The 56,731-nt window shown below is 52.2% G+C and carries 56 protein-coding genes and 1 tRNA gene (1 of these 57 cut by a window edge); 46 read left to right on the top strand and 11 right to left on the bottom strand.

The window, feature by feature from the left end:
* The 6 genes from J2Z70_RS25025 to J2Z70_RS25000 all read left to right on the top strand — a co-directional run.
* Positions 1 to 633, top strand: the 3' end of a protein-coding gene (locus J2Z70_RS25025) for a response regulator transcription factor (RefSeq protein WP_245368505.1). 1,008 nt of this gene lie to the left of the window's left edge; the window shows 633 of its 1,641 coding nt (coding positions 1,009-1,641); its start codon lies off the left edge, out of view; its stop codon occupies positions 631 to 633.
* Positions 634 to 697: 64 nt separating this feature from the next.
* A complete protein-coding gene (locus J2Z70_RS25020; RefSeq protein WP_051478340.1) occupies positions 698 to 1,612 on the top strand; it encodes a carbohydrate ABC transporter permease in 915 nt (304 codons plus the stop codon).
* Between the two features lie 3 nt (positions 1,613 to 1,615).
* Positions 1,616 to 2,455: a carbohydrate ABC transporter permease gene (locus tag J2Z70_RS25015; RefSeq protein ID WP_209877698.1), complete on the top strand. Its 840-nt coding sequence runs from the start codon at positions 1,616 to 1,618 to the stop codon at positions 2,453 to 2,455.
* 36 nt (positions 2,456 to 2,491) lie between these two features.
* Positions 2,492 to 3,808, top strand: coding sequence for an ABC transporter substrate-binding protein (locus J2Z70_RS25010; protein ID WP_425355128.1), 1,317 nt, complete (start codon positions 2,492 to 2,494; stop codon positions 3,806 to 3,808).
* Between the two features lie 78 nt (positions 3,809 to 3,886).
* Positions 3,887 to 5,536, top strand: a complete 1,650-nt coding sequence (locus J2Z70_RS25005; protein WP_209877693.1) for an MGH1-like glycoside hydrolase domain-containing protein — start codon at positions 3,887 to 3,889, stop codon at positions 5,534 to 5,536.
* Positions 5,537 to 5,576: 40 nt separating this feature from the next.
* Positions 5,577 to 6,497 carry a glycoside hydrolase family 43 protein gene (locus J2Z70_RS25000; RefSeq protein ID WP_245368504.1) on the top strand — a complete coding sequence of 307 codons (921 nt, stop codon included), beginning with the start codon at positions 5,577 to 5,579 and terminating at the stop codon, positions 6,495 to 6,497.
* A 448-nt stretch (positions 6,498 to 6,945) separates the two neighbouring features.
* On the opposite strand, the gene J2Z70_RS24995 is transcribed toward J2Z70_RS25000, so the two are convergent.
* A complete protein-coding gene (locus J2Z70_RS24995) occupies positions 6,946 to 8,220 on the bottom strand; it encodes a hypothetical protein (RefSeq protein ID WP_209877691.1) in 1,275 nt (424 codons plus the stop codon).
* A gap of 170 nt (positions 8,221 to 8,390) precedes the next feature.
* Here J2Z70_RS24995 and J2Z70_RS24990 point away from each other — a divergent pair, with 170 nt between their 5' ends.
* The 7 genes from J2Z70_RS24990 to J2Z70_RS24960 all read left to right on the top strand — a co-directional run bounded on the left by J2Z70_RS24990 (position 8,391) and on the right by J2Z70_RS24960 (position 11,961).
* Complete coding sequence (locus J2Z70_RS24990) at positions 8,391 to 8,600, top strand: hypothetical protein (RefSeq protein ID WP_245368509.1); 210 nt, start codon at positions 8,391 to 8,393, stop codon at positions 8,598 to 8,600.
* A gap of 83 nt (positions 8,601 to 8,683) precedes the next feature.
* The gene (locus J2Z70_RS24985; protein ID WP_036729545.1) at positions 8,684 to 9,355 is read left to right on the top strand and encodes a stalk domain-containing protein; all 672 of its coding nucleotides are present in this window, start codon (positions 8,684 to 8,686) and stop codon (positions 9,353 to 9,355) included.
* Between the two features lie 184 nt (positions 9,356 to 9,539).
* A complete protein-coding gene (locus J2Z70_RS24980) occupies positions 9,540 to 10,085 on the top strand; it encodes a hypothetical protein (RefSeq protein ID WP_209877689.1) in 546 nt (181 codons plus the stop codon).
* Between the two features lie 182 nt (positions 10,086 to 10,267).
* The gene (locus tag J2Z70_RS24975) at positions 10,268 to 10,891 is read left to right on the top strand and encodes a hypothetical protein (protein WP_155991628.1); all 624 of its coding nucleotides are present in this window, start codon (positions 10,268 to 10,270) and stop codon (positions 10,889 to 10,891) included.
* Positions 10,884 to 11,411: an accessory gene regulator ArgB-like protein gene (locus J2Z70_RS24970; RefSeq protein ID WP_209877686.1), complete on the top strand. Its 528-nt coding sequence runs from the start codon at positions 10,884 to 10,886 to the stop codon at positions 11,409 to 11,411. Before J2Z70_RS24975 ends, J2Z70_RS24970 begins: the two co-directional genes overlap by 8 nt.
* Positions 11,412 to 11,413: 2 nt before the next feature.
* Complete coding sequence (locus tag J2Z70_RS34035; protein WP_081751311.1) at positions 11,414 to 11,548, top strand: cyclic lactone autoinducer peptide; 135 nt, start codon at positions 11,414 to 11,416, stop codon at positions 11,546 to 11,548.
* 17 nt (positions 11,549 to 11,565) lie between these two features.
* Positions 11,566 to 11,961 carry a LytTR family transcriptional regulator DNA-binding domain-containing protein gene (locus J2Z70_RS24960; protein ID WP_209877684.1) on the top strand — a complete coding sequence of 132 codons (396 nt, stop codon included), beginning with the start codon at positions 11,566 to 11,568 and terminating at the stop codon, positions 11,959 to 11,961.
* A gap of 84 nt (positions 11,962 to 12,045) precedes the next feature.
* On the opposite strand, the gene J2Z70_RS24955 is transcribed toward J2Z70_RS24960, so the two are convergent.
* The gene (locus tag J2Z70_RS24955) at positions 12,046 to 12,576 is read right to left on the bottom strand and encodes a GNAT family N-acetyltransferase (RefSeq protein WP_209877682.1); all 531 of its coding nucleotides are present in this window, start codon (positions 12,574 to 12,576) and stop codon (positions 12,046 to 12,048) included.
* A gap of 277 nt (positions 12,577 to 12,853) precedes the next feature.
* Here J2Z70_RS24955 and J2Z70_RS24950 point away from each other — a divergent pair, with 277 nt between their 5' ends.
* The 3 genes from J2Z70_RS24950 (at position 12,854) to J2Z70_RS24940 (ending at position 15,181) form a co-directional block, all read left to right on the top strand.
* Entirely contained in the window at positions 12,854 to 13,426 is a 573-nt protein-coding gene (locus J2Z70_RS24950) for a hypothetical protein (RefSeq protein WP_209877679.1), read from the top strand.
* A 185-nt stretch (positions 13,427 to 13,611) separates the two neighbouring features.
* Positions 13,612 to 14,154: a hypothetical protein gene (locus J2Z70_RS24945; RefSeq protein WP_209877677.1), complete on the top strand. Its 543-nt coding sequence runs from the start codon at positions 13,612 to 13,614 to the stop codon at positions 14,152 to 14,154.
* A gap of 130 nt (positions 14,155 to 14,284) precedes the next feature.
* Complete coding sequence (locus J2Z70_RS24940; protein ID WP_209877675.1) at positions 14,285 to 15,181, top strand: Rpn family recombination-promoting nuclease/putative transposase; 897 nt, start codon at positions 14,285 to 14,287, stop codon at positions 15,179 to 15,181.
* 151 nt (positions 15,182 to 15,332) lie between these two features.
* Here J2Z70_RS24940 and J2Z70_RS24935 read toward each other — a convergent pair.
* Positions 15,333 to 15,404, bottom strand: a tRNA-Val gene (locus tag J2Z70_RS24935).
* A gap of 195 nt (positions 15,405 to 15,599) precedes the next feature.
* Here J2Z70_RS24935 and J2Z70_RS24930 point away from each other — a divergent pair.
* From J2Z70_RS24930 to J2Z70_RS24920, 3 genes are all read left to right on the top strand, one after another.
* Positions 15,600 to 16,022: an NUDIX hydrolase gene (locus J2Z70_RS24930; protein ID WP_209877673.1), complete on the top strand. Its 423-nt coding sequence runs from the start codon at positions 15,600 to 15,602 to the stop codon at positions 16,020 to 16,022.
* A 32-nt stretch (positions 16,023 to 16,054) separates the two neighbouring features.
* On the top strand, positions 16,055 to 16,864 hold the full coding sequence (locus tag J2Z70_RS24925) for a helix-turn-helix transcriptional regulator (protein ID WP_209877671.1): 810 nt from the start codon (positions 16,055 to 16,057) through the stop codon (positions 16,862 to 16,864).
* A gap of 153 nt (positions 16,865 to 17,017) precedes the next feature.
* Entirely contained in the window at positions 17,018 to 17,971 is a 954-nt protein-coding gene (locus tag J2Z70_RS24920) for an aldo/keto reductase (RefSeq protein ID WP_209877669.1), read from the top strand.
* Positions 17,972 to 18,012: 41 nt separating this feature from the next.
* On the opposite strand, the gene metG is transcribed toward J2Z70_RS24920, so the two are convergent.
* On the bottom strand, positions 18,013 to 19,731 hold the full coding sequence (gene metG / locus J2Z70_RS24915) for a methionine--tRNA ligase (RefSeq protein WP_209877667.1): 1,719 nt from the start codon (positions 19,729 to 19,731) through the stop codon (positions 18,013 to 18,015).
* Positions 19,732 to 20,232: 501 nt separating this feature from the next.
* On the opposite strand from metG, the gene J2Z70_RS24910 reads away from it, so the two are divergent.
* The 6 genes from J2Z70_RS24910 (at position 20,233) to J2Z70_RS24885 (ending at position 23,710) form a co-directional block, all read left to right on the top strand.
* A complete protein-coding gene (locus tag J2Z70_RS24910) occupies positions 20,233 to 21,309 on the top strand; it encodes a site-2 protease family protein (RefSeq protein ID WP_209877665.1) in 1,077 nt (358 codons plus the stop codon).
* 70 nt (positions 21,310 to 21,379) lie between these two features.
* On the top strand, positions 21,380 to 21,595 hold the full coding sequence (locus J2Z70_RS24905) for a hypothetical protein (RefSeq protein ID WP_076074250.1): 216 nt from the start codon (positions 21,380 to 21,382) through the stop codon (positions 21,593 to 21,595).
* Between the two features lie 123 nt (positions 21,596 to 21,718).
* Entirely contained in the window at positions 21,719 to 22,162 is a 444-nt protein-coding gene (locus J2Z70_RS24900) for a GNAT family N-acetyltransferase (RefSeq protein WP_209877663.1), read from the top strand.
* Positions 22,163 to 22,253: 91 nt separating this feature from the next.
* A complete protein-coding gene (locus J2Z70_RS24895) occupies positions 22,254 to 22,490 on the top strand; it encodes a DUF3892 domain-containing protein (protein ID WP_036695032.1) in 237 nt (78 codons plus the stop codon).
* Positions 22,491 to 22,748: 258 nt separating this feature from the next.
* Positions 22,749 to 23,303, top strand: a complete 555-nt coding sequence (locus tag J2Z70_RS24890) for a copper amine oxidase (protein ID WP_036729511.1) — start codon at positions 22,749 to 22,751, stop codon at positions 23,301 to 23,303.
* 83 nt (positions 23,304 to 23,386) lie between these two features.
* Positions 23,387 to 23,710, top strand: a complete 324-nt coding sequence (locus tag J2Z70_RS24885; RefSeq protein WP_036729508.1) for a DUF1292 domain-containing protein — start codon at positions 23,387 to 23,389, stop codon at positions 23,708 to 23,710.
* A 77-nt stretch (positions 23,711 to 23,787) separates the two neighbouring features.
* On the opposite strand, the gene J2Z70_RS24880 is transcribed toward J2Z70_RS24885, so the two are convergent.
* On the bottom strand, positions 23,788 to 25,263 hold the full coding sequence (locus J2Z70_RS24880; protein ID WP_036729506.1) for an aminotransferase class I/II-fold pyridoxal phosphate-dependent enzyme: 1,476 nt from the start codon (positions 25,261 to 25,263) through the stop codon (positions 23,788 to 23,790).
* A gap of 144 nt (positions 25,264 to 25,407) precedes the next feature.
* Here J2Z70_RS24880 and J2Z70_RS24875 point away from each other — a divergent pair, with 144 nt between their 5' ends.
* From J2Z70_RS24875 to J2Z70_RS24860, 4 genes are all read left to right on the top strand, one after another.
* Entirely contained in the window at positions 25,408 to 26,697 is a 1,290-nt protein-coding gene (locus tag J2Z70_RS24875; protein ID WP_209877661.1) for an MFS transporter, read from the top strand.
* Between the two features lie 328 nt (positions 26,698 to 27,025).
* On the top strand, positions 27,026 to 27,622 hold the full coding sequence (locus J2Z70_RS24870; RefSeq protein ID WP_209877659.1) for a hypothetical protein: 597 nt from the start codon (positions 27,026 to 27,028) through the stop codon (positions 27,620 to 27,622).
* A 264-nt stretch (positions 27,623 to 27,886) separates the two neighbouring features.
* Positions 27,887 to 29,299: an NADP-dependent phosphogluconate dehydrogenase gene (gndA, locus tag J2Z70_RS24865; RefSeq protein WP_036729501.1), complete on the top strand. Its 1,413-nt coding sequence runs from the start codon at positions 27,887 to 27,889 to the stop codon at positions 29,297 to 29,299.
* 191 nt (positions 29,300 to 29,490) lie between these two features.
* Positions 29,491 to 29,997, top strand: a complete 507-nt coding sequence (locus tag J2Z70_RS24860) for a shikimate kinase (RefSeq protein WP_036729499.1) — start codon at positions 29,491 to 29,493, stop codon at positions 29,995 to 29,997.
* A 37-nt stretch (positions 29,998 to 30,034) separates the two neighbouring features.
* Here the strand turns inward: J2Z70_RS24860 and J2Z70_RS24855 are convergent, their stop codons facing one another.
* Positions 30,035 to 30,343, bottom strand: a complete 309-nt coding sequence (locus J2Z70_RS24855) for a rhodanese-like domain-containing protein (protein WP_209877658.1) — start codon at positions 30,341 to 30,343, stop codon at positions 30,035 to 30,037.
* A 126-nt stretch (positions 30,344 to 30,469) separates the two neighbouring features.
* Between J2Z70_RS24855 and aroA the strand changes: the two genes are divergently transcribed.
* The 7 genes from aroA to J2Z70_RS24820 all read left to right on the top strand — a co-directional run bounded on the left by aroA (position 30,470) and on the right by J2Z70_RS24820 (position 39,425).
* Complete coding sequence (gene aroA, locus J2Z70_RS24850; protein WP_209877656.1) at positions 30,470 to 31,762, top strand: 3-phosphoshikimate 1-carboxyvinyltransferase; 1,293 nt, start codon at positions 30,470 to 30,472, stop codon at positions 31,760 to 31,762.
* Between the two features lie 148 nt (positions 31,763 to 31,910).
* On the top strand, positions 31,911 to 32,345 hold the full coding sequence (locus J2Z70_RS24845) for a CoA-binding protein (protein ID WP_209877653.1): 435 nt from the start codon (positions 31,911 to 31,913) through the stop codon (positions 32,343 to 32,345).
* Between the two features lie 223 nt (positions 32,346 to 32,568).
* Positions 32,569 to 33,240, top strand: a complete 672-nt coding sequence (locus tag J2Z70_RS24840; RefSeq protein WP_209877651.1) for a PDDEXK family nuclease — start codon at positions 32,569 to 32,571, stop codon at positions 33,238 to 33,240.
* A 390-nt stretch (positions 33,241 to 33,630) separates the two neighbouring features.
* Complete coding sequence (locus J2Z70_RS24835) at positions 33,631 to 35,517, top strand: glucose PTS transporter subunit IIA (protein WP_036729487.1); 1,887 nt, start codon at positions 33,631 to 33,633, stop codon at positions 35,515 to 35,517.
* A complete protein-coding gene (gene ptsP / locus J2Z70_RS24830; protein ID WP_209877649.1) occupies positions 35,514 to 37,280 on the top strand; it encodes a phosphoenolpyruvate--protein phosphotransferase in 1,767 nt (588 codons plus the stop codon). The genes J2Z70_RS24835 and ptsP overlap by 4 nt, the downstream gene beginning before the upstream one ends.
* A 212-nt stretch (positions 37,281 to 37,492) precedes the next feature.
* The gene (locus tag J2Z70_RS24825) at positions 37,493 to 38,017 is read left to right on the top strand and encodes an RNA polymerase sigma factor (RefSeq protein ID WP_209877647.1); all 525 of its coding nucleotides are present in this window, start codon (positions 37,493 to 37,495) and stop codon (positions 38,015 to 38,017) included.
* 1 nt (position 38,018) lies between these two features.
* Complete coding sequence (locus J2Z70_RS24820; RefSeq protein ID WP_209877645.1) at positions 38,019 to 39,425, top strand: DUF4179 domain-containing protein; 1,407 nt, start codon at positions 38,019 to 38,021, stop codon at positions 39,423 to 39,425.
* Positions 39,426 to 39,510: 85 nt separating this feature from the next.
* Here J2Z70_RS24820 and J2Z70_RS24815 read toward each other — a convergent pair whose 3' ends face one another.
* On the bottom strand, positions 39,511 to 40,035 hold the full coding sequence (locus J2Z70_RS24815; protein WP_036729480.1) for a type 1 glutamine amidotransferase domain-containing protein: 525 nt from the start codon (positions 40,033 to 40,035) through the stop codon (positions 39,511 to 39,513).
* 232 nt (positions 40,036 to 40,267) lie between these two features.
* Between J2Z70_RS24815 and J2Z70_RS24810 the strand changes: the two genes are divergently transcribed.
* The 3 genes from J2Z70_RS24810 to J2Z70_RS24800 all read left to right on the top strand — a co-directional run bounded on the left by J2Z70_RS24810 (position 40,268) and on the right by J2Z70_RS24800 (position 42,824).
* Entirely contained in the window at positions 40,268 to 40,705 is a 438-nt protein-coding gene (locus J2Z70_RS24810; RefSeq protein ID WP_076074887.1) for a hypothetical protein, read from the top strand.
* A gap of 318 nt (positions 40,706 to 41,023) precedes the next feature.
* Positions 41,024 to 42,034 (top strand): catabolite control protein A, encoded by a 1,011-nt coding sequence (gene ccpA, locus J2Z70_RS24805; protein WP_036695017.1) that lies wholly within the window; start codon positions 41,024 to 41,026, stop codon positions 42,032 to 42,034.
* Between the two features lie 94 nt (positions 42,035 to 42,128).
* Positions 42,129 to 42,824, top strand: coding sequence for a 5'-methylthioadenosine/adenosylhomocysteine nucleosidase (locus tag J2Z70_RS24800; RefSeq protein ID WP_209877643.1), 696 nt, complete (start codon positions 42,129 to 42,131; stop codon positions 42,822 to 42,824).
* 21 nt (positions 42,825 to 42,845) lie between these two features.
* On the opposite strand, the gene J2Z70_RS24795 is transcribed toward J2Z70_RS24800, so the two are convergent.
* Positions 42,846 to 43,478: a GNAT family N-acetyltransferase gene (locus tag J2Z70_RS24795; protein WP_209877641.1), complete on the bottom strand. Its 633-nt coding sequence runs from the start codon at positions 43,476 to 43,478 to the stop codon at positions 42,846 to 42,848.
* Positions 43,479 to 43,638: 160 nt separating this feature from the next.
* Here J2Z70_RS24795 and acsA point away from each other — a divergent pair, with 160 nt between their 5' ends.
* The gene (gene acsA / locus J2Z70_RS24790; RefSeq protein ID WP_209877639.1) at positions 43,639 to 45,363 is read left to right on the top strand and encodes an acetate--CoA ligase; all 1,725 of its coding nucleotides are present in this window, start codon (positions 43,639 to 43,641) and stop codon (positions 45,361 to 45,363) included.
* A gap of 78 nt (positions 45,364 to 45,441) precedes the next feature.
* Here the strand turns inward: acsA and J2Z70_RS24785 are convergent, their stop codons facing one another.
* Positions 45,442 to 48,426: a transglycosylase domain-containing protein gene (locus J2Z70_RS24785; protein WP_209877637.1), complete on the bottom strand. Its 2,985-nt coding sequence runs from the start codon at positions 48,424 to 48,426 to the stop codon at positions 45,442 to 45,444.
* 226 nt (positions 48,427 to 48,652) lie between these two features.
* Positions 48,653 to 49,252 carry a 30S ribosomal protein S4 gene (gene rpsD / locus J2Z70_RS24780; protein ID WP_036729464.1) on the bottom strand — a complete coding sequence of 200 codons (600 nt, stop codon included), beginning with the start codon at positions 49,250 to 49,252 and terminating at the stop codon, positions 48,653 to 48,655.
* A 473-nt stretch (positions 49,253 to 49,725) separates the two neighbouring features.
* On the opposite strand from rpsD, the gene J2Z70_RS24775 reads away from it, so the two are divergent.
* From J2Z70_RS24775 to J2Z70_RS24755, 5 genes are all read left to right on the top strand, one after another.
* Positions 49,726 to 51,732: a sensor domain-containing diguanylate cyclase gene (locus tag J2Z70_RS24775; protein WP_209877635.1), complete on the top strand. Its 2,007-nt coding sequence runs from the start codon at positions 49,726 to 49,728 to the stop codon at positions 51,730 to 51,732.
* 133 nt (positions 51,733 to 51,865) lie between these two features.
* Entirely contained in the window at positions 51,866 to 52,735 is an 870-nt protein-coding gene (locus J2Z70_RS24770; protein WP_209877633.1) for a hypothetical protein, read from the top strand.
* A 97-nt stretch (positions 52,736 to 52,832) separates the two neighbouring features.
* Complete coding sequence (locus J2Z70_RS24765; protein WP_209877631.1) at positions 52,833 to 53,948, top strand: aminopeptidase; 1,116 nt, start codon at positions 52,833 to 52,835, stop codon at positions 53,946 to 53,948.
* 139 nt (positions 53,949 to 54,087) lie between these two features.
* Positions 54,088 to 54,330 (top strand): HPr family phosphocarrier protein, encoded by a 243-nt coding sequence (locus J2Z70_RS24760; protein ID WP_036695008.1) that lies wholly within the window; start codon positions 54,088 to 54,090, stop codon positions 54,328 to 54,330.
* 181 nt (positions 54,331 to 54,511) lie between these two features.
* Positions 54,512 to 54,814 (top strand): Fpa/YlaN family protein, encoded by a 303-nt coding sequence (locus J2Z70_RS24755; protein ID WP_036695007.1) that lies wholly within the window; start codon positions 54,512 to 54,514, stop codon positions 54,812 to 54,814.
* 144 nt (positions 54,815 to 54,958) lie between these two features.
* Here J2Z70_RS24755 and cax read toward each other — a convergent pair whose 3' ends face one another.
* Entirely contained in the window at positions 54,959 to 56,029 is a 1,071-nt protein-coding gene (cax, locus tag J2Z70_RS24750) for a calcium/proton exchanger (RefSeq protein WP_076074340.1), read from the bottom strand.
* Positions 56,030 to 56,183: 154 nt separating this feature from the next.
* Between cax and J2Z70_RS24745 the strand changes: the two genes are divergently transcribed.
* Entirely contained in the window at positions 56,184 to 56,549 is a 366-nt protein-coding gene (locus J2Z70_RS24745; protein ID WP_036695005.1) for an Asp23/Gls24 family envelope stress response protein, read from the top strand.
* Positions 56,550 to 56,731 lie beyond the last annotated feature (182 nt).

Raw genomic sequence — 56,731 nt, 5'->3', positions numbered from 1 at the left:
CTTCTGATCCAGGGGGAATGGGACGCCTTCGGGCAGAGCATCCGCCAGGAGCTGCAGCAGGCGTTCTCCCAGTCCCGCTCCTGCCTGGTGAAGCTGATCTTCCAGCTCTGCCTGCTCGTGGACGGGGCGGGTGCAGAGGCTGCAGACGTCAACATCCAGTCCCAGGAGCTATGGCTCTATCCTGAGACGGTCCACAAGCTGGATTCGGTGGACAAGGCCGGACAATTCCTGCTGGAGCGGGCGGCCTCCGTGTACCGCATGATGCAGGGGGCCGGCGATGCCGAGGATTCGATCATCCGCACAGCGACGCAATATATCGACAGCAACTACATGTATGATCTTAACCTGACCCAGCTTGCCAGACGGTTCAATTACAATTCCTCCTATTTCTCGGAGCTGTTCAAGGCCAAGGTGGGCCGGAGCTTCATGGTCTACCTGACTGACATCCGCATGGCCCAGGCGACGCATCTGCTGTTGACGACAACGCTTAACCTGTGGGATATCGCCGAGCTGACCGGCTTCTCGAATGCAAGCTACTTCAGCTCCAGGTTCAAAAAAATGTATGGAACCTCCCCGTCGGACTTCCGCCAGCATCCACCTGAAAAATTCAGTAGTCAACAGCCGAAGAAATAGCATTCAAGCAAGCAGCGTTGCTATCTATAATGAGCCTATATCCATGAAGAAGGAGAAGGCGCATATGAAGACAGCACACAGATCGGCGATGTGGAGAAGGAGCGGTACCGCTTACCTGTTCCTGCTTCCCTGGCTGATCGGCTTTTTCGGACTGACACTCGGGCCTATGCTGGGCTCCTTGTATCTGTCCCTGACCAAGTACGACCTGCTCAATGCCCCGCGGTGGCTGGGCCTGAACAATTACAGGCACATCTTCACGGCAGACGAATACTTCTACAAGTCTCTTACCGTGACGTTCAAGTACGTGCTATTCTCTGTTCCGCTCAAAATGGCCTTTGCCCTCCTGGTCGCCATCGTCCTGAACAAAGGCATCCGGGCGCTGGGCATCTACAGAACGGTGTATTACATTCCGTCCCTGCTGGGAGGAAGTGTGGCAATCGCCATCGTCTGGCGGCAGATTTTCGACGGGGAAGGGCTGATTAATCACTTCCTGGCCTGGTTTGGGATCGAAGGCCCGTCCTGGATTGCCCATCCCAGCTATATTCTCTCGACCATCGTCACGTTGTCCGTCTGGCAGTTCGGCTCCGCCATGGTCATCTTCCTGGCCGGCATTAAGCAGATTCCTGCGGACCTGTACGAAGCGGCGCAGGTGGACGGAGCCGGGAAGCTGCGCCAGTTCGGCCGGATTACGCTGCCGATGCTCTCACCGGTGATCTTTTTTAACCTGGTCATGGGGATTATCAATTCCTTTCAGGTGTTCACTCCGGGATATGTCATTGGAGACGGGCGCGGCGGTCCGGTGAATTCCACCCTGTTCTACACGCTGTATCTGTATCTCAAAGGCTTCTCCTTCTTCGATATGGGGTATGCCGCCGCTCTGGCCTGGATCATGCTGATCATCATCGGCCTGTTCACCTCCATAGTGTTCGTGACCTCCAAATTCTGGGTGTTCTACGGCGACGGAAAGGACGGGCGATAATTCATGACAGACGACAAAATGATCTTTAGGCTCGGCAAGCATGGCGTCATTATTCTGTTCGGGCTGCTGATGCTGTATCCGGTGCTGTGGCTGTTGTCCAGCTCCTTCAAGCCGAATGCGCTGATCTTTTCGGAACCGGGGCTGTGGCCGGGGAAATTTACGCTGGAGAACTACGTGAACGGATGGAAGGGGCTGCAGGGCATCTCGTTTAGCCGCTTTTTCCTCAATTCTGCCACGATCTCTGTACTGTCGGTCATCGGCAACATACTGACCTGCTCGCTGGCGGCTTATGCGTTCGCCCGGCTGGAGTTCCGCTTCAAAAGTGTGCTGTTTGCCTGCATGCTGGTGACCATTATGCTGCCTTACCATGTCGTGCTGATTCCGCAATATATTATTTTCAGCAAGCTGGAGTGGGTCAACACCTATTTGCCGCTGATCGTGCCGAAATGGCTGGCGCATGACTCGTTCTTCATTCTGCTGATGATCCAGTTCATCCGCGGCATCCCGAAGGAGCTGGACGAGAGTGCCACGATTGACGGCTGCGGCCAGGGCCAGCTGTACTTCCGGATCATTATTCCGCTGCTGGTTCCGGCGCTGATTACAACTGCGATCTTCACCTTCATCTGGTCGTGGGATGATTTCTTCAGCCAGATGATCTACCTCAGCCGGATCAATCTGTTCACCGTGCAACTGGGCATACGCTCGCTCTATGATCCTTCGGGCTCCTCCGACTGGGGCGCGCTGCTGGCGATGTCGGTGCTGTCACTGGTGCCGATTATGACGATCTTCATGCTCTTCCAAAAGCACTTCCTGGAGGGCATCGCCACGACCGGCCTGAAATGAGCAAGCGATTACAATTATTCTTGGGGGGATATGTTTATGAAGAAAAGCTTAGGTCTTACGCTGAGTGTCCTGCTGCTGGCAGCCACAACCGCCTGCTCGGGCGGCAATAACGGTAAGCCTGCGGCGGCCGGCAACTCCGGCGGTGCCGGAGCAGCGGATCAGGTGGAGCTGCGGATTATGTGGTGGGGCGACCAGAAGCGCGCGGATAAGACGAACGAGGCGCTGCGTGCCTTCGAGTCGAAGCACCCGAACATTAAGGTGGTCGGGGAGTTTGCTCCGAACTCCGGGTATTTCGACAAGCTGAACACCCAGCTCGCTTCCGGCACAGCGCCTGATGTGTTTTTCCTGGGAGGGAACGTAACTGATTACGCCGCTAAAAGTGTGCTGCTAGACTTACAGCCCTATGTCGGCCAAGAGCTGGACCTGACGGATATGGACCAGACGATGGTGGAATACGGAACGCTGGGAGGCAAGCTGGTGCATATCTCTGCCGGGGCGAACGCCCGGGGGATGGTGCTCAATACAGAGCTGTTCAAAAAGGCTGGAATGGAGGTTCCGGCAGACGGCTGGAGCTGGGAAGATTACGCCCGCATCAGCAAGGAAATCTCCGATAAGCTGGGCAAGGGTTATTACGGCACCTACAACTTTACTGTTGAGGGGATGGACATCTATATGAAGCAGCGCGGCAAGCAGGTCTATGATATGGAGAAGGACGCGCTGGGCTTCGGCCAGCAGGATGCAGAGGAGTGGTTCAACTACTGGTACGGGATCACTAAGAACGGCGGAATGGTCACTCCATCCCTGCAGGTATCCAATCCTCCGGGAGACACAAGTAAATCCCTGGTCGTTACCGGCAAGGTGGCGATGAGCCTGATTCCGTCCAACCAGTTCGCCGCTCATCAGAATCTGACTCAAGATAAGCTGACCATGATTCAGGTGCCGCGCGGGCCGAAGGGAACGGGGGTTGTCTTTGAATCCAGCCAAGGCTTGTCCGGTTATGCCAAGACCAAGCATCCGAAGGAGGTCGCGGAGCTGATGAACTTCTGGATCAATGATCCCGATGCCGCGCAGATTCTGGGCAGTGACCGCGGCGTGCCGGTGACCTCCAAGATGCGTGACCTGCTGATGAAGGAGGCTACGCCGCTGGAACAGACCGTATACGACTTCACCAGCCGGGTATCGGAAGCGACGAAGAAGGAACCGTTTGCCGTCAGCTATAACCCGCCGAATTTCACCGAATTCACCAAGCTGGCGGAGACCGCTGTACAGGAGATCGGTTTTGAGCAAAAGGATGTCAAGCAAGGGGTAGAGGATTTCTATACAGGCGCGACGCAGTTATTCGGAGCCAAGTAGTCATATCCCGGAAGCAGGCTGCCCCCGGCAGTCTGCTTCTCTGTCTGGAGAGTAACTAAAGTTACAGGAGGGAATGGAATGACGGGTAGTGTACTGGAGAGACTGCGGGGGATAGCAGTGGACGACCGGATCGGAGTGCTTAAGAAAGCGGCGGACCGGGATTCACTGGAGGAGTGGAAGCGATCGGGCGTGGCCTTCGCGGCTTCATCGGAGAATATGGAGAATGTCTATTACACTGCGCTGCACAAGCTGCCGGACTGTATTGTACCGATGGACGGAGGCGGACTTGTGCTGCATGAAGGCGGGGTCTATCTCGGGAGCTGGCTGGAGAGCACGGGCACGATCAGCGCTGAACGGCTGTCGCGGTTCATGCCGGAGGTGGCGGGAGCGACCTTCCGGCTGTTCGCCGATCAGCAGCGGCAGGATGGGCTGATGCCCTACAAGGTGACGCCTGCGGGACCGGCCTACCGGCAGATTCAGATGGTGACTCCGCTGGCCCGCAGCGTCTGGAATTATTATCTTGAGAACGGGCGGGACAAGAGCTTCCTTAGCGCCATGTACCAGGCGATGAGCCGGTTCGACCGTTGGCTGCATATGCACCGCAACACTAGAGGGACCGGCTGCGTGGAAGCGTTCTGCACGTTCGATACCGGGCATGATCTGTCCCCTCGCTTCTGGCATAGCCCGGATACGCCCCATCTGGAGGATGCGGCGCAGTTCAACCCGGATTCGCCGCTGCTGCCTTTTCTGGCTCCGGATTTAACGGCCAATGTCTACTGCCAGCGGCTCTATCTCTCCAAGATGGCAGAGGAGCTTGGCGGGAGCGGGGACGAATGGCGTGCCCGGGCAGCGGCAAGCAGCCACAGCCTGTTCAGCCATTGTTATGACGAAGAGGATGAATTCTTCTATGACCGGGATCGCGGGGACCGATTCGTCCGTGTACAATCCGATGTCCTGCTGCGTGTGCTGGCCTGCGAGGTGGGGGACGGGGCGTTTTTTGCGTCAGCCCTCCGCCGTTACCTGCTGAATACGAGCAAGTTCTTCGCCAAATATCCCTTCACCTCCATTGCGATGGATGATCCCAGATTCGACCCCTTCTCCAGCTATAACACCTGGGGAGGCTCGTCGAACTTCCTCAGCCTCATCCGTGCACCGCATGCCTTCGAGCAGCACGGGCGTTATGTTGAGCTGACCTGGGTGATCCTGCCGATCCTGGCAGCGTGCTCGCGGATGACCCGGTTCGGGCAGACGTTAAGCCCATGGACCGGGGAAGAGGGCTATACGGAATCCTATTCACCGGCGATTCTCTGCCTGCTGGATTATATGGAACGGCTATGCGGAATTATGCCGGTAGCCGGGGATGAGCTGTGGTTCACCGGTCTGCTTCCCTATGACATGGATCACGGCCGTGAGCCCGTCCATGAGACCGGATACCGCCGGACCGTGGACGGCGCTGTCTTCGAGCTGATTACTACGCGTGAGCGCTCTGTAATCTACCGCAATGAAGAGGAGTATATGACCTTTCCGTTTGGAGTACGTGTAGTCTTGGACCGATCCGGACAACTGTTGCGGCTAATCGGCATGAGTGTCCGCCGGATCGAAGGGAATCTGTGTTATGAGGGCCAGACGCTCCCGTTCACCATCAAGGGCAACGAGCAACTGGCGTATACAGACGGCAAATTCGTCAGCATCAGCGATATCGGAGTGGTATTGCCGGAATACAGGTAGATCAGGAAGAGTATAAGAGCGAAGTGAGGAGAGGGTCTAAATGAACCACCCGATGAGAACGACAACGAATAGCGAGCTGCAGATCAGAGATCCGTATGTCCTTCCGCTGGCCGGAGAGGGGCAGGAGGCAGGCACCTATTATCTATATGGCAGCACGGACAGCAATATCTGGGGCCCGGGCACGGGGTTCAACGCCTACACCGGCACAGATCTGGAGCACTGGGATGGCCCGTTCCCGGTCTTCCGGCCGGAACCGGATTTCTATGCGGAGCGGAATTTCTGGGCACCGGAGGTCTATGGTTATGGCGGCAATTACATCATGTTCGCCACCTTCCGGCGCAAGGACAATGATCTGCTGGGCACCGCCGTTCTGATATCGCTGCATCCGCTGGGTCCGTTCATCCCGCATAGTGAGGGGCCGGTGACTCCGCAAGAGTGGAGTTCACTGGACGGAACGCTGTATGTGGACCGGCAGGGCCAGCCGTGGATGGTCTTCTGCCATGAGTGGCAGAAGACCGGGAACGGCGAGGTCTGCGCCATGCGGCTAACAGAGGACCTGCGGAGTGCCGCTGGGGAACCTGTTGTTCTGTTCCGGGCATCCGAAGCCCCGTGGACCACTCCGTTTGAATCCAAGCGTTATGCGAATCAGCTTAATTATGTCACGGACGGGCCGTTCCTGTTCCGGTCAAGCGACGACGATGCATTATATCTGCTGTGGGCCAGCTTCATTAATAATACCTACGCGCTGGGTATCGCCCGTTCCGGGAGCGGAGAGATAACCGGACCCTGGCTTCATCAGGAGCAAGCGCTCTACCAGCAGGACGGCGGGCACGCCATGGTCTTCCGCACGTTCAGCGGTCAGCTGATGCTAGCCATCCACACGCCGAATCAGACGCCTGATGAACGGCCGGTGTTTGTGGAGCTGGAGGAGCAGGACGGTGAGATGAGAGTGAAGGCGTAGGCACTTACGCGGGCAGGCGGGCAGGGGGAGGGCAAATCTGCGGGTAACTAGTCTGCGAGGAATCAGCGGCGGTTCAGCAACAAATCATCAACGAGGCAAGAACATCACTCTCCCTGCGATTTAGGCTCTAAATGTAATTTGTACAACTAAAATGGGCAAATATTGCGCAGGGAGAGCTTTAGTTGCACTCTGTACACTTATAAGTTACTCTCATGGCGGGAAAGAGCGTTTTCCTCAAATTTAGCTGTACAGAATACAACTATCCCTGCGCGCCAGCCAATTCGCCGTCATTTAGCTGTACAAAATACAACTATCTTCCAAACGCTGCCCATTCCCAGGTGAAGTTTGATTTGCACTATCGGAGTAACCTAAGCCTGTAAACGAACAAAACGATTGCCCTCCTTTAAAGAGTGGCAATCGTTTTTGGGTGCAGGTAAACTGCGGAAGCTTATTCGATATCAATGCTCCATTGTCCGTCTGCTTCCACGGAAAAGACATAAATTCCGTCGGTGTCGATTTTTTCAGCGGTAGAGCCGGAATAGTTGCCGATTTCATTCACCAGCGCGCTATCATTCAATCTGACGATAAAGTTCGATTCACCTGTATGCTTGGATGTGAAGCGGGTCAGCTTGCTTTGCAGCCTTGCGAACACAACATCATTACCCTTACCGGACAACTTAACCGGTGCACTCTTGATATTGTCAGGAATGCTCTGCTTGATGTCCACCTTCCAGGAGCTATCCGACTCTACCTTCAGCATATACTTCCCGTCTTCGGGAATCACCACTAAAGACTTGCCCTTGTATGGTCCAATCTCATTTACAATATATTCTTTGAAATCTCCGGTTTCATTATATATGTGGATAATAAAGTTAGAATCCCCGTTGTCTGTTGCCTCAATTATGGCGATCCCGCTGTTCAAATAAAAGAACTCTGTAGCCTGGTCCTTTTTCCCTTTGAGATGTATAACTTCGTCCTTTGCTGGCGCTGGCGTAGCGGCTGCAGATGTGGCTGAACTAGGTATCCCTTGGTATAACGGCAGCAGCTCAGCGTATAGCTTTTCAACAGTTGCCTTGTCATCCTTTTGAATGGCATTGGCCATTTCCTTGTATTTGCTTTGATTTTCCTTAATTATAAAATCCACGCTACTGAGAAAATATGCTGAAATATCATCTTTAATTTCTTGGGTAATCTCCTTTTCCAGATAGCTTTTGGCTAAATTAAGTCCTCTTGATCCAAACTCCTGGTCTGCTTCTACATAGGTCATATCCGTATCTTCGCCAGAGGTTATATCCGTTGGAGCGGGTGTAGGTGTGGGATCCGGGTAGCGGCTGGCAACGGAAGCAGGTAGAACTCCACCAATCTTTGTGAAAAGCTTCTTTACATTTTGCACATCATTTTTCTCAATAGAGTCAGCAATCTCCAGGTAAGTGAAGGTATTCTCTTTATCCTCCCGGGCCTTAATCCGGATGTTATTGGCGATTTCTTTGGACGACTCAATATTCCATGAATTAGTACCGAAGTTCTCTAGGTATTCCTGCGTCTTATCTTTCACTGAGAAGTTCTTCAGCTCTGGAGCTGGAGTAGGAGAAGCAGTCGGAGCAGCAGAAGGAGTCGCCGTTGCAGCTTGAGTAACCTCAGCAGACCCGCCACATCCGCTCAATATCACAGGTGAAGCTAGAAGAGCAAAAGCTAAAATCATTTTGGATAATTTTTCGTACATGAGTAATTTCCCCCAAATGTTTAATCATACTTAGCCAGTATAGCAAAATTGGATTATTTCTACAGTGAAATTTAATAGAACTTTGCATTCCTTACACAAACGTGCCAAACTTGTTATGATTAGGATATAGACTTTTATCATGTTGAATTAGGGGGATGTAAGCTGTGTATATGACAGGTTTTGGGTCCTTGCTCGCTGGAGGGTTCAGTATTTTTGCTCTTTTACTCTGGTTGACTTGTCTGGGAATGGGGATATATTTATTTGTGCTGGTGGTGAAGCTTGCCCGCAGGGGAATCATTGCGCTGGATTTGTACAATCACTCCAAAAATCTGGAGATACGCGAACGTTACGAAGCGGCTCACCGGAGAGATGAGTTCTGAATGATTGCATCTGATGGCAGGATTTATTATACTCCCAATAAGGAATATTCAAATTTGTTATAAATGGAGAGGAGTATGATCGAATGAAGAAGAAAATGACTGCTGCACTGACTGCATTTGCCGTACTTGGAGGAATGGGCACAGGTGTGTACGCCGGAGCCAACCTGCAGGAGATCAAGGCATATCTCAATCCAAGCATCAAATTCAAGATGAACGGCCAGCCCGTACAGCTTAAGAATGGCAGCGGTGCGGTGGTTGCCCCAATTTCCTATAAGGACACAACGTATCTGCCGGTCCGTTCCGTATCCGATCTGCTGGGAGTTACCGTTAAGTTCGATGCTGCAACCAACACCATATCTCTGGGGGAGCAGACAGCGGGCGTACCAATCGCTACAGGTTTTGACGACATGTATCACACCAAAGATCCGGGCAAGACGGTCTTCAAGGACAAGGATTACAAGGATGTCTTCTTCGATAACGCCAGTGGTGACCGCGGCACTTCATTCATGCTCCACCCGAACAAAAAATATCAGAAGCTTTATCTCCAGGTAGCCGCGATCGGCGGAGAGATTAAAGACTTCGCGGTACAAGACAGCGACACCAATACTGTGTTGAAGAAGCAGACCATTGACCCGGCCAGCGGGCTTACTACCATCGAAGTGGATATTGCCGGAGTAAGCAGCCTGTATGTCAACGGAGATGTGAAGGATGGAACCTCGGTCTTCGTTCCGCTTACGACATCGTATTATAAATAAATTCTGAACTTATACATCATTCACGAATGACCCGGGAGCCTTGGCTTCCGGGCTTTTTTTTGTCTATTCGTTGTTTTGAGGAAAAAGAAAATGGGTACTATCCGGTAAGCCGGTGAATCTAACTGGCCATGTAACTTTCAATGAATTGACGAGGAGTGAGAAGATGTACACCAAAAAGCTAATAATGTCCTTATCCTTGACGTTGTCCCTATTGGCCCTCAGTGCCTGCGGTAATGCTGAGGATAAGCCGTCCACCGAATCGATGCAGACCACTGCACCTGCAACAGAGACTGTGCAGACTCCAGCGCCGACAACAGAGGCCGAACAGACTCCAGCACCAACGACAGAGCCGGAGCAGACCCCTGAGGCGACGGCCGGAAGTAACGAGACGGCTGCCGGATCTGCGGACCTGCCGAAATACCTGCCGGAGGACTTCCCGATGCCGGAGAATGTAACGGAGACCATTCTTTCGAATGCGGAGGAGAATGAGGGCAAGAAGACGGCATTGCTGATTTTTAGAACAACGGATAGTATGGAATCGGTAACGAAGCTCTATGATGATTATCTGGCTTCCAAGCTGGGCGATCAGTCCGTGAAGACTATCGATCCCAAGAACCTGATCATTCAAGGCAAGACCAAGGACGATAAGCAGAGCTGGTCAATCATTGGCGGTCCGCTTGCGTCCCAGGAGGGAACCGTGGAGGTTAACGTCATTTGGTCTGAAATTTAGTACGGACAGCCAAGCTGCTGTACACAGAGGAACATCCGTTGAGGCTCGATTCAGAGCGGCCAACGGATGTTTTTTTGATTTAATAAAAAGTGTCGAATTTTGTAATTAAGTAGTATACGTCAGGTGCGGCGGGGATATATAATTAATCTTGTGAACGAAAATTAGTCAGGCGGTGTTATGGTTTGTCGTGGGAACCTGTAGGATTTATGTTTTTCTCAACGATAGAGACGCTTGCGCTCTATTATCTGATTATGTCTCTCTATAGATTCAAGTGGAGATGGTACATCTGGCAGGCTTTATTTGTCATCTTGCTGAACAATCTGCAAAGCTATCTGTTACGCAATGAACTGGGCATGTCGAATGTTGCACCACTTGTTTTAATCTTGATTTTTATCTTCTTCTTCGCTGCGGTGGTGAGGATGCCGCTCATTCTATCCATCATCGCAACAATATCAGGATTTGCTATTTTTGCCGGGATTCAGACGCTGCTCACCCTGCTCATGTTCGGATCTATATCGAATATTGGTAGTACCGCGAACGGATATTTTCTGCAGGTAGCGACTGCGGCAGCGGTGTTCGGTATTTTTGGGCTTCTGTACCGCAAAGGCAAGGGCTTCACGTTCGACTTGGATAAACTCCGCTTTAAGATAGAAGATATCCTGCTGTCTCTGCTGATTTTCGGCTTCGTAATAGGGATTTCAGTGCTACTCTACTATAATGATATTCTGCTAAATGCCTTGATTTTCCTGGTGATGACTGTATTCCTTCTATATTATTCCACCCGGAGGGAGCGGGAAGATGCTTGAATTCATGTCCGGCAAGCTGGCATTTACGATTAAAAATATCGTACCTGAGCACCCGGCATCTTACGCTGTCCTGAAATTTGCTATTAGCGTAGTGCTTAATGTGGTGTTTATTATTGGGCTGACGCTGGTAGTATCCCTGTTGACGGGCAGGACAAGTGAAGCTCTGCAGATTCTGATCTCCTTTGCCGTATTACGTCAGGTGTCGGGTGGGGTCCATCTAAAGTCTGGTATAGCCTGTGTCTTGTTTACGGTAAGCTTGTTCACAGTACTGTCCTTCGTGGAGCTTAGCTTCTTCTACGTTATGTTATTGAATGCAGCGAGTCTGTTAATAGTTCTGTGGCTGGCGCCCATTGGGATTGAACGACAGACCCGGATTCCGAGGCGGCACTGGCCTAAGCTGAGAATCGTGGCGTTACTGCTGGTAGCTGCCAATATCGTTATAGGCTCATCTGTTATCGCAGCCAGCTTTTTGGCACAATCCATCAGTCTGATTATAGCTAGAAGGGAGGTGAACATCTGACAATGAGAGCTTTGCAGCGCAAAGTAGTGTATAAGCTTGCTTCTGGTTTGTCCGCCTTGGCTGCCCTTATCGTGTTGGTTACAGCAAGTGTATTATACATTAATCAACCGGAGGTACCTGAAGAGTTACTTAAATAACATTGGAGTTGATCCCTTTGAGCACGATATCTGTTACTAGAGACACAGAGGGAAACACTGGTGTATTCTCACTCGATATTGAAAAAATAACTTTTATGGAATTTGAACGGACTATCTATCGGATCATTGTCCATACGTACGATCAGACCTTTTATACAGTAGGTACGCTGAAATATTGGCTTAATACCCTGGCCAGTTCAGGATATAATTTCGTTCTAGCAGATAGAAACACGTTAATTCAGGTTTCTAACATTATCCAGCTGGATAAGACGTTTCATATTGCTTATTTTGGGGAAGACCACAGAGGAGTCGAGCAAAAGTGTTTTCTGTCAGAGAAGGGCTATAAAGAAATTCTCAAATACGTAAAGACATCCGCATCGGATATTCAATTAGTGGAGCTGCCCCAGTGGTAGCTTTATTTTTTATGGTATATAAAATTAGGCTGACCCTGCGCAGTTCATTCTGTAGCGCTTGGGCCAGCCCTTGTTCAGGTTAGCTTAATCTGCAGCTAATCTGGAATACATACACAGATCAACGAAGCTTCCTTTGGACCGCTCACTCTGCCTCAGTGTTCCTTCCAGCGAAAAGTTTAATTTCTGCAGTACCTTAATAGAATTGATATTAGCAGGCTCCACCTTTGCTTCTATTCTATTGAAGCCCAGTGTATCAAACGCATAATCTATCAGTGCGCGAAGGGCTTCAGGCACATATCCTTTTCCCCAGCACTCGCGGCTAAGGTCATAACCGATCTCTGTCTTGGCATTGTCATAGTCCAGCGCATTGAAACCACAGGAGCCGATAATCCGGCCGGATTCTGCTTCCGTGATGGAATAGCGGATCGCCTGATTCTCGGTGGCTAACTTACCCAGCAGCTCAATCATTTCCACGGCCTGACTCTCATCCGTGAAGCTGCTGATATTCATGAACCGGGTGACTTCAGGATCGGACCAGATCGGGAACAAGCTGGCTGAATCGGCGGTGCGCATTTGTCTTAATACTAATCTCTCGGTTTGTAATTCTGTAATCATCAATAAGTTACCTCCATTAAATATATATGGTATTGGTGAGGTACAACTATTGATATCTGCGCATAGTTCAGTCCTTTCTGTGTGTAAGCTGCCTCTATTATATAGAATGCATGGGAGGAAGTTAAGATCGATTCAGGACCGTTTCAACAAATCTTCATAAAGAAGGGTACTTTGCTTGGTGGCGACTCCTAATCTATCAACATATCCTATGTATTGTGAGGACGAAGTTAACCTAGGGATTTCGTTCCTCGCAAATCTATTTTAGGAGGTATAGTTTATGCCACATAAACTATCGTCTACCCATCTGATCAACCAGGGAGATACTTCGATTTACTATCCAGGTACCTCTACCTCAGCTTTTACAGACTCTAATTTTTATAAAAAATGCGGGAAAACTGCAGCCGGTGGAGATATTAAGCAATATGGTTGTGCTATTTGCGCGCTTGGGATGTTTATTCTATACAAAGGCGGGTTGTCTAATACAACCAAATCCAATGTGTATTACGCCGTTGTTGAAGCCACAACGAAAGGGACTAATAATGCTGCTGATTTCACGGCCAGTGGATTCACTGCAAAAATCGGAAGTCAGAGCATAGGTGTAACGATTACTCCGATTGCTGACGTATCCGTGGAAGCTGAAAAAGGGAGTATATGCATGATGAGACTTAAGCAAGGCTCGAACTCTCATTATGTCATTGTGGACGGGCATAACTCCTCAGCTTCCAATTTTGATAAATATCTGGTGTGCGATCCTGACGGCGGCGTTCAAAAGACTCTGACAGCAACGATGCAGAAAAGAGGATTTTCGGTTAGTGCCTCTGTAATCACTGAGCGATATAAGCTTAGTTAAGGGGGTTACGGGAGAACTGGGTTGCTGTAGATTCATAACCCAAATCAAGGCTGTGTGAGATCGGTTTCTCACGCAGTCTTTTCTTTGTAAATTAAAGAGTATTCCTTTTAACTTTAAGCTGGTGCGAGCTGTTTCGTATTCCTCCTAACAAGGTAAACTTTAGATAAAAGGATCTGGAGGGTATTATGAGAAAAACGGTACTGGTAATGTTGTTCTTGTTCGTATTGACGGCTTGTGCGGATTCAAAGGACGGGGTAACCACCAAAGACTTAGCCATTCAAAAGGTGAACGATTATAAAGCCGTTGTTGAGTATGGAATGAGCCGTGCAGAAGTGGAAGAGGTATTGGGCAAGGGGGAGGATAAGGATATTGCGAATTCAGTCATGTATAGCTCTGGCGTGAGGATTATGTACCGGGAGGATAAAGTGGCAGGGATTACTCTGGCAGAGGAATCGAAAGATACATATGAAACCACTGGCGGTTTTAAAATTGGCATGTCTAAGGATGACTTCAAACAAATCTATGGCGATCAATATCTGAAGGATATGGAAAGGAACCTCGACTATGCTTACGATTCAATTAACAAGCGCTACTTGCAGGAAAAAGAATGGGTAGCAAAAGCGGAAGATGACACGAAAATATATGTAATTTCAGCCATGTTCAACGGTAAGGGTGAAGCAGACGCCGTTGTATTGGTGGATAAGCGAATGGCGATAACATTTAGGTAGAGGGGGGCTGAAAGATTAAACATGTTCTTGTATGTTTCATAGAGCTTAGGGGACAGAATAGCAGTATATGGAGCCCGAAAAGCTGGCCTTGTCTACAACGAGTAGTTCTGCCATGATATAATCAGTGTATATGATTGGAGTGATAATCGTGGAGTTACTCGACGCTCGGAATGACTTTATCTTCAAGAAAATTTTCGGCAGTGAGAATAACAAGGATGTCCTGCTGGCTTTCCTCAACAGTACCTTTATGGAAGCCGGCGAACCCCCGCTGACAGAAATTATATTAATGAATCCGTACACAGATAAGGATGCTCCAGCGGAGAAGCAGTCTATTCTGGACATCAAGGCCAAGACGGCTGAGGGCAAACGGATCAACATCGAAATGCAGCTGTTCAATCCATACAATATGGAGAAGCGGACGCTTTTCTACTGGAGTGAGATGTATTACCACCAAATTCAAAAAGGCGACGATTACAGTCAATTGAAGAAGTGTGTGACGATCAATATACTGAACTATTCCTGTCTGCCGAATGACCGCCATCATAATGTCTTTCGCCTTCGTGAAGATCATACCGGAATATCTCTTAACAATGATCTTGAGATACATGTGATGGAATTAACGAAGCTCGAGGAGCAGGCCGTTCCATTAACTAGTGGTCTGATCAACTGGCTATTATTCCTCAAGGGTGTTGAACAACCAAACTGGGAGGTGCTGACCATGAATGAACCGATGTTGAAAAAAGCAATGGATACGCTGGAGTTCCTGAGTCAGGATGCCGCTACAAGGATGGAGTATGAAGCCCGGATGAAGTATTTGCGTGATGAGGCATCACGGATGAATGGGGCTAAGGCTGAGGGGCGAGCTGAGGGACGAGCAGAAGGGCGAGCAGAGGGTGAACGAAAAAAGGCAGAGGCAATGGTGCGTGAACTTCTTGCTCTTGGAGTGGAAACCTCCATTATTGTTAGAGCCTCAGGCCTCTCAGAGCAAGAAGTTTTAAGCTTGAAATCACAAGTGGGAAGACACTGACCATGAATGAACCGATGAGAAAAAGAGAAACTGCTAGAAAGCTCTTGGCAATGGGGCACTGGAATTCAAAATTTAAAACTGTTGCAATGATAACAACGAAAAACGAAGCCGATCATAAGATCGGCTTCGTTTCTTTAAAACTCTCTATATATAGGACGGATGGGGTTCGAACCCATGACCCCTACCCTGTCAAGATAGTGCTCTCCCGCTGAGCTACCGTCCTGCAACGAAATTTATAATAACACAGGACGTAAGGGAATGGCAAGATATTTTTTACTATGATACAAATGATACCGTTAATCATAACTCTCCCACACCACCACAATGACAAAAACCCACGACACCCCATCCATAGTATATTACAATAATGGCGCTTCTCTGGAAGATTCTAACGAACTATAAAAGGTGGAATTCTATCATGATCGTAACATTGCATGAAGCGGAGTGCCCTGGGGTGAGTCTCAAGTATGTAGTGATTTTTATGAAGCAAGGGAACGATTGGGTGCTGGTGCGGCACCGTGAGCGGTCCACATGGGAATTTGCCGGCGGGCATATTGAGGCGGGTGAGAGTCCCGGGGAAGCTGCGGTAAGAGAGCTTTACGAAGAGACAGGTGCTGAAGAATATGAACTGCATCCGTTATGCATCTATTCGGTCAGTAGTGAAGAGCTGGCAGAGAGCTACGGGATGTTGTATTATGCAGATGTCAAAAGGTTCGGAAATTTGCCCCCGTACGAAATGGCGGAGCTTCGAAGCTTCAAGGAGCTGCCGCAGGCGGTGACATACCCGGGGATTTACCCCACGCTATATGCGAGAGTGTGTGAATATGTGAAGCATCTATGAATCCATCGTAATGCTGAAAGGAGGCCCAGCTCATGAGTTACGAGATTACGAGGTTTAGGCGTCTTGGCGACTACCTGAGATCACGCCGGGAACGTCTGCAGCCTGAAGCTGTAGGGATCAAGGAAACGAACAGTCAGCGCAGAACACCAGGGCTGCGCCGGGAGGAGGTTGCGGTTCTGGCTGGTCTCAGCAGCACCTATTATACTTGGCTGGAGCAGGGCAGGGAGGTTACCGCCTCCAGAGAGGTCATGGAGAGTCTAAGTCAGGCGCTGCGGTTGTCGGCAGATGAGCGTAAGCATCTGTTTGAGCTATGGAATCCGGGCTTGCCGGATACACTTGCTTCTATAGATACAGCCAGTCCGGAGCTGAATCCGCAGTGGCGGGATATTATCCGCCAATTGACTTATCCGTCTTTTATTACGAATGAGCGGTCTGAGGTACTGGCTTGGAATGATAAGGCGAGTGAAGTCCTTAGTGATTTCGGAGGTCTGTCTGCTTCAGAGCGCATTATGATGCGTCTTCTGTTCCTGGATATGGAGCTGCGCCGTCGGATGCGGAACTGGGAGGAGTTCGCAATCTATTCAGTAGGGGTGTACAGAACCTATTATGACATGAACCTGCACGATCCCTGGTACAAGGAGATGGTCGATCAGCTCATGGAGGACAGTGCGGATTTCGCTCAGATGTGGAAGCAGCACAATATTCAAGGCAAGAAGGTCAACCGTGTGGTCATAGAGAGTCTTGGCACGAGCCAGCCTGTAGTCTACGATATCAATTCGATGGCCAATCTGGCGGATCACCCGGGTCTGCATATTTGTATCTACACCCCTGTCTTAACCTAGCAGAGGATCACCTGAAGGCGCATATCTTACTGGTCTGCTGCTCCCTGGTAATGATCTTACTAGCATGAACGTACTGTGGCTGCTCCACGGCAGGACGGTTAGAATAAGGTCATGTTCATAAGATCTATTACAGGGACAAGAGGAGGCAACCATATGCACACAAGAACACTTGGGAACGAAGGGCTGATCGTATCGGCTCTGGGACTCGGAACGATGATGATGCCGGATAATGAAGAGTCTGTACGAACCATTCATGGCGCGCTTGACCTGGGCGTAACCCTGCTGGACACAGCGGATATCTACGGAGCTTTCGAGCAGCAGCGCTTCGGCGGCAATGAACGGCTTCTCGGACGGGCACTTAAGGGCCGGAGAGATCAGGCTGTGATTGCGACCAAATTCGGCATTACGCATACTCAGGGACCCAAGGGAGACCCGGCCTATATCAAAAAATCCGTAGATGCCAGCCTCTATCAACTCGGCACAGATTATATCGATCTGTACTATCAGCACCGTCCCGATCCGAACACGCCTATTGAGGAAACCGCCGGTACCCTGGCTGACCTCGTCAAGGAAGGGAAGATCCGTTATATCGGCTTATCCGAGGCTTCGCCTGAACTGATCCGCCGGGCACATGCGGTGCATCCGTTGACCGCCCTGCAGACAGAGTATTCGCTCTGGAGCCGGGAGGTGGAGGATGAGATTCTGCCGCTGGTCAAGGAGCTGGGCATCGGCTTCGTTCCTTATAGCCCGCTGGGCCGCGGTTTTCTGACTGGACAGATCAAGAGCTTCGATGATCTGCCGGAGGATGATTACCGCCGCCATTACCCTCGGTTCCAGGGAGAGAACTTCACCCGGAACCTGGAGGTCGTCTCGCTGATCGGGCAGATGGCGGCCGAGAAAGGCTACGCCCCGGCACAGCTAGCCCTGGCCTGGCTTCTAGCACAAGGAGATCAAATTGTACCGATTCCCGGCACGAAGCGGCTGGAGCGGTTACAAGAGAACCTCGGAGCGCTTCAGGTTACATTGACGACAGAGGATCTCGCCCGGATTGAGCGGATATCCCCGCAAGGTATTGCAGCCGGAGCACGTTACCCCGGCCAGAACTAAGTTATCACACAGAGCGGACAGCCGCTGTGTATTCATCAATATTAAGACCCCGGAGCGTTCTTGCCTTCGCCGCTTGCTTTCGTGAGCGGTATGAGAGGCAGGACGCTTTTGTCTTTCATCCGCTCTATTTCCTCCTCTATGCGCTCTACATCTATCCGCTCAAACAGTAATTCAAGCTCCAATATAGGCTGCTCTGCAAGGACGGATACCGGGTGCCATACGGGCTGTTCTATGGACAGGAAGCCTCTAATCTTCTCGCAGGAGAAGGGGAGGAACGGGTTCAGCAGGTTAGACAGATTGGCAATAATCTGAACACAGGTGTACAGCGTGTTAGCCCCGGCTGCAGGATCATGCTTGATCTGGAGCCACGGCTGCTGCTGATCGAAATACTTATTGGCCTGGCGGATATGCGAGAAGATGAATTCCAGGGCCTCCTTAAAGTGTCCGGCTTGGGTCAGCCTTCCTGCCTCCTTATACAGCTGGTCCAGACTGCTAACCCATGCTTCATCCAAGACTCCATCTGGAACGCTGCCCTTCCAGAACTTATTCACGAATACGAGGCTGCGGTTGACGAAATTGCCGAATGCGCCCAGCAGCTCGCTGTTATGGCTGTAGATGAACTCTCTCCAGGAGAAGTCGGCATCCCGCTTCTCGGGACCGTTCGCAGTCAGGAAATAACGGACCGAGTCCGGGTCATACCGGCTGAGAATATCCGGCACCCAGACCGCCCAGTTGCGGCTGGTGGAGAATTTCTGCCCCTCCAGGGTCAGATATTCAGAAGAGAAGATCCGGTCCGGCAGATGTAGTTCCTCAGCTCCAAGCAGGATAGCAGGCCAGATCAGGCTGTGAAAAGGAATATTATCCTTCCCATGCACATAGTAAGCGGTTATAGGCGGCTGCCCATCGTTATCTTGTGCGGACCCTACAGACCAGAAATCCTCCCAGCGGCCCCCCGTCTCGGCGGCCCATTGCTTGCTGGCCGACAGATAACCGCTGACCGCTTCGATCCAGACATAGATTTTTTTGTCTGCGAAGCCTGGGGTGGGGACATCCACGCCCCAGTCCAGATCGCGTGTTGCTGCGCGGTCCTGCAGGCCTTCCTGCAGATATCTGCGGGTTAGACGGACGGCATTGTCTCTCCAGCCCTGCGCTGAATCAGTATATTCTGTGAGTGCTTGCTGGAAGCTGGACAGCGACAGATAGTAATGCTGAGTAGAGCGCAGCACAGGCGTAGAGCCGCAGAGGGCGCATGTGCGCTCCAGCAGATCCACCGGATCGAGAATCGTTGAACAGTAATCGCATTGGTCTCCCCGGGCCTGCTGTCCGCATACCGGGCAGAGGCCATGAACATAACGGTCCGGCAAGAAGCGCTGGTCCTGCTCACAATAGCACTGGAGACCGGGTTTCTGGTACAGATACCCGTGATCCAGCAGCTTAAGGAACAGCTCCTGCACCGTATTGTGGTGATGTGCCTGATCGGTCCGGGTATACAAGTCATAAGTGAAGCCCAAGGCGCGGAAGCAAGCGGCGAACTCCTCATGATACCGGCTGGCGAATTCACCCGGGGCTACACCCTCCTGCGCCGCCTGTACAGCAACGGGGGTACCGTGACAGTCACTGCCGGATACATAGAGCACAGCGTCGCCTTTGGCACGGTGGTAGCGGGCCAGAATATCTCCCGGAAGAATGCTGGCGAGTCTGCCCAGATGCAGGGAGCCATTGGCATAAGGCCAAGCCCCTCCAATAAAAATGTTAGCCATATTTCTCTCCTCCTTAAATGATGTGAACGCAAAAAAGGCACTCATCCCCTAAAGGGACGAGAGCCTGTGCTCACGTGTTACCACCCAAATTCATCAATGCCTCGCAGCATCCACCTCTTCAGGTACGTCCGCAGATTAAAGCGGGTATACCCTAGCATGGTAACGGATGCGGGTTCCGGCGCAGCCTACGTCCCGGCGATGCGGGCTTCGATGCGCAGCTCTGAGACCATATTCCCGAGGGTTTTCTTTGCTCCTTTTCAGCATCCGGAGCTCTCTGTGGAAGAATTGCCAGGGTACTCTTTCTCTTCGCAGCTATTGTGGTTATCCTAATTACTGGATATCATATACGCAGGCCGGGAGATTTGTCAACACCGTAAGTCTATTTGCAATCCACTGCACTCCTGTGCGACAGTAGAGAGTAAGGGCTAACGGGAAGCAGAGGAGTGCCTGATCCTGGCCTGGGATTGAAGCGACACAGTGATCAAAAGGAGATTGAGACTATTGCAGGAAAACAAACAGGAGAAAAAAAGCTCGGGGGCATGGGGGTGGCTGGGCAGTGGGGCGGTACTGCTGCTGCTCAAGGGAAAAGCCATTATCTCTCTGCTTAAGCTGGGGAAAATCGCAGGTCCGCTGATCTCCATGATGGTATCGATCTGGGCTTATGCACTGATTTCACCATGGCAATTTGCTGTGGGCTTCGTTGCATTATTATTCGTTCATGAGATCGGCCATGTTATCGCGGCTAAGCGGATCGGGCTTCCGGTAAGCGCACCGCTGTTTATTCCTTTTATGGGTGCGCTGATTACGATGAAGAAGCAGCCGCTGGATGCCAGAGAGGAAGCCTATGTCGCTTTTGGCGGCCCTATACTGGGGAGTATCGGCGCACTGATCGTGTTCGGAGCAGCCTATTATTATCATAGCCCTTTGTTATATTCGCTGGCCTACATCGGCTTCTTCCTGAATCTGATTAACCTGCTGCCGATCCATCCGCTGGACGGAGGCAGAATTGCCACGGCGGTTACACGCTGGTTATGGCTGGTCGGGCTTATTGGAGGATTAGCTGTAATTATCTATCTGAAATCTATCTTATTTGGCGTAATCTGGGTAATGTTCGCTTATGATATGTATAAGAAGTACATTAGCCGGCGGACGAAGAATCAGATGCATACTGTGCTCAAAAGCTTCCTGATCCCCATCGGGGATCTGCAGGAGCAAGGATATCTGATCCCCGGCCCCGAGCATAAGCGGGAGCTGCCGTTCACCACCTACAGTGATTTGAACCGCCAGCAGTTTGTCGGCGTACGCTGGGATAACCTGGATTACTATGGAACGACGACCATGCCGGTGCAGTCGCTGATCGGAAAAGTCAAAGTCGTGCAGCTAGATCAGCTGTATGTGGATGCCAGCCTGCAGATGAAGATGAGCTGTGAGATCAGCTTCACGGTATATGACAATGATAAGTACTATGATGTGCCGGCTGCTTCCCGCTGGAGATATGGGGCCGCGTATTTTGTCCTTGCCGGAGTTCTTGGGGGGATGATGTATCTTGTCCATGTAGTTGGCAATGTAAATCTGTAAATCTTCGTTTATGAACCTCCCGATTCGTCAAAGCTGTAAAGAGCCGAGAAGGATGAGGAGGTTAACAACAATGCGCTTGGCAAGAGTATGTCTCTTATGGATTGGAGCATGTCTCCTTCTGGGAATCGCCGGATGTACGGCAGGTAAGCAGGTTCCTGAATATACGGATGTTCACAGGATGACCGGACTGGACGGGAGTCTGAATTCACGGGATAGCCTGACCTCGCCGGTTCTGCGGGATGTGTATGACCGCTCGATTCCCGAGGAGGTCTATGAGACTCCGTAAGTAAGGTGGCCGGAGCTTCCTTGTCCACGGGCCTTGCCCTGAAGCTCTCAGGCTCTATACAGGATATTAATAATTCTGTATAATGCTCCATATTGATTGGAGCTATAGAGAGGAGCCAGGGAGATGGCAGTGGAAATCGTACATGTTACTACAGAGGAGCAGCTTCAAATGGCGCTGGAGATCCGCAAGAAGGTGTTTGTGGAAGAACAGAAGGTGCCGGTAGAAGAGGAGATCGATGAATATGATGCCATCAGTGAGCATGTGCATCATTTCCTGCTCATGGAGGGCGGGCAGCCGGCTGCAACCGGCCGGCTGATCTATTATAAAGCGGACACTGCCAAGATGCAGCGGATTGCCGTTCGGGAAGCCTTCCGCGCTAAGGGATGCGGACGTATCCTGCTGCTGGCTATGGAAGAACGGGCACGTGAGCTGGGTCTGCAGGCTTCCATTCTGGATGCCCAGTGTCAAGCAGAACCATTTTACAGCAAGCTCGGCTATGAAGTAATCTCCAAGGAGCCCTTCTATGATGCCGGGATTCTGCATGTCAGAATGAGCAAGGCCCTGTAATCTGCCGGGTACATACTCTTCCGCTGCTATGGACAAGCTAGAATCGGGCCAGGATAGCTGGCTAACTCTAGTGCGAAGGAGACGATCCTAAGTGATGAATCAAGAACGGGAACGCTTTATTGCCGCCAAACGTAACGGTGACGGGGACCTGACCGGGTTCCAGACCTCCTCCGGACGCGTGCTGGATTATCAGCAGGCACTTCAGGAGGTTCAGTCCGGCAGCATCGCAGGGGTCAATGTATTTAAGGGCAAAGACGGCGAAATGTATATCCGCGGCGATGCAGATGGAGATCCTACGAACAATCTGGATCAGCTTCCGCAATTTTAGCCGGGCATAGATAACAGGGGGAACGGCCGGACAGGCGTCTTACAGGCGCTGAAGTCCGGCCGTTTCTATGTGCTAAGGGGGACTCAAGCTTCTCTGAAAATACTTCGTTTAAGGTCTGCTGTACATGCCGAAACCGGTTGCTGAAGGACTTGTTTTTCTTTTCTTCTGCAAAAAGAAATAAATCCCTGAATTCTGCGCAACTTGTCGAAGGCTGAGCAGTATACATTAACAGCATGAATTATTTGGAGGGGCTTTACAATGAGATGGAGAAAAATTGCTCTGTGCACGGTTGTGTTTTTCATGATGGGAAGCTCCTATTTGTTCGCGGACGCTGTGAACCAGAAGATCAAAGTATGGAGCAATGGAAAGGAAATAGCCGATGGCGGCTATTTGATTGACGGCAAGACCTATATTCCCGCCAGGGAGGCCGGGGGTATCGTCAGCTGGGACGGCTCGGGCAGAGTGACGATCCTCAAGCCGAATGTTCATATCGTACTCTTCAAAGGCGACACGGTATTCGGCAATGTTAACACAGGCAAGCTGAAGATGAAAATTCTAACGCAGGTGGACAGCCTCAAGGACAGCATCGCTGCCGTGAAGGTGGCAATCACCGATCCTGCCGGGAATGTGAAGGATATTCTCGAGGATGCCGTCGGCTCCAAGAATGAGGATTTCTGGTTCTCCACACCGGAATTCACCTATGATTTCAAGGAACCGGGCAAATATAGCGTAGGCTTCTTCATGAAGGCGTCGAAGAACGGAGATTACATTCTTGTGTCCGAGAAGGTAGTTACGGCTTCATCCAAGAATTAAGTCTCTCCTGCAAATTGACCTGTCCTTATCTTACGTGTTACGATACCAAATGTAGGATAATTCAATTAAAGTGAGGTATTACAATGAGCGATCACAAACATGAGCATGGCCATGAACATGGTGAAGCATGCGGTTGCGGACATGATCACGACCATGAGCACGAGGAGTTTGTGCTGACCTTGACGAACGAGCAGGGCGAAGATGTAGAAATGGTACTGGTAGAAACGTTCGACGTAGGCGAGAAGTTGTACGCCCTGCTGCTTGAGCGCGAGAATCCGGAAGCAGACGGAATCATCCTTCGTATGGAAGAAGAAGACGAGGAAATGGTTCTGTACAACATTGAAGATGAAACTGAATGGAAAGCTGTTGAAGAAGCTTATAACGAGCTGCTTGCCCAGCAAGAATAGATTTCAGGCATTCATGCAAAACCCCGATACTTTATACGTATCGGGGTTTTGTATGTCGCACTGCTATAGGACAAGCCTTAGGAGATCGGCTCAGCTTCGACAATTACTTTTATATTGGTAATGCTGCGGTCCTCGGGTCCTTTGACGGGCAATCCGATTTCTACATGGTCAATGATATAGTCGATATTATCCTGGGTAATAACTTCTCCAGGGAGAAGAATAGGAATTCCCGGCGGATAGACGTAGATGAATTCTGCAATGATGTAGCCGGCAGACTCCCGGAAGGGGATCAGCTGCGTATCCGCATAGAAGGCATCTCTCGGGATTAGGGCCAGCTGCGGAATATTCGGCACCTGTACCTTAAGCTCATAGATCTCACCCTTGCTGTAATGGATCGCTGAGAGCACCTGCAGCGCCGCAAGCAGCTTATCTACAGATTCCTTAGTATCTCCAGGGGTAATCAGGCAAAGAATATTATACATGTCGCTGAGTTCAACTTCGATGTTGTACTTCTGCCGGAGCCAGTTCTCGGTCTCGTAACCGGTAATACCCAGATGCCTTACATGAATGTTCAGCTTCGTCGGATCATGATTGAAGGTGGCTTCTGTTCCGAGAATTTCTTTGCCGAAGCTGTACAGCCCCTCGATCTCGTTGATCGAATTGCGGGCATAATTGGACAAGGCGATGGTTCTCGCCGCCATCTCATGGCCGTTCAGGGCAAGGTTGCGTCTGGAGGTATCCAGAGAGGCAAGCAGAATATATGAGGTTGAAGTGGTGGTCAGCATGCTGAGAATGGTCTGTACCCGCTGTGGGTTGACAAGACCCGTCTTGGCATTGAGGTTCAGTACCGAGCTCTGCGTCATGGAGCCGCCCAGCTTATGCACACTGGTTGCTGCCATATCTGCACCGGCCTGCATGGCCGATACCGGTAAGTCCTCATGAAAATGAATCAGTACTCCATGTGCCTCGTCCACAAGTACGGGAACCCCGTAACTGTGGGCCAGGTCGACAATCGAACGGAGGTCGGCGCATACGCCGAAATACGTCGGATTGATAACGAGGACACCCTTGGCATCCGGATGGCGCCTTAAAGCCCGTTCCAGCGAGCTGGTGGTTATGCCGTGGTCTATCCCAAGATTCTCATCCTGTACAGGAGAGACGAAAATAGGCTTGGCTCCGGAGAAAATAATGGCCGACATTACCGATTTGTGAATATTGCGCGGCACAATAATTTTGTCTCCTTCTGAGCAGACAGAGAGGATCATAGTCATGATGGCATTGCTCGTGCCTTGTACACTGAAATACGTGTAATCGGCGCCGAAAGCCTCTGCAGCCAGCTTCTGAGCTTCAAGAATAACCCCGGTGGGCTGATGAAGATCATCAAGCGGTGCAATATTGATCAAATCTATGGATAGAGCGTTATCGCCGATAAACTCACGGAATTCGGCATCGGTCCCTAGCCCCTTCTTATGTCCCGGAATATGGAATTGAACTGGATTTCCGGCGGCATGCTTTTTGAGAGCAGTGAAGAGGGGAGTAGCTTGTTGATTCATTTAATGCTGTCACAACCTTTCGCGAAGAGTGGTTTTTTGATTTCGCTGAAGCAAAAGGCGTCCCCGGAGGGACAGAATACCTATTTCTACTTGAGCAAGCATCAGTATAACAAATCAATCAACATAATACTAGGATGTGATGAAATGTCTGGCAAAGCAGCGGAACGTATGCATATCAGTTTAGCCTCACCGTTCATATTAAAAATGTGGATCATTATTTTCCTGGTCGAATTCGTCAAAGGATCGCTGCTGGTAGCTCTGCTGCCGGTCTATATGGAGAATATTCTGGGGCTCTCCGTAACCGTGGTCGGGTTCGCCTTCGCGCTGCAGTATCTCGGGGATAACCTGTTCCGCAGTCCGTTCGGCTGGGTCATGGAGCGGATCGGCTACCGCTGGACGATGACAGGAGCGCTGCTGCTCCTGCTGGTGGCAGTCGGGCTGATTATCTATGCCAAAGATGCCGTAAGCTTGTCCCTCGCCTGTCTGATTCTGGGGATCGGCACCTCGCCGCTGTGGCCTTGTACGATGACAGGCATCACCGAGCTGGCAGGCTCTACCCGGAGCGGCAGCAGCGGCGCAGCCATGGGGGCGGTGGAGATGGCCTCACTGGCCGGAACCGGCGTCGGTCCGATTATCGTCAACTTCATGATGGATCATGGCGGACAGGGCTACCGGACGGTCTTCCTGGTGCTGATGGGCTTCGCTGCTGCTGTTGTAGCCGTGGCGCTGTTCCTGCCCTCGAAGATCGGCGGTCATGCGCCGCGCGTTGTCCGAGAGATATCGGCGGAAGGGCCGCCGGTACCTCGTAAGCCGGTAAGGCCCCTGGAGAGTCTGAAGCGGACCTGGCAGCAGGTCACCTCCTCCCTGAAGGTAAGCCGCCTGCTGTTCCCGGCATTGTTCCTACAGGCTTTTGCGATCGGGCTTATGACCCCGGTGGTCACCTTGTTCGCACGTTCGGAGCTGCATGTCACCCCCAACCAGTTCAGCCTGCTGCTGATTGCCGGGGGAGGGATTACCGTGCTAACCCTTATACCCGCCGGGAAGCTGGTCGATAAGGTCGGCACCTCCATCTTCCTTAATATCGGCTTCCTGCTGGCAGCCTGCTCCATGGCTTTCTTCTCACAGGTCCGCTGGCTGCCGCTGGCCTTCGTGGCGGTGGCGCTGGTCGGGATCAGCTATGCGCTGATTCTCCCGGCGTGGAACGCCTTCCTGGCCAAGCAGGTGCCGGAGGGTGAGCGTGGGACCGTCTGGGGGCTTTTCCTGACGCTGCAGGGCTCAGGGATGGTTGCTGGTCCGGTGGTGTCAGGCAAGCTGTGGGATACGGTCAGCCACGGTGCCCCTTTTCTGGCCAGCGCGGGAGTAATGGTTGTGTTATTCGGCCTGCATCTGCTGATCGTCCACCGGACGAAGCTGAAGCACAGCAGGGCGCACTGAGTAGAGCGGAGACAGGGGGAGTAAGCCGGTGTGGAAATGCAATAAGCCGTAGACTGCCTGAAAAGGAGGCGCAATGCGGCTTTATTGCTGTTTTTGCATATAAAAGGGCTGGTCTAACTCACCTAAAACGGGTTCCAGCGTTTGGAAAAGGCTAAAAACGGGTAAAAATAGTCAATAAACCAAGTTACCGCTACATATTATGAAGTATAAAATAAGTGTAAGCCACACAAAGAATCAAGGTGCAAGCGGAGGTCCGGCAGTCTGTTCTACTCTTAGGTTAGGCCGTGAAGCTGACTATGCTTAAATCAAGCAGTTAGGGGGGAGTGCCGTGAACAAAAACGATGAAGTGGAGTACTGCAATCTGGAGCTGCGGTTCGACAGACAGCATATCCAGGATCTAATCAAGGACCTGATCAAGGAAGGTTATTCCCTGTACTGGAGTGAGAACGAGACTGTTTTTCTTATTTCGGTGCGCACCGGCCGCAAGCTTGTGAAGCTGCGCTTCCAGCGGATTAAGGACGGCTTCAAGCTGGTGGGAGACTACATGATCCGTGATGCGCGCCTGTCAGAATGGATGGAGAAGCTGATTGGGGATATGAGAGGTCATGCCGTTGTCAAGCGCTTCCGCGACCGTCAGATCATTATAGAGAATATTTTATTCGGTGAGGTCATCCGCCTGGTGGAGATTTCCGGTTATCAGCAGCGTGTGCTGTACCAGAAGGGGCCGCTGCTGTCGGATCAGGAGCTGACGAAGCTGTTCTACTCCATAGAAGGCGAAGAGCGGATCCGTGACCGCAGGCTTGCCGTGGATGAACAGCTCGACTTGCTGAATGAAGCTATGCGTGAGCGCGATACGGAAGCGGTGGCGGCCAGCACAGCGAGGCTTGAGCAATTGACCAGGGAGCTGGCGGCGCTGGAGTGGTAGTGCACTGAGTGAACTTAGGCGATTAAGGGCATCCCATAATGGGGTGTCCTTTTATTGTGCCTTTCTGGTGGAGGGGGTTCACTTCTGCGGACAAAACCGTTAAAATAGTCATTGTGAGCAATTTCCCTGATGGATCGAAGTTTGTCAATGAAATTGATCTCTCTTTCGCAGGCAGAACTTTGCTGTCTCTGACAAAGGGTGGTATTCTTATACTGCGAGAAATGGATTTCACAAAAATACAGGGTGCAAAGGGTGGAGAACCAGATGTCAAAACAACAAATCGGCGTTATTGGCTTGGCGGTAATGGGCAAAAATTTGGCTCTTAACATCGAGAGCAAAGGCTTCAGCGTATCCGTGTTTAACCGTTCCCCGGAGAAGACACATGATCTGGTTGCAGAAGCAGCAGGCAAGAACCTGGTGGGCACGTTCTCCGTTGAAGAGTTCGTAGGGTCACTGGAAGTACCGCGCAAGATTCTGATCATGGTTCAGGCAGGTCAGGCTACGGATGCCACCATTGAGCAGCTTCTGCCGTACTTGGATCAAGGCGATATCATCATCGATGGCGGTAACGCTTATTTCCCTGACACCGTACGCCGCAGCAAATATCTTGAAGACAAAGGCTTCCGCTTCGTCGGCACCGGCGTATCCGGCGGTGAAGAAGGCGCACTCAAGGGTCCTTCCATTATGCCTGGCGGCCAGGAGAGCGCGTATAAGCTGGTTGAACCAATTCTTACGGCGATTTCAGCTCACGTTGGCGGAGAGCCTTGCTGTACATATATCGGGCCGGACGGTGCAGGACACTATGTCAAAATGGTGCATAACGGCATCGAGTATGGCGACATGCAGCTGATCGGCGAAGCCTACCACCTGCTCAAGGACGTTCTGGGTCTGGATGCCAAGGAGCTGCACAGCACCTTCGCAGAGTGGAATAACGGCGAGCTGGACAGCTATCTGATCGAGATTACGAAGGATATCTTCGCCCAGTATGACGAAGAGACCGGCAAGCCGATGGTGGACGTCATCCTTGATGCTGCCGGACAAAAGGGTACCGGCAAGTGGACAAGCCAAAGCTCGCTGGATCTCGGCGTGCCGCTGTCCATGATTACCGAATCCGTCTTCTCCCGCTTCCTGTCTGCCATGAAGGAAGAACGCGTTGAAGCCAGCAAGGTGCTGAGTGGCCCTGCTACGGCTCCATTCGATGGTGACAAGGCTGAATTCATCGAGAACGTGCGTAAAGCGTTGTTCGCCAGCAAGATCGTATCGTATGCCCAGGGCTTCGCCCAGCTGCGTGTGGCTTCTGACGAATACGGCTGGAATCTGAAATACGGCGAGCTGGCCAAGATCTGGCGCGGCGGCTGCATCATCCGTTCCCGGTTCCTGCAGAACATCACGGATGCCTATGCCAATAATGCAGAGCTGAAGAACCTTCTGCTTGATCCGTTCTTCAAGGATGTTATGGACAACTACCAGTCGGCATGGCGCAAGGTTATCGCTTCGGCTGTAACTCTGGGTATTCCAGTTCCGGGATTCTCCAGCGCCCTTGCATACTACGACAGCTACCGTACAGAACGTCTTCCGGCGAACCTGCTGCAAGCACAGCGCGATTACTTCGGCGCTCACACCTTCAAGCGTGTGGACAAAGAAGGCGTGTTCCACCACAACTGGCTGGCAGAGTAACAGGCAGCGTTCAGCTTATTGCTTAGGAACCCGAGATGCTTTCCGCTTCATGCGGAGGGCTTTCGGGTTTTTTGCATCCATGAGGCATAGCCATGGCAGGCACAGCCCGCCTGAAAATGAAGGCTGCCGGCATTGTGCAAACTTTTCACCCTGTGTTATGATATGACAAATGTCGCGGCTTGGAGGTTGTTATGGACGATCGAAATATCATTCTCGTCGGGATGATGGCTACGGGGAAATCCACAGTAGGCGCCATTCTGGCCGAGGAGCTTGACTATGAACTGGTTGATCTGGATGCAGTGATTACCGGAAGAGAGGGCCGCAGTATTGCGGATATCTTCGCGGAAGGCGGAGAGCAGGCATTCCGGAGTATTGAATCAGCGGTACTTCAGGAAATGCTGCAGGGAGAGCGCAAAGTGATCTCTACAGGCGGAGGGGCGGTGCTTGCGCCGGGGAATGCCGAAGTCATGCTGGAGCATGGATTCGTAGTGGCCCTTACAGCTTCGGAGGATACCATTATTGAACGGGTCAGCGGGGATGAGAACCGGCCGCTGCTCGCCGGCAATGCGGCAAACCGGGTCCGTTCCATTATGGAACAGCGCAGGGAAGCTTACCGTTTCGCGCATTGCACGGTCGATACAACGGAGCTGAATGTGGCTGAGGTCTCGCAATACATTTTACTGCGTTACCGCGCTTGAGCTTTTATGTGTGTTGGCGCTATGCATCAGGATGAAGCTATTCCGCGCTGGTATCATCCCACTCGATCATGCCGCCGCTCAGGTTAGAGCCTTGAATGCCGAATTGCTGCAGATATTCACAGACCCGCTGGCTGCGGTTGCCGGAACGGCAAATGAAGATGATCTCAGTGTCTGACGGAAGCTTGTCCGTCTGCTGCGGGATCTGGCCCATCGGGATATGCTGAGCGCCGGGAATCATGCCGAAGGCAACCTCATCCTCTTCACGGACGTCGATCAGTACAAGCTCTTCGCCGGCAGCGAGCCGTTTACGCAGCTCCTGCGGTGTAATTTGCGGAATTTCATTCATGGTAGTACCCTCTTTTCTGCCCGAATGGGAATGGATTCTCTTCACGCAATAATAACACAACTGCGGATTACCCTGTCAAACAGGCCCGTACATACAGACTATATATTATGAAGGAGCGCTTATACTATGGACGTTATTGTTAGGCCTACGCCGACGCTGCAAGGAGAATTCGGAGCCCTGTCCTCCAAAAACTACACCACGCGCTACCTGCTGGTAGCCGCTCTCTCTGAAGGAGTCAGCACGATCTACCATCCTGCCCACAGCGAGGACAGCGACGCGATCCGCAGATGTATCGCCGATCTCGGCGCAGTCCTGACCGAAGATGATGAGAAAATCGTAGTACAGGGGTTCGGCCGCCATCCCCGTGATGTCAAGGAGCTGAATGTAGGGAATGCCGGCGCAGTCCTCCGGTTCCTGATGGCGGTGGCTGCGCTTAGCCCGGAGGTTACTTTCGTGAATACGTATCCCGATTCTCTGGGCAAGCGGCCGCATGACGACCTGATTCTGGCACTTGGCCAGCTCGGCGTGGAAGTAGAGCATAATAACGGAAGACTGCCGATTACGATCCGCGGCGGCAAGCCGCAGGGCGGACGGATTACCGTCTCCGGTGCCGTCAGCTCGCAGTATCTCAGCGCACTTTTATTCCTGACCCCGCTGCTTGAAGAAGACAGTGAGATCATCGTGCTGGATGATCTGAAGTCCAAGGTGGTCATCGGGCAGACGCTGGAGGTGCTGGAGCAGGCAGGGATTATCGTACATGCGGCGGATGACTATATGTCCTTCAAGGTGCCTGGACGCCAGAGCTATGCTGCCAAGACCTATACGGTGCAAGGCGATTATCCGGGATCAGCCGCAGTGCTTGCGGCCGCAGCGGTGACTAAGTCGGATGTGACCATTCACCGGCTGGCGGAGAGAAGCAAGCAGGGGGAGCGGGCCATTGTTGATGTGCTGCGGATGATGGAGGTGCCGCTCACCCATGAGAACGGAACAGTGCATGTGCAGGGGAACGGGGTCCTGAAGGCGGTGGAATTCGACGGCGATGCGGCAACTGATGCGGTGCTGGCTATGGTAGCGGCGGCGGTTTTTGCCGAGGGGACCTCACGCTTCTACAATGTGGAGAATCTGCGCTACAAGGAATGCGACCGCATCACTGATTATCTGGCAGAGCTGACCCGGGCCGGTGCGAAGGTTGAGGAACGCCGGGATGAGATTATTGTGCATGGCACACCGGAGGGCGTGGAAGGCGGCGTAACGATTAATGCCCACTATGACCACCGTGTGATTATGGCCCTTACTGTAGTAGGGCTGCGGGCACGCCAGCCACTGCTCATTAAGGATGCCCATCATGTGGCGAAGTCCTATCCACAGTATTTCGATCATCTGCGCTTGCTGGGTGCGGATGTGGAATGGGTGAAGTGAGTCTGCTTTAGCTCCTGAGTCTTCAGGTTGCTTATCGCTAATCGCAGATTAACGATGTGGCGCGAATGATGGCGGTGTGGTGATTTGGAACTTTTTCCGTTGCAGAGTATGATGTACGTATATCTCATAACCGGAAGGGGTAATACACATGAGCTTTGAGAACCCAAGCAGGGAAGAAATCGGCGAGATTCTGGCTGCGGCAGGCAATATCGCTGTTGTTGGCCTATCCGACAAAACAGACCGTACCTCATATATGGTTGCAGGCGCTATGCAGAGCCGGGGCTACCGGATCATTCCGGTCAATCCATTAGTAGACGGGGAAATCCTGGGCGAGAAATGCTACCATACGCTGGCGGAGATTCCGGAGCCGGTGGATATTGTGAATGTGTTCCGCCGCAGCGAATACTGCGCAGCTGTAGCTCAGGAGGCTGCTGATATCGGCGCGCGTGTTCTCTGGCTGCAGCAGGGGATCATCAGCCAGGAGGCGGCGGACATTGCCGCTGCAAATCATATGATCGCAATCATGGACCGCTGCATCAAGGTGGAGGAAGCGATCACGATGAAGGGCCGGAGCCGGGGGTAAGACGAATCGTATGCATGATCAGGTACACAGATGCCGGATATACTTGTAGTTCAGAGCTATCCAGATTAAATTTTGCCAAACGTACCTCAGACCTGGTTGCTGCATTCTCGATTAGTTTTCACTAATAAGTATTGCTATACTTGACACAGACGAAGAACGTCCTTTACTCCATTTTAAATGGGGAAAGGGCGTTTTTTGTATTTTCAGGGAGGGGGAAGTAGATATGGAATTTGAGCAGGCACACAGCAGCTTTATGGAGGCACATACGATTGTAAGAACGGGTGAACGGCGGGGGAGGCTGCTGCGCGGACATAACTATGCGGAGAAGCTATTTCTGCAGAATGTATGGTGGCCGCTATTCGAGTCACTGGAGCAGCTGCACCCGGAATATGAGGTGTATGACTGGAACCGGAAATCGCAGTTTCTGGATTTTGCCTTTCTGCCGCAGAACGGGACCCGCTTCGGGATTGAGTGTGACGGCTATCAGAGCCATATCAAGGATATGGACCGGGAGAAGTTCAACTATGCGCTTAACCGGGACACCTTCCTGACCGGGATGGGCTGGAAGATGCTGCACTTCTCGTTCGACGACATCCAGCAGCGTCCCGAAGTGTGCCGGATGCTGCTGCAGCTGGCGCTGGCGCCATATTTGGCGCGGAGTTCGTCCAGCAGGGAGCAACTATTGTCAAAAGAAATGGATGTGCTAAGGCTGGCATGGCGGATTTCTAGACCGCTTCGGCCTAAAGACTTAATTGAATCTTTACACATTAATTACCGGACAGCACACAAGCTGCTGGTGGCGTTGAGTGATAAGGGTTTCATCAAACCAGTCTCTTCAAAAGAACGGATACGGTATTACGAGGTGAATTCCATGCGGCTAGATCAAATATGGTGAAGGAGGAGCTCAAGATGTAACATGTAATCTATGCGATAATCGGCTTAAGTGTAGTTCGTACAACTAAAATGCGCTGGATAAGGTGTTTATTGGGTTTAATCGCACTTCGTACAACTAAAAATACGCATTATTGCGATTAGAGTTAAATTGTCCAAAAATAGTTGCACAGAGTGCAGTTAAAGTAAAATAGAAGGTCGTATTGCCAAATATAGTTGTACAAACTACACTTATCCAGTCACAGGAGTCACAGGAGTCACAGGAGTCACAGGAGTCACAGGAGTCACAGGAGTCACAGGAGTCGCAGGAGTCGTCCTTTTCACGCCCAGATTCTTTTGACAAAAACTGCTGTAACGCTTACCATTCAATATAGAAAGAAAGGAGAGGGTCGCCTTGAATTGGCTCGGATCTTTGCAGCAGTTGGGCAGAGCCATTATGCTTCCTACCATGGTGCTTCCGGCGGCAGCGATTCTGCTGAGTCTGGGCAGCTTACCGTGGTCTGCATGGGGACTTTCTTCGGTATCCGAAGTGACGACGTACGCGGGGCAAGGAATATTCTATTTCATGCCTTATTTGTTTGCTGTCGGTGTGGCGTGGGGATTGTCCAATCAGGCCGGACCGGCCGGACTGGCCGCACTCGCAGGGATGTTCACTTATGACCGGATTGTGTCCAACATGGGAGACGGGGCTGTACAGCCTGCAACATTAATTGGGATTATCCTGGGGATTGTAGCCGGTGTAGCGCATAACCGGTTTAAGAATATCAAGCTGCCGGAGGCGATCCAGTTTTTTGGCGGGTCGCGGTTTGTTTTGCTGTTCATGGGCTTATTCTCGGCGCTGTTCGCCTGGGTCATGCTCGGAGTGTCTCCGCTACTACAGGAACTGCTTAATGAGCTGTTCAGGGTAGTGCAGGTGACCGGCGGCTATGGAGTGTTCGTCTACGGGGTGCTGTACAGGGTGCTGACGGCCTTTGGCCTGCACCATATTCTGAATAATGTGTTCTGGTTCCAATTGGGCTCCTTTACGACGCCTGACGGCAGTGCAGTCGTACAGGGGGATTTGCCGCGCTTTTTTGCCGGTGATCCTACAGCGGGTGTGTTCATGGCCGGACTGTTCCCGATTATGATGTTCGCCCTGCCCGCAATTGCCTTTGCAATCATTCAGGAAGCGCGCGAGGACCTCAAGCCCAAGATCAAGAAGACTTTTTTGCGTGCAGCTTTAGTGTGCTTTTTGACCGGTGTGTCCGAGCAGATTGAATTTGCCTTCCTGTTCGCATCGCCGTATTTGTTTGCGCTGCATGTGGTCATGTCCGGGCTTGCGATGGTGCTGACCTACTCGCTCGGGATTCATCACGGCTTCTCCTATTCGGCGGGGACCATCGATTTCTTCCTCAACATGCATCTGTCCCAGCGGGCCTGGCTGCTGATTCCGATCGGGATCGGCTATGGCATTGTCTATTATAACGTGTTCCGCTGGGCGATCCGCCGGTTTCAAATTCCTACCCCTGGCCGTGAGGAAGGCTCTGAGCTGGGCGACTGGGCGGGCAATATCCCGTATCAGGCTCCGCTGATTCTGGAGGCGTTGGGCGGCAAGGAGAATATTGTGCAGGTTCAGGCCTGCATCACCCGGCTGAGATTAACGGTGCATAATGACCGCTTCATAGATACAGGGGCGCTTAAGGGGCTGGGCTCCGCGGGCATTATCAAGCTGGGCGGCGGCAATGTGCAGGTCGTCTTCGGGACGTATTCGGAGCTGATTCGCGAAGAGATCGACAAGCTGATGCTGCGCGATCTGCCGCAGGTGCTGTTCAGTGCACCGATCCAGGGGCGGATGATGCCGATTGAAGAGGTGCCGGATCATATTTTTGCCGCGAAGCTGGTGGGGGATGGAGTGGCCTTTGTCCCGGAAAAGGGAGAGCTGGTCTCGCCTGTATTCGGCAAGGTGATGCACGTATACCCTACGATGCACGCAGTGGGCATTGCTACGCCCGAAGGGCTGGAGGTGCTCATGCATATCGGGATCGACACTTCGCAGCTTAAAGGGCCGTTTGAGGCGCTTGTACAGGAAGGGGACAGCGTGGAGCCGGGGCAGCTGCTGGTCAAGTTTGACCTGGCCTTCTTGAAGGAGCATGCCGCTTCGCTGGCGACACCGATGGTGATTACCAACCCGGACCGGGTCAAATCCTGGAGCTACGCGCCATTCAAAAACGTGAAAAAGGGGCAGTCTTCCGTTATGTCCGTGGTACTACATGAAAGCAATGTTGGAGGGATCGAAGCATGATACAAGGCGTAGGCGCCGCAGCAGGTGTTGCCATTGGGAAGGCCTTTGTCTTGCCGAACTGGGAATGGAGTCTGCCGGACACTCAGGTGAATCCGGTGGATCTGGCTAAGGAGTTCGAACGGTTGTACGAAGGCATTCGGACCTCCAAGGACGAAATCGAGTTTATCAAAAAAGAATTCCGCGAGGTCGTCGGACCGGAGGAATCGAGCATTTTCGATGCCCATCTGGCGATCCTGGATGATCCGGTGTTCATGAGCGAAATCCGCGGCATTATCGAACGCCAATACAAGGCAGCCGAGGTGGCGGTCAAGGAAGCGATCGACCACTTCGTGGCGATGTTCGATTTGCTCGACGATGAATATATGAAAGAACGTGCAGTGGATATCAAGGATGTCGGCAACCGCCTGCTGAAGCATCTCCTGGGTGCGCCGGAGGTCACTCTGCCGTCGGATACCCAGCCTTACATTCTGGTAGCGAAGGAGCTGTCCCCCTCACAGCTGGCGCATTTGAATCCGGCGTATGTGCTGGGCATCGTGACGATGATGGGCGGCAAAACCTCGCATTCCTCCATCATGGCCCGTGCGCTCGGCATTCCGCTGGTGGCAGGCCTGGAGAACAAGATCCTGACTCCTATCCAGACAGGGGACGTGCTGGTGCTCGATGGGGAGACCGGGGCGGTTATGATTCATCCAGATGAATCCACACTGCTGGACTTCAACACCAGACGTGCGAAGCAGCAGCGGAAGCGGGAGCAATTGGAGCTGCTTGCAACCGTCGAAGCGGTGACGAAGGACGGTGTGTCTCTGCGGCTGGCCGGCAATATCAGTTCCGTGAAGGAGCTGAACATGGCACTGAAATACGGGGCCGAGGGAGTGGGACTGTTCCGTACAGAGTTTCTGTACATGGACCGTAGTACTTTTCCGACAGAGGATGAACAGTTCGAAGTCTATAAGCTGGTTGCGGAAAAAGTCGGCAAGGAGACCGTAGTCATCCGTACACTTGATATCGGGGGAGACAAGCATCTGGATTACTTCCAGCTGCCGGAGGAGCAGAACCCGTTTCTCGGCTACCGGGCCATCCGGATCAGCCTGGACCGCAAGGACATGTTCAAAACCCAGATTACAGCCATTCTGCGGGCCAGTCATTACGGCAATGTCCGGATGATGTTCCCGATGATCTCTTCTGTCGAAGAGGTGCAGGCGGCCAAAGCAGTGTTGAACGAGGTAAAGAGCGAGCTCGACAGCCGGGGTGTACCGTATAACCGCGACATGAAGGTAGGTATAATGATCGAGGTTCCGGCCGCAGTGATGATTGCCGACCTGCTGGCGGAGGAAGTGGACTTCTTCAGTATCGGCACGAATGATCTGGTGCAATATGTACTGGCTGTGGACCGGATGAATGAGCAGATTGCCCATATGTATCATCCGTACCATCCGGGAGTGCTGCGTATGATCCGCATGACGGTGGATGCGGCACGCAGCGTAGGCATCGATGTCAGTGTATGCGGTGAGATGGCCGCAGATGAGCGCTCACTGCCGCTCTGGCTGGAACTGGGGATCCATGTGCTGAGCATGTCACCGCAAGCCTTGCTGAAGGTGAAGCACCGCACACTGAACACACTGGCTTCTGAAGCCAGGGAGATTGCGAAGGTCTGCTTCCGCAACCGCACCAGCTCTGAGACGGAGGAGCAGCTTACTGCTTTTGCCTCACGGAGCGGATTCCCGCTGGGCGCCGGCGGTGATTCCAAAGAGAAGACATCATAGCCGGGTAACGGCTGAACGTTATCGGGTTTTCAAGGACAAGCAGCAAGAATATCTAAATAAAGTCCGGGTGAGGGTCAAGGGGGCCACACACCGGACTTTTTGTTTTGAGATCTGAGGGAACAGGCCTGCCGTGCAAAAAAAGTAAAACCGTTTGGGCTGCGGGACAGTCAGTATATACAGAAGTCAAAAAAGAAAGGGGAGACTAAGCCTGGATGGAGCATACGTGGGAAGGCGAGCAGGTGCGCCACTTGAATGAACAGGAGCAGCTGTTTATCAACCGGGTACTGGAGCAGAAGAAAATACTCTACAGTATTGCGTACAGCTACTTGCGCAGCGAGGCGGAGGCACTCGAGATGGTTCAGGAAACTACATACCGGGCCTGGGTTAAGCGCGGGAGCCTGAAGGATGAGGACCGGTTCGCACCTTGGCTGACCCGGATTCTGATCAACTGCTGCAAGGATGAACTGAAGCGGAGGAAGCGGCTGACTGCTCCTGTGCCGGAACCGGCAAGCGCTGGACTGCAGGAGATGACCAGTGACCGTAAGCTGGATATGGAGCAGGCCCTGGAAGCGGTAAAGCCCAAATACCGTCAGGTGCTTGTACTGAAGTATTACCGGGATATGACGCTGACAGAAATTGCCGAGGTGCTGGGCAAGCCTGAAGGAACGGTCAAGACCTGGCTGAACAAGGGACTTAAGCAGTTGCGGGACAAAATGAGAATCAAAGGGGGATTATAGCATGGTCAATACAGAAGAAGAGCTGTTGAAGGAATACTACCACAGTCTGTCGGCAGAAGCGGAGGAAATCCCGGAAATGCGGCTGAATACGGCAATCCGCAACGGCATAGCACGTTCCCGGAGAAGCTCTATGACACTAAGGAAGCGTTATGCTCTGGCTACAGCGGCGGCAGTACTTGGGATTGTGCTGTTGTTCTCTTTTCCCCGGGTGGGTGAGGTGTTGAAGACCCAGGGAGCCGCTCCGGATCAGGCAGCAATATTTCAGAGCTACGGACCCTTTGAAAAGTATATTTCAGCTGTAATGACCACAAACGTAGTATCTTCGGCAATCGAGGCTGGTCTTGTACAGCGTATCACTGGTGTTACCGCGGAGCAGAACGGATTTGTCCTGACCGTAGATGGAATTGCTGCAGATCAGAAGGGGATTATCATTTTATATTCATTGCAGAATAAGACTGACGAGAATGCCAAAGTTGAACTTATGCAGCTTACATCAGCAGCTTTAAACCCTTTGAATACTTCCAGGGGACCGGGTAGTTCAATTTCCCCAAATCGTATAACCTACGGTTATGAAGTAAGGCAGTGGGAGAGTGATGCTGGCGCTCTTCCTGATCAAATTACGTTTGAGCTGGAGCTTGGTAAGTACAAACAGTTCACCCCAGCTTCAGCAGACAGCCTTCAAGCTAAACTGTCTGTAGCCATTCCGCTGGACCGGGAGCAGATCGCCAAGGCAGGAGAAACCATACATGTAGACAAAACACTGGAAATAGACGGTCAGAAAATTGAAATCAATGAGGTCTATCTGGCCGCCTCCGGCATTTATCTGGACTATACCTGCGACCCGCTGAACTCCAAACAGATCTTCTCTATGTACAAACCGGGGTTCTTAGCAGGCGGCAACGGTGATTATTCGTATCTGGCTTTACGCGCCGCCAGCTTTACGGACAGTGGGGGCAGACTGATATTTGCGAACGACAGCCGCCTGGCACAATCGCTCCAACTGCAAATCAATGGAATTCTGGCGCTGGATAAGCAGGCAACCCAATTAATTATCGATACAGACAAGCAACAAATTATCAAGGCTCCGGATCACAATCTGCAAATGTCCATTCACAACACGGAGAAGGGCTCCACGATGGTGCTGGAATATGATTCTCAAGCACAGAGTAACAGTATCTACAATGACCTTATGCTGGGGCAAACATTTACCGATGGAGCAGGTACAGTTCATTCAGCAGATAAATTTGATATCGATATTCCGCAGCGCACGGAGCCGGAGAATGCGAAGTCCATCCCTCACATGTACTACCGGGGTCTGGGCAGCAATAAATACCCGCAGCCGCTGACGTTCACTATTGAGGCGTATCCTGCCCTGATCAAAGAGAAGCTGTCTGTCCCTATCCGCTAATCTCCTTTAAAAGCGGCAACAAGCCCTGAACCCTGTCAGACGACAGGGCAGGGCTTGTTGTTTATAACAGATCTCATGTTGCCTGCTACTCACCGGCCAGCGCATCGCAGAACGCTTTGCCGTAAGGCGGCAGATCCGGCGGGCGGCGGGCGGAGATGATGTGTCCGTCCTGGACGAGCGGCTCGTCCTTCCAGATGGCTCCGGCGTTCTCCATATCGTCACGGATGCCCGGCGTGGAGGTGACCGTTACACCTTCGAGAATTTTGGCGGAGATTAAGACCCATCCGGCATGGCAGATCTGGCCAATCGGCTTCTTGGCAGTATTGAAATCCTGCACCAGCTTCAGCACTGCGCTGTACCGGCGGATTTTGTCGGGTGCCCAGCCTCCGGGAACGAGGATGCCGTCATAATCGGCAGCCTTCAGCTCGTCCCAGCTGTATTCAGCCGTGGCGGGTACACCATATTTGCCTACATACGTCTTGCCCTTCTCAAGGCCTGCCAGATGTACCTCGGCCCCTTCCTCACGCACGCGGTATACGGGATACCACAGCTCAAGGTCTTCAAATTCATCGTCCACCAGCGCAATGACTTTTTTACCAGACAGTCTCATTCTGTACAGCTCCCTTCGGCTTAACTTCCTGATATCTATGTCATTCTATCAAAAGAGAGAGTTGAAGTCACTTTTCGGTATGGAAATTCCTACGACAATTGCCAATTAAAACATGATATGCAAACTTGCAGGGATTCAGGGGGATGAAGTCGAATACTAGAGAGGGAAAAGGCAAAGCTATGCGTTTTTAAAAGATCATTCTGAGGTGTGGGAGATGTATAAGGAACAATTAATGAAGAAGTCTTGTGGCTGCGGCGGGATCATGACCATACATATGCACACGCTGATTTATAGTGCGAAGATCAAAATTACTAATGTCCCTGTATATACCTGCGGGCAATGCGCCCGTTATGAGCCCTTGCCGGTTATTAAGCGTGACCTGGGCCTGCTGATCCGGGAGCTTGGAGAGCGCCCTGCGGGCAAGCTGCATCTGTCCTTTGCGGACCGTAATGAGTGGGCCAGTGTGCTGAAGGATACCTTTGCTGCGGGCTTGTTTGCCGGCGGCTTGCCGGAATTGGAGGAGGCTATCCGCAAGGCTATGCAGAGCCGGATTGATCTGCTGCTGGATGTATACCGCACGGCGGCGGATTTGTCCGACAAGAAGTGGATGGAAGAGATCGGCCTGCGGCTCTCCCAGTTGACGGCTCATTCGGCAGAAAGTGCCAAATAAAGAGCATTTTTTGACATTTTGAAAAAAAGTCTGCAAAAACAATGAAAAACTTTCAACGAATGTTGGATTTTTCACGCGCTTTTTGATACGATAGAGAAAGCATACAGAATTCTTGAAATTTTAAGGGCTTTCCACTGGAAGCTATTGGAGGATCAGGAATTGGCGGAAGGCGTCAAAGCCGCGCCAGGACTGGCGTTTCAACCTTTGAAAGAAATTTTGAAAGGAAAATGAAGCGTTATCATTGCACAATTGTACAAAGTGTCGTATCATAATTTTAATTAGTCGAACGATAAAATTTATCGCAATGGAGAGAGTAATTTGACGGTAACCATTTACGATGTAGCTCGAGAAGCAGGCGTATCTATGGCTACGGTATCACGGGTTGTGAATAATAACCCCAACGTGAAACCGCAGACCCGGAAGAAGGTTTTTGAAGCGATTGAGCGTTTGGGCTATCGTCCGAATGCGGTGGCGAGAGGTCTCGCCAGCAAGAAAACGACAACCGTAGGGGTTGTTATCCCTGATATCTCAAACTCGATTTTTGCGGAAATTGCACGCGGGATTGAAGATATTGCCAATATGTATCACTACAACATTATTCTCTGTAACGCTGACAAGCGTAAAGAGAAGGAGATTCGTGTCATTAACACACTGCTCGAGAAGCAGGTGGACGGGCTTCTGTTCATGGGCGGAACCGTTACGGAAGAGCATATTCAGGCGTTCCAGACCTCTGCTGTGCCTATCGTGCTCTGTGCGACCCGCGATGAGAAGGGAACGTATCCTTCCGTGGATATCGACCATGAGACGGCTGCATTTGATGCAGTGAATACGCTGATCCGCCACGGACACCGCGAGATCGCAATGATCAGCGGTACGCTGCAGGACCCTGCGAACGGCTATGCCCGCTTCCACGGCTACAAGAAGGCGCTGGAGGCGGCAGGTATCGAGTATCAGGAGGATCTGGTACGCATCGGTAACTACCGTTACGAATCCGGTGTCGAAGCCATGAAGTACTTCCTGGGTCTGAAGAAGAAGCCGACGGCTATCTTTGCTGCTACCGATGAGATGGCGATTGGCGCCATTCACAGTATTCAGGATGAAGGCCTTAAGGTGCCGGATGACTTCTCGATTATCAGTGTGGACAACATCCGGATGGCTTCAATGGTTCGTCCGCTCCTCACTACTGTAGCACAGCCGATGTATGATCTCGGTGCTGTAGCGATGAGACTGCTGACGAAGCTGATGAAGAAGGAGACGGTTGAGAATCCGCGGGTTATTTTGCCGCATGAGACCATTCTTCGTCTGTCTGTCAACCATGTCAACAAATAAGTTCAGTACGTTTAGCTCGTGAACATAGGTTTCTTAAGAAGCTCCTTCGGGAGCTTTTTATGTTTGCGGACACAAAGTTCGAGGGGGATATGAAATGAGCGGAGTATTGGGTCTGATTGGCGCAATGGATGAAGAAATCAAGCTGCTGCTGGAAGAGATGGAGAATCGGCAGACCACGGTGAAGGCCGGAATTACCTTTTATGCAGGGACAGTGTTCGGGAAGGCAGCTGTAGTCTGCAAATCAGGGGTAGGGAAGGTGAACGCCGCAGTAACCACACAGATTCTGCTGGACAGCTTCGGCGTGGAGCAGGTGCTGTTCACTGGTGTGGCCGGGGCGTTGCACCCTGAGCTGAACATCGGGGATATTGTTATTTCGTCATCCTGCATTCAGCATGATATGGATGCTACAGCGCTCGGTTATGCCAGAGGAGTGATTCCGTATCAGGAGATCTCCGTCTTCGAGGCAGATGCGCTGCTGGTGAAGTTAGCAGAAGAGGCCTGTCAAGAGCTGAAGCAGAAGTCTGTAACAGGCATTGTGCTGTCCGGGGATCAATTCATTGCCAGCAGGGCGTCAGTAGCTATGCTGCGTGAGCAGCTGGACGGGGCCTGTGCAGAGATGGAGGGTGCGGCGGTCGCCCAAGTCTGCCATATGAACGGGATCCCTTTTGTAATCGTGCGTTCAATGTCGGACAAAGCCGACGGCTCAGCCCATGTGAATTACAGTGAGTTCACCGTAACGGCCTCGCAGCATTCCCATGCCATTCTGGAGCATATGCTTAAGGCTATGTAACCTGCAGGCAGGCCGCCTGAATTAATACATAAACCGCTGTCTGAAGCGCACCCGGTCGAAGGTCTCGCGGGAGGACAGCGGCACATCCTGGCCCATGCGGACCATGAGGCAATTCGCCGGATGCGAGCAGATCTCCGGGTCATCGGTGGCATACCACACCATATCTACCGTCTTCATCAGCTTCTCCATCATCTGGCGGTACTCCCATACATTAAGACCACTACCCTTGAGGTCCCAGTGCCAATAATATTCGGTTGTGAATACGATGCAGTTCTCCAGTTGTCCCTTTTCAAAAGCGCTTGAAACCAGCAGCTTCGCAAGCCCGCTTCCGCGATACTCGTCAGCCACTTCAATGGCTCCCAGCTCAATCAGATCCTCCATCCCGCCCTGAGACCATAACTCCAGTTCATCCGGATAATGAAAAGTAACATAGCCCACGATAACGTCTGAGACCACTGCTGCTACGATGCGCCCTTCGGGCAAGCCAGATATCTCGATCAAGGCTTCAAGCTGCTCCTGCGGCTTACGGAAGGCGTCCAGATCGCGGTGCATGCTTAAGGTCTGGAGCGTTTCGGGAGATAAGGGTCCACGGACAGAAATCAGCCGGCCTTGATGCTCTATGGTATGGGATACAGGGATTTTATGGTGCTCCATGCTTGGGCTCCCTTCCGGTTCACTATAATATGGAATGTAACCGCTTCCTGTGATATACTGATTCCGACACGGAATTTTCACATTTAGAGCATTGACGGAATTAATAGAATTAGAGGGTACCCTTAAAGCTTAAAGCAAACCAGTAGGGGAGGCAAGAGTAATGGGGCAAGTTCAAGGCGAAATTTTACCGGGCCGGGTGCAGCATTCGAATATGGAGGATTATTCCCGGGCAGTTGATGAATTCCGGTGGGAGGATGTCGAGCGCAGCTTCTCCTGGCATGGGACCGGTAAGGTGAATATGGCACATGAAGCTATAGACCGTCATGTCGAAGAGGGGCGGGGGGCTGCTACGGCACTGATCTACAACGATGCGGTGCGCGAGGAGCGGTACACCTTCGCTGACTTGCGGGAACGCTCGAATAAGTTCGGTAATGTACTGCGCAAATACGAAATCGGAAAAGGCGACCGGGTGTTCATCTTCATGCCGCGTACTCCGGAGCTGTATTTCAGCCTGCTTGGCATTCTGAAGACGGGAGCAGTGGCGGGTCCGCTGTTCGAGGCATTCATGGAGACGGCGGTCAAGGACCGTCTGGAGGACAGCGGAGCGGTGGCGCTGGTGACCACGCCGGAGCTGCTGCACCGGGTGAAGCGGGAGCAGCTCCCAGGACTCCGCCATATCTTTGTAGTCGGAGCCTCTGCTGATGAGGATGCGGGGTTGCTGAGCTATGAAGCGGAAATGGCTGATGCCTCCGCCGAGCTGGAACCGGAATGGCTGAGCCTGGAGGATGGTCTGATTATGCATTATACCTCCGGCTCCACCGGGAAGCCCAAAGGCATCTACCATGTGCAGAGAGCCATGATCCAGCACTATTATACAGGCAAGGTAGTTCTGGACCTGCGGCCGGATGATGTGTACTGGTGCACGGCCGATCCGGGTTGGGTGACCGGAACCTCTTACGGAATTTTTGCTCCCTGGCTGAATGGAGTAGCCAATGTAGTCCGGGGAGGCCGCTTCAGTCCGCTGGATTGGTATAAGACGATCGAGCGCTTCGGGGTGACGGTATGGTACAGTGCGCCCACGGCTTTCCGGATGCTGATGGGGGCTGGCAAGGAGACGCTGGAGGGGATCGATCTCAGCAGTCTGCGTCATGTGCTGTCTGTCGGCGAGCCGCTGAACCCGGAGGTCGTGCGCTGGGGCGATAAAATCTATCAGCAGCGGATTCATGATACGTGGTGGATGACCGAGACGGGAGCGCAGCTCATCTGCAACTACCCGGGAATGGCCATCAAGCCCGGCTCCATGGGACGGCCGCTGCCGGGGATTGAAGCAGCTATCCTTGATGACCGCGGCAACGTACTGCCGCCGTATTCCATGGGTAATCTGGCCATCCGCACTCCCTGGCCGTCTATGATGGCCAAAGTGTGGAATAACCAGGCTAAATACGAGGAATACTTCCGGATTCCCGGATGGTATATCTCTGGGGACTCGGCGTACATGGATGAAGACGGTTATTTCTGGTTTCAGGGCCGGATTGATGATGTGATCAATTCCTCCGGGGAGCGGATCGGACCCTTTGAGGTCGAGAGCAAGCTGGTGGAGCATCCGGCTGTCGCGGAGGCAGGGGTAATCGGCAAGCCGGATGTCATGCGCGGAGAGATCATCAAGGCGTTCATCTCGCTGCGGGATGGATACAGTCCAACTGCTGAGCTGAAGGAAGAGATCGCGGCATTTGTCAAAGCGGGCTTGTCTGCCCATGCTGCACCGCGCGAAATCGAGTTCAAGGATAAGCTGCCCAAGACCCGGTCCGGTAAAATTATGCGCCGTGTACTGAAGGCCTGGGAGCTGCATCTTCCAGCAGGCGATCTGTCTACCATCGAAGACTAGGCAGAATTTAAAAAAGCCCGTTCCCCTTATCCCGGGGAACGGGCTTTTGAAGCTTTTACTGAAGTCTGCCTGATGAGCTTAACGTCCGGAGTTGCCTGGTGCGTTAGTAGCGGTACTGCCTCCGGCATTCCCGCCCGTATTCCCGTTGGCATTGCCTGCAGGCTTCCCGCCGGTATTCCCGGCGGCATTCCCGCCGCCAGCATTGGTACCGCCTAATGGAGTAGAAGTATCCACAGCAGGCGGCTGAACAATGATCATGCCAGGGTCTTCTGTACTGTCCGGGATGATTCCGGCGTCCGGTGTCGGCTCAGCGTCCGGCGTCTGTTCCGGAGTTGGTGTCGGCTCAGGTGTAGGCTTAATGCCGCCAGCCACACTGCCGGAAGCAGTCTCATGTCCGGCTACGTCCACGGCAGCCACATAGAAGCTAGCATTAGCACCTGCCGGAGTACCCGGCCTGAAGACGGTGCTCTCTCCAGCCGCGAGAACGGCCTGCTTCTGGAAAGATCCGCCGTTCAGGGAACGGTAGAGGCGGTAGCCGACAACATCCGGCGAACCGCTTGGAGTGAAGGTAACTACAGCCTTGCCTGTGCTGTAGGAGACCATGACTTCACCGGGAGCGCTTGGCCCGTTGCCGTCATCGACCCGCGGATCGACCTCGGTCGGATAGTCGGTTTTGGCATCCTGCGGCATGTAGTACGATAGCGACTCATGCGATTTCATCGCCGGGAAGGCGGCCAGCAGCTCTTTGACCAGCTCCTGAATCGGCTTCTCGCGCTTGACTACGATCTTCTCCTTCAAGAAATCCTCAGGAGTTCCTTCCAGGGGGATGTAGTTCACCCCGTTATAAGTGATGTATTTGGCATTGGAGATTCCGTCATCGCTCTCCTTAGGAACAAATTTCGCGTTGAACAGATCCGTTGTGAATCTATCCGTCAGCTTGGAAGGCTTCTTGCCGCTGTATGCCGAGACTGTTGCCTTGACGATGCCTTCCGGCTGGGCGAATTCCTTCGTGGTGAACAGTTCGGGACGCTTGTCAATCACTGTATTCATTACCTTGGTCCACAGGGTCTGCGCCTGACGCTTCTGCGTATCCCCCTGAAGGGTATTGACCTGCTCTTTGTAGCCCACCCAAATTCCAAGGGTGACATCCGGGGAATAGCCCATGAACCAGACATCCCCGTAGTTCTGGGTGGAACCGGTTTTGCCGACAATTGGAACTTCCTTGAAATGCTTGTAGTTCCTCTTCACTGTAGTTGCTGTTCCGTCAGTAATTACGGTACGCAGCATATCCGTCATCAGATAAGCGGTCTGCTTGGAGAAGACCTGTTCCGGGTTAACTTTATGCTGGTAGACGATTTTGCCCTGACTGTCCACGATCTTCTCGATCATATAAGCATCATTGAAGGCACCGCCGTTACCGATGGAGGAATAAGCATTAGTCAGCTCTTCCACGGATACCCCGTAACGCAGCCCCCCGATAACCCCGGTCTGAGCGCTATAGTCATTGTCCTGGATGGTGGTAATCCCCAGCTTCTTGGAGAAGGCCCAGGCCTTCTCAATTCCCACCTTGTCGTTGAACAGCTTCAAGGCGGGAAGGTTCAGGGATTTGTTCAGGGCATACCGGGCGGTAACCAGACCCTGATAACGGTTGTTGGCATTCTTGGGAATGTGGTAGCCTTTGCCCCCGTCCTTCATGACAATCGGCGCATCATCCAGAATGCCGGCAGGCTGAATGAGCCCTGCATCCAGTGCAGGCAGGTACGCTGCAATCGGCTTCATGGTAGAGCCGGGCTGGCGGATCATCTGGGTGGCATAGTTCATCTGCTCGATGTTGAAATCGCGCCCTTCGATCATGCCGAGAATCGCGCCGGTCTTATTGTTGATCATCATGCCGGCTGTCTGTTCCTTGCCTCTAGCCTTGCTGTCCTTGGTGAAATTGCTGCTGTCATCCGAGACACTGTGCATCGCACTGTACACTTTCTTGTCTATGGTGGTGTACACCCGGTAGCCGCCGGTCATCAGCTGCTGGCGGGCTTCCTCCAGCAGCTGGGCGGAATCGGCAGCAGTGGCCGCTTTATCTGCCGTGCCCTGGTTCAGCTTTAGCAGGATCTCGGACGCTTTGCGTTCGGTCTCCATCATGAGATAAGGGAAGGTGGCATAGGCCTTCTTCGTATGCGGTGCAAGAGAGCTCTTGATGTCGAAGAGCAGCGCCTCGTCGTATTGGGAGGTGGTGATTTTGTTCTCCTCCAGCATCCGTCGTAAGACCAGCTTCTGGCGGTCCATCGCCCGGCCGAAGGCCGTCTCGTTGAATTCGCCTACGCCGTTGAACGCAGAATACTTGGAAGGGAGCTGCGGCAAGCCGGCGAGATACGCCGCCTGGGCCACATTCAGCTTCTCCAGATCATCCAGGCCGAAGATACCTTTGGCGGCGGCCTTGATACCAAATACATTATAGCCGTTGGAACCGTTCCCGAAAGGAACCTTATTTAAATAAGCCGTTAAAATCTCCTGCTTGGACAAGAAACGTTCCAGCCGCAGGGAGAGCAGGATTTCCTTCACCTTGCGGTCTTCCGTGCGGTCCAGGTTCAGGAACACGCGCCGTGCAAGCTGCTGGGTCAGGGTACTGCCCCCGGTCTGAACGGATTCATTCAGTACCTTTTGCTTGACGGCCCGCAGGGTGCCGCTGAAATCCACCCCTTTATGATTGTAGAAATTATTGTCCTCTATAGCGAGAACGGCATCAATCACAAGCTGCGGAATATCGTTGAATTCAATAAGTCTGCGGTCTTCTTCTGTGCGGAGCTGGCCGATCGGCTGTCCGTCACTGAAATAGGCAAAGCCGGTAATGGCGTTCAGCCCAACCTGCTGCTGGATTAGTTCTTCGGGCCGGACCGGGTCGTCCTTCACTATTGAAGTGACGTAGCCGGCTACAGCGCCGCCGGCGAACAGGCAGCCGAGTATACCGAGTATGAACATCCACTTCACAACTGAACCGAACCTGCGGAGCCAGGATCTGCGCGGTGGACGCTGTTTTGCGGTCTTCTTTTTCTTCTCCTCAACCATCGACGATAATCCTCCTTTTAACGGAACTATTATAGCACAATTTGGCGATTTTGAATGCGCTTCTGCCGGAGAGGATTTTTAAAATAACCCCACAAAGTGGGGACTTCCACTTGCGATGATGACCCAAAAACTTTGCGGGGGCCCAAAAACATATACATTCTTATCATAAAAAAAGCTCCCGGATAGAAATCCGGGAGCTTTGATCAGATTCCGCTCTAAGCGAATCTTAACGGTTGTAGAATTCGACGATTTGCTTCTCATCGATATCCTGGGACAGCTCAGCACGTTCTGGCAAACGGATATATTTGCCTTCGAACGATCCGTCAGCATATTCCAGGTAAGCCGGAAGGTGGTTACGGTTCTCGAGAGCTTCCTTGATCGAAGTCATAGCGCGGCTTCTTTCGCGGAGTCCGATAACGTCGCCAATGCTTACACGGTAAGAAGCGATGTCGACTTTTTTGCCGTTAACGGTTACGTGGCCGTGGGATACCAACTGACGTGCGCCTGCACGGGAGTTAGCGAATCCAAGACGGTAAACCAGGTTGTCCAGGCGGCTTTCGAGCAGGAACATGAAGTTTTCGCCCGCAATACCCTGGAGCTTTTGTGCCTTAGTGAAAAGAGTTTTAAACTGCTTTTCGCCCAGGCCGTACATGTGACGCAGTTTTTGTTTTTCCAAAAGCTGCATTCCGTAGTTACTTACTTTTCTGCGTTGGTTAGCGCCGTGCTGTCCTGGTGGGAAAGGGCGTTTCAGGTCTTTGCCTGTACCGCTAAGGGAAATGCCCAGACGACGGCTGAGTTTGAATTTAGGTCCGGTGTAACGTGCCATATTATAGTAGACTCCTTTTAATGAAAAAATGTATTGTAGGGCCTATTTGCGCCGCAATTCGTATCCGTGAAAGCGTTAAATGGTTTCACACTGCCGAGGGAAGTTCAGCCGCTGCCCTGGCAGTAACGAAATGCGTAGAGGGTGACACAACGTTACGCCCAATAAGACTTGTTACAGTCTTGTTCAACAATAAATATTATATGAAAATGACAGTCAAAGTCAAGCGCAACTTAAAAGAGTTTTTGTCTATGTTTGTCGTTAGTTCTTTGGTCCTAAAAAAAATCCCGGTTTTGCGGAAAATATAATGCAATACCTCAAGAAAGGGAGTAAAATATAACTAATTGGATGTTATCGGAAAACTGTGATTTCAAATATCCTGACTATATTTACGCTGGATTGGTAATGTCTCTACTATAGAATCAGGGGGCGTACTCCGGTCTGGCCTGATTGAAGATGCAAAGGAGGTCCTCTTTATGTCAGAGCAGGAGGCATACGGCCATAAGGATCGGGACAGCCGTATGCTGTTACAGGACATGAGGCAATCCGGCGGAGAAGATGTAGATCCCGCCGCCTGGCTGAAGGAGACGGATATCGTATCTCACGATTTCCCCTACGCCGCCAGCTTGATTGCCGAGAGCTTCAGGGAATGGCAAGGACAGGGAGTCCCCTCCTTCGCGAAGGCCTGGAGCTGGTGTGTGCTGAATTATGAAGGTGATTGGATTGAACCCGGCTCTGAATTCCGGCAGGGGCGCTGGAGAGCAGAGTGGGAAGAAGCGGCGGGAATCTGCCTGCAGACAGGAGGGATTTATGCCGCCGAGGTTCTGGAGGAAGGACGAGCCTATACCCTTCTGGCTTTGCCGGTATTTACGCGCGGGCACCGGGAAATCTTTGCCGTGCTTGGCTGCAGAATGCCTGCTGAGCAGTACGAGTCGGGCGGGAAGCATACGGCTGAAGCGATGTCGATGCATTTCCAGACCTGCTTTTATCACCGGTTTGAGCATGTGTTTGTCTCGGATCTTGCGGGAATTCATCTGCATGCCGAGCGTGAGGGCAGCCGCCGTTCGCTGCTTTTTCAGATTGTCCAGCGTATGCATGACAACATTGATGTAGATGCCGTGCTGACGGAGGTCATTGACAGTATCGCTGCGATGTATCCGGGGGCGCGGCTTGATTTGTTCATGTCCCAGGACCACCGCAGCACGCATCCTCAGGTCAAGCCGCTTCCGCTGACATGGGCAGGCAATGATGTCTGTGACCGGGCCTTCAAGGATGGGCGGGTCACGCTTCATGCCGGGCGTGATGAGAACGGGACGGTTGAGGTAGCGCTTCCGCTCGGCGGCAAGCAGGGGGTATACGGTGTGTTTCATATGATTATGGACAAAGCGTCCTTCCATGAGCTGGATCTTAGCTTCCTGACCATGGTCGCGGATACCGCCGGTACAGCCTTTGAGAATGCGAAGCTGTATGAACGCTCCAACCAGCTGATCAGGGAGCTGCGCATGAGCAATGAGCTTACCCAGCGGCTGAATCAGAGCCTTAGGCTCGGCGATATTTTCCAGTTTGCTTTTGAAGAGCTGCTGGCAATGTTCGAGGCGGATTATTGCTGTATCCTCCATAAGAATGAAGAACGCGGCGGGCTTGAGGTAATCGCCTGCAATTATCTGCCGCTGCTGGGTGAAATATTGGATGGCAGTCAGGGACTCGGCGGTAAGGTTTATGCTACGGGAGAGCCGCTGCTGCTGTCCGATTACAAGTATGCTGCGGGGCAGACCTCGACGCTGATGGATGCTACCGGCTCACAGTCGCTGATCGCTACTCCGCTGAATGTGGGGGGAGAGGTGCGTGGAGCCATTATGCTGGCGCATAAGCAGGCCCACTTCTTCTCCTATGACAGCTACCGGCTGCTGCAGGCGATGGCCGGCCATATCGGGCTGGCTGTCGGAAATGCGAGGCTTCATGCCGAGGTGCGCCGCCTGGCGAACCGGGATACGCTGACCGGACTTTTTGCCCGCCACTATCTGGATGAAGAGATTAAGCAGCGGCAGTCGAGTGATTTTTGCGGAACCCTGATCGTGGTGGACATTGACCAGTTCAAGATGGTGAACGACACCTATGGACATCAGAAGGGGGACAAAATCCTGAAGCAGGTCAGCGACATCGTGAAGACCTCGATCCGCCAGGGCGATGTCGCCGCCAGATGGGGCGGGGAAGAGCTTGCAGTCTATCTGCCTCAGCTTGGGGTGCAGCAGGCCGTATTCGTAGGGGAGCGTATCCGCAAGCGTGTGATGGGAGAGACAGAGCCGCGTGTGACCGTGTCCTGCGGAGTCGCCGAGTGGAGCTGGACCGATGACCGGGTCAGTGTCGAATCTCTCTTTTACCGGGCGGATATGGCGCTCTACGAAGCCAAGAACAACGGGCGCAACCAGGTAGTGATCGATAACAAAACCGTAGAGAATAATTCGAAGAATCCTTGGGCTTAGGCCTTAAGGATTTTTTTGTGCAAAAGCTCCGCTTTGTGAGGGGGCGTCATCCGGCGTATAAGCCCTGCATTCAGGGAGACCCTAAGTAGAATACAGGTACACTCTACTTTCTTGCGGAAAGGGCTTGATGGCCATGATGAACTTACGATGCGTCCGCACGGGAACACTTGCCCTGCTGATGCTCTCCAGCCTTACATTCAGCGGGTGCGCGGGTGTGAAGGACAAACCGGCTGCGGAGGATTTGAATCTGGTAATGGCGGGGATGGATGGCACTGACGGGGTGTCCTTTGAAGGGGCGGCTGCCCTGCTGATCGACGGGAAAACGATCCCGGAATCCTCGCTCTACTATGGGGGAAAGGTAGCAGATCATAACCGGGTCAGCCTCTATTCGCTCCTGCCGGACGGCGGACATCCCGCTTCTGCCGCGGAGTCCGGTCCGCGTTCTCTGGAGCAGGGCTCGGGAGATGCGCCGGTCTACTATACACGCATGGTGAAGGAAGACGGGAAATGGACGATGAAGAAGGCCTCTCCGGCCCTGGGCGGCAGTAATCCCCTGGAGGCGCTGAATCCGCTGCGTCAGCTGGAGGAGCTGGAGAAGATGGGCAAGAAGGTGACGGAGGAAGCGGGCAGCGCCAGAGGGACACGGGTCCTGCGGATTGAATTAACGGCAGAGGAGGCGCGCAGACAGCTCTCGGCAGAGCTTGCGCAGAAGATGCAGGCAATCAAGCCGGCTGCCAGAATAGGCGCTGCTGCGCCTGCTGACACTCAGGCTAAGGCACTTGCGGCTAAGACCGCACTGTGGGAGTGGGAACAGAAGCAGACAGAGCTGCAGCAGAGGCTGAACCAGGCGGATATCCGCACGGTATATTATCTTAAGGTTGACCCGAAGCGGAATCTGCCCATCCGGCTGACCTCGAACCGCACCCTAACCTACCCCGGCAAGGCCGGTGCGACCACGGAAGAAGCCTACATTACGCAGGTGGATTTCTATGGTTATCAGTGAGCGGTTCCCTTCCCGCAGATGGCTTGCGCTCTATGACAGGCGTGCTACAATATAACGGTATGTTTATTTTCAGCAAGAGGAAGGAAGAGAGAGACAGATGAATGATCCCCGGATTCAAAAGCTTGCGGCGAACCTTGTAGGTTACTCCGTAAACGTACAGCCCGGCGAGAATGTGCTCGTCGAAATGATCGGCAGTGAACGAGATTTGATCAAAGCCGTTGTGGAGGAAGTGGGGAAGGCCGGAGGCCGTGCATTTGTGCAGCTGACCGACCGCACTGTTCTGCGCAGTATGCTCAAATATGCAACACCTGAAGGCATCAAGACCTGGGCGGAGATCGACCTGAACCGGATGAAGCAGATGGACTGCTATATCGGCATCCGTGCCGGTGAGAATGTCAATGATCTGTCCGATGTGCCGGAAGAGAACATGAAGCTTTACAACTCCCTGTATTCCCACCCGGTACATAGCGAGCAGCGCGTCAAGCACACCAAATGGGTGGTGCTGCGTTATCCTAACGCCAGTATGGCTCAGCTCGCCAACACGACCACTGAGGCCTTCGAGGACTTTTACTTCGCAGTCTGCAACCTGGATTATGCCAAAATGGATAAGGCCCAGGATTCGCTGGCTGAGCTTATGCGCAGAACCGACAAGGTGCGTATCGCAGGTCCCGGAACAGACCTTACATTCTCCATCAAGGGAATCGGGGCGGAGAAATGCTCCGGCCAGAAAAATATCCCGGACGGAGAAGTGTACAGCGCGCCTGTTCGCGATTCCGTGAATGGAACGATCAGCTATAATGCCGCATCGATCTATAACGGGGTGACCTTCGAGAATGTGAAGTTTACGTTCGAGAACGGCCGGATCGTAGAGGCTTCCAGCAATGATACCGCGCGGTTGAATGAAATTCTGGATTCCGACGACGGGGCGCGCCATATCGGTGAGTTCGCCATCGGCTTCAACCCTTATATTCTGCATCCGATGAAGGATATTCTGTTCGATGAGAAAATTGCCGGCAGTCTGCACTTCACACCGGGCCAGGCGTATGATGTGACGGACAACGGCAACCGTTCGTCCATTCACTGGGACCTCGTGCTGATTCAGCGTCCTGATTACGGCGGCGGCGAAATTTACTTCGACGATGTGCTGATCCGTAAGGACGGAATTTTTGTGGTGCCGGAGCTGGAAGGTCTGAATCCGGAGAACCTGAAATAAAATGGTACAAAAGCGGGATTCCAAACGCACGTAAAGGCGGGTTTCCAAGAAACACCTTGCGTGAGTAAGCGGATTCAATGTATCATGGAATTGGTAACAAGTGAACATAAGTATATAATCAAGTTGCGGAGGGATTCCTATGTCCAACAATGCGGCAATCGTGGATATTGCACAGACAGCAAGCCAATTTAATTCATCTATCGTTCTTCAAGCGGACAACAAGTACATTGATGTGAAAAGCATCCTGGGCTTGTTCACCACCCTGGTATCCAGCCAAAGCTATGAGCTGCATGTACATGGCACAGATGCCGAGGAAGCCAAGAAAGCCATGAGTGAAGTTTTCGCCAAACACAATTTGAATTTTACAGTAGTAGCAGAGTAATTCCAGTTTCTTCTCAGACGTCCGGCCTTGCGGCTGGGCGTCTTTGCTGTGGAACCAGGTGATTTTGCAGGAACTTCAGGAATAACCCAAACTGAAATCTTGTATTAGGTCCTAATTTCGACTAATATTAAGAATAATAAGCAATCGCTGCTGTAACTTTTGGACATGGGGGGGAAAATGCATGACTTCATCGGATTTGCAGGAACAGCTCAATATCAAAGCAATCAATCTTCTTCAAGAAGATGCCGATAAAATTCAGAAGCTCATTGAAGTACAGATGGAGAATTTGGCAACCCGTTACTGCCCTCTCTATGAGGAAGTGCTGGATACCCAGATGTACGGCTTCTCCAGAGAGGTCGATTTTGCGGTCAGAGCGGGGCTGGTGCCGGAGCTTACCGGCAAGCAGGTGCTGAGCAAGCTGGAACGTAATTTGGCTGTACTATACGAGGCACTGAACAAGAAGGCTGAGGAACGGGAGATGTAAGTCCCGGTCATCAAGTAGAAACGGCTTTGCCGTCCTTGTTAAAGGACGGTACCGTTTAATTCTTATATTTTCAACAAAACGCACATGAAAGACCCGGGGGTCGATCATGTGCGTTTTTTTACAATTATTTATAAGTTTTGTGTTTCAGACCAGATAGAACGATACACCGAGAATCAAATAGACCGCCAGCAGCAGGAGACCTTCGTACCAGTTGGTTGCGCCGTCCTGAATAATTGATTTGGCGATGAACACCGATACGGCAATCGCTACAATCTCAATCGTGGTGAAGACAATCGACATGGTGTTGCCCATGAAGTAACTGGCGAAGATCAGCACAGGGGCGACGAACAGGGCAATCTGCAGACTGCTGCCTACGGCGATCTCGACTGCGGCTCCGATCTTGTTCTTCATGGCGAGCATAATGGCAGCGCTGTGTTCTGCGGCGTTACCGATAATCGCTACAAGGAATGCGCCGACGAACAGCTCACTGAAGCCGAATCGTTCGGTGAGAGTCTCCAGCGTGCCGACCAGCCACTCACTGACGAAGGCGACCATGACTGTGGCAAGGACCAGGTAGAGGATTGAACGGTTCCGGGACCAGACAGGAGCATGCTCATTCGGCAGCTCTTCCGCAGTATCGTCTGTAACATCCGCCAGGTATTTCTTGTGTGTGATCATGGAGAAGACCAGCCAGGCGAGGTAGGCGGCAATCAGGAGGCCGGCGACGACAAGGCTAAGCACATTGGTGTCTTTCTCGGTGATGGAATGCGTGTTGAAGAACATGGCGGGGACGAACAGGGCGATAACCGCAACGATCATCAGTGAGCCGTTCAGACCGGCGAGTGTGACATTGAAGTTCTGAACCTTGAACTTCATGCCCCCGGCAAAAATACTCAGTCCGAGGACGAGCAGCAGGTTGCCGATGATGGAGCCGGTCAGACTTGCTTTGACCATGTCAAACAATCCTTCCTTGACCAGGAAGAAGGCGATGATCAGCTCGGCCGCATTGCCGAAGGTTGCGTTCAGGAACCCTCCAAGCCGTTGTCCGGCATAGTGGGCTACACTCTCTGTGGCCCGGCCGAGGAACCCGGCCACGAAGATGACCGAAACGGCAGACAATATGAACTGAAGGGTATGATCCCAGTTCGCGTAATGCCCTATGGCGCTGAGGATGAAGCTGATGACCAGCAGCGCCGGTGAGATCCATTTTTTCAAGGGTAAGCACTCTCCAGTCTCTATATGTAGGTTGAATTCATAATCAATATACCCAAATTGTTCCTGACTGTAAACGGGGGTGAGAGAAAGTCATTTGCTTTTTAGGCCGCTTTGGAATTACAATAATTGATAATGAGAGTAGGGGGGATATGGCATGGCAGAACAGCTTCAACTGGAATTGGGAAATATACGGATATCGAATGACGTTGTCTCAAAAATTGCCGGCCTGGCCGCGCTTGAGACTCCCGGAATTGCAGCCATGTCTGGCGGTTTGTCAGAGGGCTGGGCAAAGCGCCTGAGCGGCAAGAACGTGCAAAAGGGTGTTACTGTCGAAGTTGGCCAATTGGAAGCCGCAGTAGATCTGCGCATCATCGTACTGTACGAAACGCCGATTCATGAAGTGTGCCGCATGCTTCAGCAGAATGTCCGCGAGGCTGTGGAGAGTATGACCGGTCTTCACATCGTAGAGGTTAACGTTAAGGTCGAAGGCGTAGCCTTCAAGAACGACGAGATTTCTTAAGCACAATTATATTAGGCATCCATGCAAAGGGGCTGTCCCAAAAGTAGATACTCTGCTGGTGGGAAAAAATTCCATGCCTTCTTAAAAGATTAATTTGTAAGAAAGGGAGCGATTCTCCGTTATTGGAGGATCGCTCCCTTGCGTTTCTGGTCATTCGCTGCTTGCTTCAGCAGGTTGTGAGC

The organism is Paenibacillus silagei, from assembly GCF_017874735.1.
GTDB lineage: Bacteria > Bacillota > Bacilli > Paenibacillales > Paenibacillaceae > Paenibacillus_AQ > Paenibacillus_AQ silagei.
The sequence above is the reverse complement of the archived record's forward strand: the minus strand, read 5'-3'. Positions and strand labels throughout refer to the sequence as shown.

Excerpts from the sequence above, each read along its gene's own strand:
- J2Z70_RS25020 (WP_051478340.1), top strand. The coding sequence starts at position 698 with ATGAAGACAGCACACAGATCGGCGATGTGGAGAAGGAGCGGTACCGCT.
- J2Z70_RS25015 (WP_209877698.1), top strand. The coding sequence starts at position 1,616 with ATGACAGACGACAAAATGATCTTTAGGCTCGGCAAGCATGGCGTCATT.
- J2Z70_RS25010 (WP_425355128.1), top strand. The coding sequence starts at position 2,492 with ATGAAGAAAAGCTTAGGTCTTACGCTGAGTGTCCTGCTGCTGGCAGCC.
- J2Z70_RS25005 (WP_209877693.1), top strand. The coding sequence starts at position 3,887 with ATGACGGGTAGTGTACTGGAGAGACTGCGGGGGATAGCAGTGGACGAC.
- J2Z70_RS25000 (WP_245368504.1), top strand. The coding sequence starts at position 5,577 with ATGAACCACCCGATGAGAACGACAACGAATAGCGAGCTGCAGATCAGA.
- J2Z70_RS24995 (WP_209877691.1), bottom strand. The coding sequence starts at position 8,220 with ATGTACGAAAAATTATCCAAAATGATTTTAGCTTTTGCTCTTCTAGCT.
- J2Z70_RS24990 (WP_245368509.1), top strand. The coding sequence starts at position 8,391 with ATGACAGGTTTTGGGTCCTTGCTCGCTGGAGGGTTCAGTATTTTTGCT.
- J2Z70_RS24985 (WP_036729545.1), top strand. The coding sequence starts at position 8,684 with ATGAAGAAGAAAATGACTGCTGCACTGACTGCATTTGCCGTACTTGGA.
- J2Z70_RS24980 (WP_209877689.1), top strand. The coding sequence starts at position 9,540 with ATGTCCTTATCCTTGACGTTGTCCCTATTGGCCCTCAGTGCCTGCGGT.
- J2Z70_RS24970 (WP_209877686.1), top strand. The coding sequence starts at position 10,884 with ATGCTTGAATTCATGTCCGGCAAGCTGGCATTTACGATTAAAAATATC.
- J2Z70_RS34035 (WP_081751311.1), top strand. The coding sequence starts at position 11,414 with ATGAGAGCTTTGCAGCGCAAAGTAGTGTATAAGCTTGCTTCTGGTTTG.
- J2Z70_RS24955 (WP_209877682.1), bottom strand. The coding sequence starts at position 12,576 with ATGATTACAGAATTACAAACCGAGAGATTAGTATTAAGACAAATGCGC.
- J2Z70_RS24950 (WP_209877679.1), top strand. The coding sequence starts at position 12,854 with ATGCCACATAAACTATCGTCTACCCATCTGATCAACCAGGGAGATACT.
- J2Z70_RS24945 (WP_209877677.1), top strand. The coding sequence starts at position 13,612 with ATGAGAAAAACGGTACTGGTAATGTTGTTCTTGTTCGTATTGACGGCT.
- J2Z70_RS24940 (WP_209877675.1), top strand. The coding sequence starts at position 14,285 with ATGATTGGAGTGATAATCGTGGAGTTACTCGACGCTCGGAATGACTTT.
- J2Z70_RS24930 (WP_209877673.1), top strand. The coding sequence starts at position 15,600 with ATGATCGTAACATTGCATGAAGCGGAGTGCCCTGGGGTGAGTCTCAAG.
- J2Z70_RS24925 (WP_209877671.1), top strand. The coding sequence starts at position 16,055 with ATGAGTTACGAGATTACGAGGTTTAGGCGTCTTGGCGACTACCTGAGA.
- J2Z70_RS24920 (WP_209877669.1), top strand. The coding sequence starts at position 17,018 with ATGCACACAAGAACACTTGGGAACGAAGGGCTGATCGTATCGGCTCTG.
- metG (WP_209877667.1), bottom strand. The coding sequence starts at position 19,731 with ATGGCTAACATTTTTATTGGAGGGGCTTGGCCTTATGCCAATGGCTCC.
- J2Z70_RS24905 (WP_076074250.1), top strand. The coding sequence starts at position 21,380 with ATGCGCTTGGCAAGAGTATGTCTCTTATGGATTGGAGCATGTCTCCTT.
- J2Z70_RS24900 (WP_209877663.1), top strand. The coding sequence starts at position 21,719 with ATGGCAGTGGAAATCGTACATGTTACTACAGAGGAGCAGCTTCAAATG.
- J2Z70_RS24890 (WP_036729511.1), top strand. The coding sequence starts at position 22,749 with ATGAGATGGAGAAAAATTGCTCTGTGCACGGTTGTGTTTTTCATGATG.
- J2Z70_RS24885 (WP_036729508.1), top strand. The coding sequence starts at position 23,387 with ATGAGCGATCACAAACATGAGCATGGCCATGAACATGGTGAAGCATGC.
- J2Z70_RS24880 (WP_036729506.1), bottom strand. The coding sequence starts at position 25,263 with ATGAATCAACAAGCTACTCCCCTCTTCACTGCTCTCAAAAAGCATGCC.
- J2Z70_RS24875 (WP_209877661.1), top strand. The coding sequence starts at position 25,408 with ATGTCTGGCAAAGCAGCGGAACGTATGCATATCAGTTTAGCCTCACCG.
- gndA (WP_036729501.1), top strand. The coding sequence starts at position 27,887 with ATGTCAAAACAACAAATCGGCGTTATTGGCTTGGCGGTAATGGGCAAA.
- J2Z70_RS24860 (WP_036729499.1), top strand. The coding sequence starts at position 29,491 with ATGGACGATCGAAATATCATTCTCGTCGGGATGATGGCTACGGGGAAA.
- J2Z70_RS24855 (WP_209877658.1), bottom strand. The coding sequence starts at position 30,343 with ATGAATGAAATTCCGCAAATTACACCGCAGGAGCTGCGTAAACGGCTC.
- aroA (WP_209877656.1), top strand. The coding sequence starts at position 30,470 with ATGGACGTTATTGTTAGGCCTACGCCGACGCTGCAAGGAGAATTCGGA.
- J2Z70_RS24845 (WP_209877653.1), top strand. The coding sequence starts at position 31,911 with ATGAGCTTTGAGAACCCAAGCAGGGAAGAAATCGGCGAGATTCTGGCT.
- J2Z70_RS24840 (WP_209877651.1), top strand. The coding sequence starts at position 32,569 with ATGGAATTTGAGCAGGCACACAGCAGCTTTATGGAGGCACATACGATT.
- ptsP (WP_209877649.1), top strand. The coding sequence starts at position 35,514 with ATGATACAAGGCGTAGGCGCCGCAGCAGGTGTTGCCATTGGGAAGGCC.
- J2Z70_RS24825 (WP_209877647.1), top strand. The coding sequence starts at position 37,493 with ATGGAGCATACGTGGGAAGGCGAGCAGGTGCGCCACTTGAATGAACAG.
- J2Z70_RS24820 (WP_209877645.1), top strand. The coding sequence starts at position 38,019 with ATGGTCAATACAGAAGAAGAGCTGTTGAAGGAATACTACCACAGTCTG.
- J2Z70_RS24815 (WP_036729480.1), bottom strand. The coding sequence starts at position 40,035 with ATGAGACTGTCTGGTAAAAAAGTCATTGCGCTGGTGGACGATGAATTT.
- J2Z70_RS24810 (WP_076074887.1), top strand. The coding sequence starts at position 40,268 with ATGAAGAAGTCTTGTGGCTGCGGCGGGATCATGACCATACATATGCAC.
- J2Z70_RS24800 (WP_209877643.1), top strand. The coding sequence starts at position 42,129 with ATGAGCGGAGTATTGGGTCTGATTGGCGCAATGGATGAAGAAATCAAG.
- J2Z70_RS24795 (WP_209877641.1), bottom strand. The coding sequence starts at position 43,478 with ATGGAGCACCATAAAATCCCTGTATCCCATACCATAGAGCATCAAGGC.
- acsA (WP_209877639.1), top strand. The coding sequence starts at position 43,639 with ATGGGGCAAGTTCAAGGCGAAATTTTACCGGGCCGGGTGCAGCATTCG.
- J2Z70_RS24785 (WP_209877637.1), bottom strand. The coding sequence starts at position 48,426 with ATGGTTGAGGAGAAGAAAAAGAAGACCGCAAAACAGCGTCCACCGCGC.
- rpsD (WP_036729464.1), bottom strand. The coding sequence starts at position 49,252 with ATGGCACGTTACACCGGACCTAAATTCAAACTCAGCCGTCGTCTGGGC.
- J2Z70_RS24775 (WP_209877635.1), top strand. The coding sequence starts at position 49,726 with ATGTCAGAGCAGGAGGCATACGGCCATAAGGATCGGGACAGCCGTATG.
- J2Z70_RS24770 (WP_209877633.1), top strand. The coding sequence starts at position 51,866 with ATGATGAACTTACGATGCGTCCGCACGGGAACACTTGCCCTGCTGATG.
- J2Z70_RS24765 (WP_209877631.1), top strand. The coding sequence starts at position 52,833 with ATGAATGATCCCCGGATTCAAAAGCTTGCGGCGAACCTTGTAGGTTAC.
- J2Z70_RS24760 (WP_036695008.1), top strand. The coding sequence starts at position 54,088 with ATGTCCAACAATGCGGCAATCGTGGATATTGCACAGACAGCAAGCCAA.
- J2Z70_RS24755 (WP_036695007.1), top strand. The coding sequence starts at position 54,512 with ATGACTTCATCGGATTTGCAGGAACAGCTCAATATCAAAGCAATCAAT.
- J2Z70_RS24745 (WP_036695005.1), top strand. The coding sequence starts at position 56,184 with ATGGCAGAACAGCTTCAACTGGAATTGGGAAATATACGGATATCGAAT.